Annotated in this window: 58 protein-coding genes, 1 tRNA gene and 2 pseudogenes; 26 read left to right on the top strand and 35 right to left on the bottom strand. The window is 64.0% G+C overall.

Annotation, left to right across the window (positions count from 1 at the left end):
• The 4 genes from Q8K99_11470 to Q8K99_11455 form a co-directional block, all read right to left on the bottom strand.
• The coding region (locus tag Q8K99_11470) for a hypothetical protein (GenBank protein MDP2183172.1) at nt 1–2,238 on the bottom strand (2,238 nt) is incomplete at its 3' end.
• A gap of 492 nt (nt 2,239–2,730) precedes the next feature.
• Nucleotides 2,731–3,708, bottom strand: coding sequence for an acyl-CoA dehydratase activase (locus Q8K99_11465; protein MDP2183171.1), 978 nt, complete (start codon nt 3,706–3,708; stop codon nt 2,731–2,733).
• Nucleotides 3,701–4,753 carry a hypothetical protein gene (locus Q8K99_11460; protein ID MDP2183170.1) on the bottom strand — a complete coding sequence of 351 codons (1,053 nt, stop codon included), beginning with the start codon at nt 4,751–4,753 and terminating at the stop codon, nt 3,701–3,703. The genes Q8K99_11465 and Q8K99_11460 overlap by 8 nt, the downstream gene beginning before the upstream one ends.
• Before the next feature lie 16 nt (nt 4,754–4,769).
• Nucleotides 4,770–5,747, bottom strand: a complete 978-nt coding sequence (locus Q8K99_11455; protein MDP2183169.1) for an acyl-CoA dehydratase activase-related protein — start codon at nt 5,745–5,747, stop codon at nt 4,770–4,772.
• A 268-nt stretch (nt 5,748–6,015) separates the two neighbouring features.
• Here Q8K99_11455 and Q8K99_11450 point away from each other — a divergent pair, with 268 nt between their 5' ends.
• Nucleotides 6,016–7,146 (top strand): serine hydrolase domain-containing protein, encoded by a 1,131-nt coding sequence (locus tag Q8K99_11450; GenBank protein ID MDP2183168.1) that lies wholly within the window; start codon nt 6,016–6,018, stop codon nt 7,144–7,146.
• A gap of 167 nt (nt 7,147–7,313) precedes the next feature.
• Here Q8K99_11450 and Q8K99_11445 read toward each other — a convergent pair whose 3' ends face one another.
• Nucleotides 7,314–7,604 (bottom strand): hypothetical protein, encoded by a 291-nt coding sequence (locus tag Q8K99_11445; GenBank protein ID MDP2183167.1) that lies wholly within the window; start codon nt 7,602–7,604, stop codon nt 7,314–7,316.
• A gap of 81 nt (nt 7,605–7,685) precedes the next feature.
• On the opposite strand from Q8K99_11445, the gene Q8K99_11440 reads away from it, so the two are divergent.
• On the top strand, nt 7,686–8,318 hold the full coding sequence (locus Q8K99_11440; protein ID MDP2183166.1) for a DUF3786 domain-containing protein: 633 nt from the start codon (nt 7,686–7,688) through the stop codon (nt 8,316–8,318).
• On the opposite strand, the gene Q8K99_11435 is transcribed toward Q8K99_11440, so the two are convergent.
• Together Q8K99_11435 and Q8K99_11430 are read right to left on the bottom strand one after the other, a co-directional pair.
• A complete protein-coding gene (locus tag Q8K99_11435; protein ID MDP2183165.1) occupies nt 8,305–9,639 on the bottom strand; it encodes a hypothetical protein in 1,335 nt (444 codons plus the stop codon). The genes Q8K99_11440 and Q8K99_11435 overlap by 14 nt on opposite strands.
• A gap of 228 nt (nt 9,640–9,867) precedes the next feature.
• Complete coding sequence (locus tag Q8K99_11430; GenBank protein MDP2183164.1) at nt 9,868–10,923, bottom strand: IS1380 family transposase; 1,056 nt, start codon at nt 10,921–10,923, stop codon at nt 9,868–9,870.
• Nucleotides 10,924–11,405: 482 nt separating this feature from the next.
• On the opposite strand from Q8K99_11430, the gene Q8K99_11425 reads away from it, so the two are divergent.
• The 4 genes from Q8K99_11425 (at nt 11,406) to Q8K99_11410 (ending at nt 14,049) form a co-directional block, all read left to right on the top strand.
• A complete protein-coding gene (locus tag Q8K99_11425; protein ID MDP2183163.1) occupies nt 11,406–12,167 on the top strand; it encodes a hypothetical protein in 762 nt (253 codons plus the stop codon).
• Between the two features lie 10 nt (nt 12,168–12,177).
• A complete protein-coding gene (locus Q8K99_11420) occupies nt 12,178–12,969 on the top strand; it encodes a hypothetical protein (protein MDP2183162.1) in 792 nt (263 codons plus the stop codon).
• On the top strand, nt 12,969–13,529 hold the full coding sequence (locus Q8K99_11415) for a hypothetical protein (protein ID MDP2183161.1): 561 nt from the start codon (nt 12,969–12,971) through the stop codon (nt 13,527–13,529). The genes Q8K99_11420 and Q8K99_11415 overlap by 1 nt, the downstream gene beginning before the upstream one ends.
• A 163-nt stretch (nt 13,530–13,692) precedes the next feature.
• Nucleotides 13,693–14,049 (top strand): lipocalin family protein, encoded by a 357-nt coding sequence (locus tag Q8K99_11410; GenBank protein MDP2183160.1) that lies wholly within the window; start codon nt 13,693–13,695, stop codon nt 14,047–14,049.
• Nucleotides 14,050–14,076: 27 nt separating this feature from the next.
• On the opposite strand, the gene arcC is transcribed toward Q8K99_11410, so the two are convergent.
• On the bottom strand, nt 14,077–15,000 hold the full coding sequence (gene arcC / locus Q8K99_11405) for a carbamate kinase (protein MDP2183159.1): 924 nt from the start codon (nt 14,998–15,000) through the stop codon (nt 14,077–14,079).
• A gap of 172 nt (nt 15,001–15,172) precedes the next feature.
• On the opposite strand from arcC, the gene Q8K99_11400 reads away from it, so the two are divergent.
• The 6 genes from Q8K99_11400 to Q8K99_11375 all read left to right on the top strand — a co-directional run bounded on the left by Q8K99_11400 (nt 15,173) and on the right by Q8K99_11375 (nt 19,602).
• The gene (locus tag Q8K99_11400) at nt 15,173–15,796 is read left to right on the top strand and encodes a PadR family transcriptional regulator (GenBank protein MDP2183158.1); all 624 of its coding nucleotides are present in this window, start codon (nt 15,173–15,175) and stop codon (nt 15,794–15,796) included.
• Complete coding sequence (locus Q8K99_11395; protein ID MDP2183157.1) at nt 15,793–16,959, top strand: ABC transporter permease; 1,167 nt, start codon at nt 15,793–15,795, stop codon at nt 16,957–16,959. Before Q8K99_11400 ends, Q8K99_11395 begins: the two co-directional genes overlap by 4 nt.
• Before the next feature lie 11 nt (nt 16,960–16,970).
• Nucleotides 16,971–17,657: an ABC transporter ATP-binding protein gene (locus Q8K99_11390; GenBank protein ID MDP2183156.1), complete on the top strand. Its 687-nt coding sequence runs from the start codon at nt 16,971–16,973 to the stop codon at nt 17,655–17,657.
• Nucleotides 17,658–17,845: 188 nt separating this feature from the next.
• Nucleotides 17,846–18,160 (top strand): PQ-loop repeat-containing protein, encoded by a 315-nt coding sequence (locus Q8K99_11385; GenBank protein MDP2183155.1) that lies wholly within the window; start codon nt 17,846–17,848, stop codon nt 18,158–18,160.
• A gap of 120 nt (nt 18,161–18,280) precedes the next feature.
• Nucleotides 18,281–19,357, top strand: a complete 1,077-nt coding sequence (locus Q8K99_11380) for an IS1380 family transposase (protein ID MDP2183154.1) — start codon at nt 18,281–18,283, stop codon at nt 19,355–19,357.
• Nucleotides 19,249–19,602 (top strand): transposase, encoded by a 354-nt coding sequence (locus Q8K99_11375; GenBank protein ID MDP2183153.1) that lies wholly within the window; start codon nt 19,249–19,251, stop codon nt 19,600–19,602. Before Q8K99_11380 ends, Q8K99_11375 begins: the two co-directional genes overlap by 109 nt.
• A 267-nt stretch (nt 19,603–19,869) precedes the next feature.
• Here Q8K99_11375 and Q8K99_11370 read toward each other — a convergent pair whose 3' ends face one another.
• The 5 genes from Q8K99_11370 to Q8K99_11350 are packed head-to-tail and all read right to left on the bottom strand — an operon-like array spanning nt 19,870 to nt 23,453.
• Nucleotides 19,870–20,943 carry a hypothetical protein gene (locus Q8K99_11370; protein MDP2183152.1) on the bottom strand — a complete coding sequence of 358 codons (1,074 nt, stop codon included), beginning with the start codon at nt 20,941–20,943 and terminating at the stop codon, nt 19,870–19,872.
• Nucleotides 20,940–21,281, bottom strand: coding sequence for a PadR family transcriptional regulator (locus Q8K99_11365; protein MDP2183151.1), 342 nt, complete (start codon nt 21,279–21,281; stop codon nt 20,940–20,942). The genes Q8K99_11370 and Q8K99_11365 overlap by 4 nt, the downstream gene beginning before the upstream one ends.
• Nucleotides 21,269–21,688: a hypothetical protein gene (locus Q8K99_11360; GenBank protein ID MDP2183150.1), complete on the bottom strand. Its 420-nt coding sequence runs from the start codon at nt 21,686–21,688 to the stop codon at nt 21,269–21,271. The genes Q8K99_11365 and Q8K99_11360 overlap by 13 nt, the downstream gene beginning before the upstream one ends.
• 59 nt (nt 21,689–21,747) lie before the next feature.
• Nucleotides 21,748–23,103, bottom strand: a complete 1,356-nt coding sequence (locus Q8K99_11355; protein ID MDP2183149.1) for an AarF/UbiB family protein — start codon at nt 23,101–23,103, stop codon at nt 21,748–21,750.
• A gap of 5 nt (nt 23,104–23,108) precedes the next feature.
• Nucleotides 23,109–23,453: a hypothetical protein gene (locus Q8K99_11350; protein MDP2183148.1), complete on the bottom strand. Its 345-nt coding sequence runs from the start codon at nt 23,451–23,453 to the stop codon at nt 23,109–23,111.
• A 171-nt stretch (nt 23,454–23,624) separates the two neighbouring features.
• Here Q8K99_11350 and Q8K99_11345 point away from each other — a divergent pair, with 171 nt between their 5' ends.
• A complete protein-coding gene (locus tag Q8K99_11345) occupies nt 23,625–25,514 on the top strand; it encodes a DUF2207 domain-containing protein (GenBank protein ID MDP2183147.1) in 1,890 nt (629 codons plus the stop codon).
• A 38-nt stretch (nt 25,515–25,552) separates the two neighbouring features.
• On the opposite strand, the pseudogene Q8K99_11340 reads toward Q8K99_11345, so the two are convergent.
• Nucleotides 25,553–25,762: pseudogene (locus Q8K99_11340) on the bottom strand (VF530 family protein).
• 160 nt (nt 25,763–25,922) lie between these two features.
• Here Q8K99_11340 and Q8K99_11335 point away from each other — a divergent pair.
• The 3 genes and pseudogenes from Q8K99_11335 to Q8K99_11325 all read left to right on the top strand — a co-directional run bounded on the left by Q8K99_11335 (nt 25,923) and on the right by Q8K99_11325 (nt 29,028).
• Entirely contained in the window at nt 25,923–26,843 is a 921-nt protein-coding gene (locus tag Q8K99_11335; GenBank protein MDP2183146.1) for a septal ring lytic transglycosylase RlpA family protein, read from the top strand.
• Between the two features lie 50 nt (nt 26,844–26,893).
• Nucleotides 26,894–27,625, top strand: a complete 732-nt coding sequence (locus Q8K99_11330; protein MDP2183145.1) for a thymidylate synthase — start codon at nt 26,894–26,896, stop codon at nt 27,623–27,625.
• 119 nt (nt 27,626–27,744) lie between these two features.
• Nucleotides 27,745–29,028: pseudogene (locus tag Q8K99_11325) on the top strand (glucoamylase family protein).
• A 198-nt stretch (nt 29,029–29,226) separates the two neighbouring features.
• On the opposite strand, the gene Q8K99_11320 reads toward Q8K99_11325, so the two are convergent.
• Both Q8K99_11320 and msrA read right to left on the bottom strand, forming a co-directional pair.
• Nucleotides 29,227–29,631: a hypothetical protein gene (locus Q8K99_11320; protein MDP2183144.1), complete on the bottom strand. Its 405-nt coding sequence runs from the start codon at nt 29,629–29,631 to the stop codon at nt 29,227–29,229.
• A gap of 201 nt (nt 29,632–29,832) precedes the next feature.
• On the bottom strand, nt 29,833–30,375 hold the full coding sequence (gene msrA / locus Q8K99_11315; GenBank protein MDP2183143.1) for a peptide-methionine (S)-S-oxide reductase MsrA: 543 nt from the start codon (nt 30,373–30,375) through the stop codon (nt 29,833–29,835).
• Nucleotides 30,376–30,654: 279 nt separating this feature from the next.
• Between msrA and Q8K99_11310 the strand changes: the two genes are divergently transcribed.
• The gene (locus tag Q8K99_11310; protein MDP2183142.1) at nt 30,655–31,119 is read left to right on the top strand and encodes a hypothetical protein; all 465 of its coding nucleotides are present in this window, start codon (nt 30,655–30,657) and stop codon (nt 31,117–31,119) included.
• A gap of 84 nt (nt 31,120–31,203) precedes the next feature.
• Here the strand turns inward: Q8K99_11310 and Q8K99_11305 are convergent, their stop codons facing one another.
• From Q8K99_11305 to Q8K99_11290, 4 genes are all read right to left on the bottom strand, one after another.
• The gene (locus Q8K99_11305; GenBank protein ID MDP2183141.1) at nt 31,204–31,926 is read right to left on the bottom strand and encodes an SDR family oxidoreductase; all 723 of its coding nucleotides are present in this window, start codon (nt 31,924–31,926) and stop codon (nt 31,204–31,206) included.
• On the bottom strand, nt 31,923–32,147 hold the full coding sequence (locus tag Q8K99_11300) for a helix-turn-helix transcriptional regulator (protein MDP2183140.1): 225 nt from the start codon (nt 32,145–32,147) through the stop codon (nt 31,923–31,925). The genes Q8K99_11305 and Q8K99_11300 overlap by 4 nt, the downstream gene beginning before the upstream one ends.
• Before the next feature lie 2 nt (nt 32,148–32,149).
• The gene (locus Q8K99_11295; GenBank protein MDP2183139.1) at nt 32,150–32,602 is read right to left on the bottom strand and encodes a hypothetical protein; all 453 of its coding nucleotides are present in this window, start codon (nt 32,600–32,602) and stop codon (nt 32,150–32,152) included.
• Nucleotides 32,603–32,734: 132 nt separating this feature from the next.
• The gene (locus Q8K99_11290; GenBank protein ID MDP2183138.1) at nt 32,735–34,435 is read right to left on the bottom strand and encodes a glutamine--tRNA ligase/YqeY domain fusion protein; all 1,701 of its coding nucleotides are present in this window, start codon (nt 34,433–34,435) and stop codon (nt 32,735–32,737) included.
• Between the two features lie 215 nt (nt 34,436–34,650).
• On the opposite strand from Q8K99_11290, the gene Q8K99_11285 reads away from it, so the two are divergent.
• Nucleotides 34,651–35,817: a S8 family peptidase gene (locus Q8K99_11285; GenBank protein MDP2183137.1), complete on the top strand. Its 1,167-nt coding sequence runs from the start codon at nt 34,651–34,653 to the stop codon at nt 35,815–35,817.
• Nucleotides 35,818–36,008: 191 nt separating this feature from the next.
• Here the strand turns inward: Q8K99_11285 and Q8K99_11280 are convergent, their stop codons facing one another.
• From Q8K99_11280 to Q8K99_11265, 4 genes are all read right to left on the bottom strand, one after another.
• Nucleotides 36,009–36,998, bottom strand: a complete 990-nt coding sequence (locus Q8K99_11280) for a RelA/SpoT domain-containing protein (GenBank protein ID MDP2183136.1) — start codon at nt 36,996–36,998, stop codon at nt 36,009–36,011.
• A gap of 5 nt (nt 36,999–37,003) precedes the next feature.
• The gene (locus Q8K99_11275) at nt 37,004–39,127 is read right to left on the bottom strand and encodes a hypothetical protein (GenBank protein MDP2183135.1); all 2,124 of its coding nucleotides are present in this window, start codon (nt 39,125–39,127) and stop codon (nt 37,004–37,006) included.
• A gap of 77 nt (nt 39,128–39,204) precedes the next feature.
• On the bottom strand, nt 39,205–39,423 hold the full coding sequence (locus Q8K99_11270) for a hypothetical protein (GenBank protein ID MDP2183134.1): 219 nt from the start codon (nt 39,421–39,423) through the stop codon (nt 39,205–39,207).
• Between the two features lie 56 nt (nt 39,424–39,479).
• Nucleotides 39,480–39,665 (bottom strand): helix-turn-helix domain-containing protein, encoded by a 186-nt coding sequence (locus tag Q8K99_11265; GenBank protein MDP2183133.1) that lies wholly within the window; start codon nt 39,663–39,665, stop codon nt 39,480–39,482.
• 302 nt (nt 39,666–39,967) lie between these two features.
• On the opposite strand from Q8K99_11265, the gene Q8K99_11260 reads away from it, so the two are divergent.
• Nucleotides 39,968–42,655, top strand: coding sequence for a hypothetical protein (locus Q8K99_11260; protein ID MDP2183132.1), 2,688 nt, complete (start codon nt 39,968–39,970; stop codon nt 42,653–42,655).
• A gap of 83 nt (nt 42,656–42,738) precedes the next feature.
• On the opposite strand, the gene Q8K99_11255 is transcribed toward Q8K99_11260, so the two are convergent.
• The 4 genes from Q8K99_11255 to Q8K99_11240 all read right to left on the bottom strand — a co-directional run bounded on the left by Q8K99_11255 (nt 42,739) and on the right by Q8K99_11240 (nt 46,209).
• Nucleotides 42,739–42,831, bottom strand: a tRNA-Ser gene (locus tag Q8K99_11255).
• Between the two features lie 140 nt (nt 42,832–42,971).
• Nucleotides 42,972–44,630, bottom strand: coding sequence for an ABC transporter permease subunit (locus tag Q8K99_11250; GenBank protein MDP2183131.1), 1,659 nt, complete (start codon nt 44,628–44,630; stop codon nt 42,972–42,974).
• Entirely contained in the window at nt 44,630–45,535 is a 906-nt protein-coding gene (locus Q8K99_11245) for an ABC transporter ATP-binding protein (GenBank protein MDP2183130.1), read from the bottom strand. Before Q8K99_11245 ends, Q8K99_11250 begins: the two co-directional genes overlap by 1 nt.
• Nucleotides 45,532–46,209, bottom strand: a complete 678-nt coding sequence (locus Q8K99_11240) for a TetR family transcriptional regulator (protein MDP2183129.1) — start codon at nt 46,207–46,209, stop codon at nt 45,532–45,534. The genes Q8K99_11245 and Q8K99_11240 overlap by 4 nt, the downstream gene beginning before the upstream one ends.
• Nucleotides 46,210–46,472: 263 nt before the next feature.
• Between Q8K99_11240 and Q8K99_11235 the strand changes: the two genes are divergently transcribed.
• Both Q8K99_11235 and Q8K99_11230 read left to right on the top strand, forming a co-directional pair.
• Nucleotides 46,473–46,679, top strand: a complete 207-nt coding sequence (locus Q8K99_11235; GenBank protein MDP2183128.1) for a hypothetical protein — start codon at nt 46,473–46,475, stop codon at nt 46,677–46,679.
• A gap of 295 nt (nt 46,680–46,974) precedes the next feature.
• Nucleotides 46,975–48,267, top strand: coding sequence for a hypothetical protein (locus Q8K99_11230; protein MDP2183127.1), 1,293 nt, complete (start codon nt 46,975–46,977; stop codon nt 48,265–48,267).
• On the opposite strand, the gene Q8K99_11225 is transcribed toward Q8K99_11230, so the two are convergent.
• Nucleotides 48,215–48,739, bottom strand: coding sequence for a cell wall-binding repeat-containing protein (locus tag Q8K99_11225; protein ID MDP2183126.1), 525 nt, complete (start codon nt 48,737–48,739; stop codon nt 48,215–48,217). The two genes, Q8K99_11230 and Q8K99_11225, sit on opposite strands and share 53 nt — an antisense overlap.
• 174 nt (nt 48,740–48,913) lie before the next feature.
• Here Q8K99_11225 and Q8K99_11220 point away from each other — a divergent pair, with 174 nt between their 5' ends.
• Nucleotides 48,914–49,756: an aminotransferase class IV gene (locus Q8K99_11220; protein MDP2183125.1), complete on the top strand. Its 843-nt coding sequence runs from the start codon at nt 48,914–48,916 to the stop codon at nt 49,754–49,756.
• Between the two features lie 10 nt (nt 49,757–49,766).
• A complete protein-coding gene (locus tag Q8K99_11215; protein ID MDP2183124.1) occupies nt 49,767–50,117 on the top strand; it encodes a YbaN family protein in 351 nt (116 codons plus the stop codon).
• A 22-nt stretch (nt 50,118–50,139) separates the two neighbouring features.
• Here the strand turns inward: Q8K99_11215 and Q8K99_11210 are convergent, their stop codons facing one another.
• The 5 genes from Q8K99_11210 to Q8K99_11190 all read right to left on the bottom strand — a co-directional run bounded on the left by Q8K99_11210 (nt 50,140) and on the right by Q8K99_11190 (nt 54,195).
• Nucleotides 50,140–50,880 (bottom strand): hypothetical protein, encoded by a 741-nt coding sequence (locus tag Q8K99_11210; protein ID MDP2183123.1) that lies wholly within the window; start codon nt 50,878–50,880, stop codon nt 50,140–50,142.
• Nucleotides 50,881–50,978: 98 nt separating this feature from the next.
• Nucleotides 50,979–51,611 (bottom strand): sulfur carrier protein ThiS adenylyltransferase ThiF, encoded by a 633-nt coding sequence (gene thiF / locus Q8K99_11205; protein MDP2183122.1) that lies wholly within the window; start codon nt 51,609–51,611, stop codon nt 50,979–50,981.
• Nucleotides 51,612–51,617: 6 nt separating this feature from the next.
• Nucleotides 51,618–51,854, bottom strand: coding sequence for a MoaD/ThiS family protein (locus Q8K99_11200; protein ID MDP2183121.1), 237 nt, complete (start codon nt 51,852–51,854; stop codon nt 51,618–51,620).
• A 147-nt stretch (nt 51,855–52,001) separates the two neighbouring features.
• Nucleotides 52,002–53,777, bottom strand: coding sequence for an aldehyde ferredoxin oxidoreductase C-terminal domain-containing protein (locus tag Q8K99_11195; protein ID MDP2183120.1), 1,776 nt, complete (start codon nt 53,775–53,777; stop codon nt 52,002–52,004).
• A gap of 91 nt (nt 53,778–53,868) precedes the next feature.
• A complete protein-coding gene (locus Q8K99_11190; protein ID MDP2183119.1) occupies nt 53,869–54,195 on the bottom strand; it encodes a MoaD/ThiS family protein in 327 nt (108 codons plus the stop codon).
• A 147-nt stretch (nt 54,196–54,342) separates the two neighbouring features.
• On the opposite strand from Q8K99_11190, the gene Q8K99_11185 reads away from it, so the two are divergent.
• The 3 genes from Q8K99_11185 to Q8K99_11175 are packed head-to-tail and all read left to right on the top strand — an operon-like array spanning nt 54,343 to nt 55,450.
• On the top strand, nt 54,343–54,717 hold the full coding sequence (locus Q8K99_11185) for a DUF2089 family protein (GenBank protein ID MDP2183118.1): 375 nt from the start codon (nt 54,343–54,345) through the stop codon (nt 54,715–54,717).
• Complete coding sequence (locus Q8K99_11180; protein ID MDP2183117.1) at nt 54,714–54,995, top strand: hypothetical protein; 282 nt, start codon at nt 54,714–54,716, stop codon at nt 54,993–54,995. Before Q8K99_11185 ends, Q8K99_11180 begins: the two co-directional genes overlap by 4 nt.
• Before the next feature lie 17 nt (nt 54,996–55,012).
• Nucleotides 55,013–55,450 (top strand): hypothetical protein, encoded by a 438-nt coding sequence (locus Q8K99_11175; GenBank protein ID MDP2183116.1) that lies wholly within the window; start codon nt 55,013–55,015, stop codon nt 55,448–55,450.
• 15 nt (nt 55,451–55,465) lie between these two features.
• Here the strand turns inward: Q8K99_11175 and Q8K99_11170 are convergent, their stop codons facing one another.
• Nucleotides 55,466–55,831: a hypothetical protein gene (locus Q8K99_11170; protein MDP2183115.1), complete on the bottom strand. Its 366-nt coding sequence runs from the start codon at nt 55,829–55,831 to the stop codon at nt 55,466–55,468.
• Nucleotides 55,832–56,074 lie beyond the last annotated feature (243 nt).

The following is a 56,074-nucleotide window of genomic DNA, read 5'->3' as shown; positions in this document are numbered from 1 at the left end:
CCAATCATCCGGTCCGGTGAAGCTGTAGAAGGTCTTCGCGACACCGGAGCCGCTGTCGGTGGCACCGAGCGTCAGGGTCACGGGATCGGTGTACCAGCCGTTGTGGCCCGGCACGCGATCGGCAGCGCACGTCGTGACCGGTGCGACGGTGTCGACGTTGACCGTCTCGGTCACCACAGCACCGATGTTGCCGGCCTCGTCGACCGAGCGGGCGCTCAGTGTGTGCTCGCCGTCAGGAAGCGTGAGGGCTTCCTCGTAGTCCAGCCAACCGCTGCCAAGGTCGTACTCGACACGGTCGAGACCCGAGGTGCCGTCCAAGCCGCTCAGCTCGGCGAGCACCGTAGAGGTGTACCAACCGTCCAGGCCTGGTGTGCCGGTCAGCGTGATGCCGGCTGTCGGCTTGACGGTGTCGACCAAAACGGTCTGCTCCGCAGTGTCGCTCTCGTTGCCTGCGATGTCGAATGAGCGGGCTTGCAGCGTGTGCTTGCCGTCGGAAAGCGTGAGGGCTTCCTCGTAGTCCAGCCAGCCGTGACCGTTGAGGTTGTACTCGATGTGGTCGAGCTTCGACGTGTCGTCGCCGCCGCTCAGCTCGGCGAGCACCGTAGAGGTGTACCAACCGTCCAGGCCTGGTGTGCCGGTCAGCGTGATGCCGGCGGTCGGCTTGACGGTGTCGATGCTGAACGTCGTGCTGTCCGCGGGCTCTTCGTTTCCTGCGGCATCAACGCTGTAGAAGGAGACCGTGTGCTCGCCCTCGCCACTCACGGTGACCGGCGAGTCGAAGTCGTACGGAACGAAGTCCCCGGAGTCCACTTTGATCCACGTCTCCGCCACACCCGAGAAGACACCGCCAGACTCCGGGTCGTCCGCATTCAGACTCACGGTCACGGGCCCGACGAACCAGCCGGACTCGCCAAACAAACCGGAAAGATCCGCTCCGGTGTCGGGAGCGGTCATATCGATCATGAAGCTGACTGCGTCAGAGCCGGTGTTGCCCGCTCCGTCAGTCGCCGAAGCCATCGCTGTGTGGAATCCCTCGGTCGTCCAGATGTGGGGAAGCGCAGGATTCGACGTCACGATCACGCCAGGATCGGCGTCTACGACGCTGAACTCGAACGATTGTGCAGATTTGTACTTTCCGTCGTCTGAAGGATTCGTGATCGTCACGATCGGATCCGTAGAGTCGACACGGAAGGAGACCGAGCGGCTAGCCTTGTTGCCTGCCTGGTCCGAAACGCTCGCCGTCAGCGTGTGTAGCCCTTCCTCGACGATGGTTCCGCCAAAGTAGGGCAAGCCGTCGAGTATCATCGCAAACGTGCCCACCTCGATGCTCGAAATGGTGTCGCTGTAGCTGACTTCGGGAGCGACTGACCTCACGCAGTCGCCCGAGGTCAAGTTCGTGAACGAGATGCTCGGCGCGGTCTTGTCGATCTTGATCGTCAATTGCTTTGCGGGACTCTCGACATTGGCCGGAACCGCCTTGTCCACAGAGCGGTAGTAGATCGTGCGTACGCCCTCCTGAGTCAAGCTGACCGAGTTCCCCCGTGTCCACGAAACACCGGCATCGAGGCTGTACTCGGTGTAGTCGACGCCTGTGCCGCCGGAGTTGTCGGTGGCGCTCAGGGCGATCGACACGTTGCTCGTGTACCAGCCTGAACTGCCGAGTGTGCCACTCACGGAAGCCGTCGTGACAGGCGGCGTGGTATCGCCGACGACGACCGTGATCGAGTCGACGACTGCGTTCTCGAGAGGATTACCGGTCGGCTGAGCAGGCGTGATGGTCGGCGTGATGACGAGAGTGTATGTCCCGGCCGGACAGCCAGCGGCCACGTTCAGCGTGGCTCCGACCGTGTAGGGCGTCGGGAAGCCCACCCACGTCACGTCATTGCTGTTGTCGCCCCAGAAGTTAAGCAATCCACTCGGGGTGCTCGAAGAAGCTGCACCGGCCGCACTCAGCGAGTAGACGGTCGGAATCGTGACCTTGGCCGGCACACTCTCAGTGAAGCTCTTGGTGAGCTTGCCGATTGCACTGACCTTGATAGGAAATGCGGTCGAAGCGCCTGCCCCGATGCGGATGACGCCATGCTCGGTTCCCGCGACCACCTCCACCGAGACGACCTCGGCAGCGAACGCCACGGCTGCTACGGTATTCGGGACGCTCGAGATGAGCAGCGCGAGAACAGCGGACAGGACGCGGTGAAGCAGCGTTCGACGCAAACGCCACGCGGACGAAGCGCGCATGACTACCTCCGATTTACGGTGTCCGCGATACGCGGACACTCCGACCTTCGCCAAGTGACGTTTCGCTGGTTGGCGGAACCCTCCCCCCCCTGGAGGTGGAACGAGACTACTCTCCGAACGGTATGAGCCACAATCCGCCAAAAGGTGGAAAACCGGTACATCCAACGCAGGACGCGTCGGACATGAAGGTGTCATCGAACAGCCGGTCCGGCGGCAGGAGGGGGCTGAACGGCCTCCGCACCGCTGCTTGACCGGACACTACGCGCAACCCGCCCACGCGAGAGCGTAGCGGCGGCGGCGCGCGTCAGATGGCAGGTTGGCTACTCGAAGGAACTGCGCCGCAGACTGATCGTAGAGAGAGCACTCTGCCGACCGATGTTCTCGAGGTTCATCTTCTCGATCCGCTCCTTCTCGCGTCGCGGTCCCCACCAGGATGCCACGGATGGGTGCCCCGCGCGAGGTCGCGCGAGGAGCGAGATGACTGGGGGTTCGTCACGCCTGTTGCGTCTCACGAGCGCTGCGCACGCGCTCGACCCCGGCGTCGCAGCGGTTCCCCCACACCTCGAGGAGCTCGCCGTCGCGCAGCACGTAGACGACCTCGCAGTTGTTCGGACAGCCGCCGCACTCGAGACCGGTGGTCTTGAACGAGACGTTGCGAACCGCAAAGTCAAAGCGCTCCTCGGCACCGGATGCCTTGGCCAGAAGCGCGATGCCCAGCGCACCGGTGAGATGCCCGCACTCATCGACCAGGATGTCATGGCCCATGGCACGACGGAATGCTTCCACCACGCCGACGTTTTTGCTCACTCCGCCCTGGAACACGATGGGCGGTTCGATCCGCTTACCCTTACCCACGTTGTTGAGGTAGTTGCTCACTATCGCATTGCATAGTCCCGCGATGATGTCCTCTACCGCATAGCCCATCTGCGCCTTGTGCACGAGGTCCGATTCCGCGAACACAGTGCACCTGCCCGCGATCTTCGTTGCGCGCTCGCTTCGAAGCGCATACTCGCCAAAGAGTTCCACGGGAATGCCGAGCCGTCGCGCCTGCGCGGTCAGGAACGAGCCCGTGCCCGCTGCACAGAGCGTGTTCATCGCATAGTCCACGGGCACGCCGTCGCGCAGGATGATGATCTTGCTGTCCTGGCCGCCGATCTCGAAGATCGTGCGAACGTCGGGGTGCAGCGAGAGCGTCCCCATGGCGTGTGCCGTGATCTCGTTCTTGACCACGTGCGCGCCAAGAATCGCGCCGATAAGTTCGCGCGCCGAGCCGGTCGTCCCGACCGAGACGACTTCAGCGTCCGAATCGCCCAGGCCCAGTTCCAGGTCCTCAAGCATGCGTTTGACCGCGTCGACGGGGTTGCCCTCAGTCCACAGATAGGTGCTCGCGAGGATCTGACCGTCCTCGGCAAGCACGACGCCCTTCGTCGAGATCGAGCCTATGTCGACGCCAAGGTAACCCTTAGACACGGACGATCCTCCTCTTGCGCATCTCCAGCATGTCGCAGAACGCCTCGATCCGAGTGCGGACACCGGTCTCGGCGGTCTGCGAGTCGTAGCTGAGGAACAGGATCGGGAACGTGTGCTCCCGGGACATCTTCTGCATCACCGCCATCGCGTTCACCTCCGGCATGCAACCGAAGGGCTTCAAGTGTACGACGCCATCGAACCCGCTCTCTATGAACCCGTGCGTCAGGGACACCGACTCCGTTCCGTGCGCTCCTATGTGGTGACGCACCCAATCTCCGGAGTGCGCGATGAGGTCATCGACGTGCCCATACCCCTGGATCGAGTGCTGGAGGACTGCGGTGATCGTCATGTGACGATGCACCTCGACCCCACGAATCGCAAGCTGACGCTCAACGTCGTGGTTCGAAAAGGGCTCCATCACAACATATAGCTCTCCGACCACGCCCACGCGAAGCGGGTCGTCCGGACGCTCCAGTGGAATCGAGCGCATCTCTTCGAGCGTTTCGTCGCGCAACGCATCGATCTCGCGGACCGTGTCGGCATCCTGCAGTCGGGAGAGGAAACGCGCCTCGGCATGTTCGATTTCGCCTTCGCGAGCCTGGAACCCGACGTTCTTGCGCACGAAATCCTGCACCGAGTCTATGGCCACGCCTATTCGATGGGCGAACACGAAGGCATCTTTCACCCGGCGGAGCGACAGTTGCGGACACGTCTTGTTACGGAAGTCGCGGATGAAATCGAGGGCGTTGTTCCCGGCGTCGACGCGAATGAACCGCACGTCGTAGCCCAGGTCGTGCAGAATCGCCGCCTGCACCTCGCCGTAGTAGCCGAAGCGGCACCCACCGACGGCCTGGATGATGGTGTTTGCGCCCATCTCGATGGCCTCGATGAAGTTGCCGATGTTGTACTTGAATGGAACGCACACGAACTCAGGACTGTGCCGGGTGCCGAGTTCCAGGGTGCGCGCGGTCATCTTGGGCGGGACCACGGTCTCGCACTCGAGGCGCTCGGCGAGAGCCTTGAAACCGATCCAGTAATCGCCCATGTGAGGGAACGTGATCCTAGGCGGTTCCACGGATCGCCTCCGGCTCTCCTTGCGGGGCCGCGCTGCGACCATCAGCGGCCCTGCCCATCATCAGGATATCCACGAAACTCTCCATGCGCGTACGCAGCCCGGTCTCACTGGACAACTCGTCCAGCACCAGGATGGCAATCGGAACGTCTTTCACCCTGCGCTGGCAAAGCTCGACCATGAGCGAGTCCGGCCCACACGGAAAGGCCACCAGGAAGATCATCCCGTCGACCTTGTCGCGGTAGTACTCCACCGCGCCAAGGAGCTGCTTGTTGTAAGTCCACTTGACGTCCGTGGAGATGTGCGCGTACAGGCTACGAGCCACCTCGTGGTCGAGCGCTTCGGAGTCGAGTACTGTCACGTCCAGGGACTCCAGGTACCGCTTGATGGGAGCGCCGATGAACTCGTCGGCCAGGTTGTAGGCGTGTCCGACGATGAGAATACGCAGACGGTCCCGTGGTGCGTCGACGAGCGACTGCTGTTCGCGCGCCAACTCGCGCTCGTGGGCCCGGAGGTTGAGTCTCGCGCGATGGTACGCCGCACGCACCCGGAGGGGGTTTCGGCAGAACTTCCGTCCCAACCGCAACATCTCACGCTTCTCCGAGATGCCCCGCTGCTCATCTACGACGTACGTGATGAGGGACACGCCCTCGACCGAATGGCGCGCAATGTCGTACGCACCCATGAGTTTCACGCATGCATCCTCGCGCGGGTACAGGGAGGCGATCGCGGGCACAAGCACGTAGTCCGCACGGCCGCGCAAAGCCTCGACATGCCCGAGGAAGATCTTCATGGACAAGCAGGACTCGTCCACCGCGAGCGAGGCCCCGCGCTCGAGCAGCCACTTGTTGGTGGGCGGACTCACCACGGTCTCGCAGCCGAGTTCCTCGAAGAACGTCGACCAGAGCACGTGGTACTTGTGGTAGAGCATCGATCGTGGGAGTCCTATGCGGATCGCGTCGGCCACGCGAAACCCCTCTCGGCACCCAACCGTCGAGTGCGGCGTGGGGGAGAATATAGCACGCGGCGCGCTAGGAAGGGTCGGTGCCGCTCGGGAAGCGACTCCGTGGGGATTCTACCCTCCGCTACAATGTACTCGGGCGTCTCGCGTCCCACAGCACAGACAATTCTCATCTGGCTCCGCTTTCACGATACGGGTGGCGCGATTGCACGCGGACGCCGATGAGTGCTCGGCGCCAGGCGCCTGACATGACGCCGATTCCGAGGAGCGCCCCGTGATTTCACCTGCGCTTGAGTCCCTGCTTTCGGGACTCGCTAAGAAGCCCGGAGTCCACCATGCCGTGCTTGCGGTCGAGAGCGGCGATGGAGCCTTCGCTTGGGCTGGCGCGACAGGTGATGCGGACAACACCGGTCGTCCGATGACAGCCGACACCCCGTACTTCGTTGCGAGCGTCACCAAGCTCTACATCGCAGCGGTGGTGCTGCGGCTGGTCGAACGCGATGAGGTGGGACTGGATGAGCCGTTCGCCGCCTACCTGCCTAGTGGACTGGCAAACCGGCTACATGTGTTTGACGGTGCCGACCACACCGGCGCAATCACCGTGCGCCACTTGCTGAGTCACACGTCCGGCCTTCCTGACTACCTGGAGGACAAGCCGAGGACCGGACCGCGGCTGATCGACCGCATCCTTGCCGAAGGTGACCGCGACTTAGAAATCGACGAGATCTGCCGCACCGTAAGAGATGACCTCACGCCGCACTTTCCACCGCAGCCTTTGCTCACCGAACAGAGCGTGCGGGCGCGCTACTCGGACACCAACTTCGCACTTGCCATCGCGATCATCGAGGCGGTCTCCGGGCACGCCTGGCACGAAGCACTCGCGACGGAACTGCTCGAACCCCTCGGCCTACTGCGCACATGGGCGGCAGGAGTCGAACCGCCCGGGACGCCGACCGCGCCATCCGCGCTCTGGGCCGGCGGGGAGATGCTCGAGCTTCCTCGGCTGCTCAAGTCCCTGGGCGACATGTACAGCACCGTGGCTGACCAGTTCGCTTTCATGCGGGCGCTACTGAGCGGCATGGCGTTCGACGACCCGGCCACTGCCACACTCATGCAACAGCACTGGAACACCTTCGGGTTCGACCCGGGTACGCCCCGACTGCCGGGCTGGCCGATCGCCTACGGACTGGGCACGATGCGCTTCGCTTTGCCGAGGTGGCTGACACCCTTCGGTGCGGTGCCCGCGGTTGTTGGTCACACCGGGTCGACAGGCTGCTGGCTCTTCTACTGCCCCGAACTCGACATTTACACGTGCGGAGCAGTCGATAACGCGGCTGCTGGCGCTGTGCCGTTCCGTGCCGTGCCAAAGGTGCTCCGTGCCGTCGCCAAGGAGTGCGAATCCTAGGCCTTCGCGGCTGATTGGCGACCGCACGGGGCCGTGGGTGTTGGGTACACGCTCCGCAGGAGGGCGTCTTGGTCTCGTTCGCTGAGGGGTGAGCATTCGTGGGAGTTGCGTGTTAGGGGCGCGTCTCGAAGGCTGTTCTTATCGGCATGCTCGTGGTCTTGATGTGCTCAATCCTCGTGCAGCTCACCGCTCCTGCCGCCGTGCTCGATCTCGACGACGAGGTCATCCCCGGCAAGCCGTTCACGAGCGGGGGCACCGACACCCTGAGCGCGGCCAAGCCGAACATGGTACACCGCATCTACCTTCTCGCCGGTCAACAAGGGTTGCCTCGTGTTGACCCGGCCGACGTCGCTTCCGGCTCCGAGCGGAACCTTCCTGAGAGAGCACACGACAGCGACCGGCAGGGCGTTCGTCTTCGGCGGTGTCGCCAGCATCGACGCGGAAACACTAGGCGACATCAACGCCGCCCTGGTACCGTAGACGACGCATGCGATGGGCAACATCACACGTGCACGTGCGGCTGGCTGGAGGCTTCGCCTATGGGTGACGACGCATTGAAGGTCGCACGGGAGAAGGCCGCCGGGCTGGAGCCGGCTGCTGCCGCTGCCCGAATCGGGGCCGAATGGGACGCGGCGGGGCTCGCGTTCAGGCTGCCGTTCTTCGGCACGCTGGCGTCGGTAGCCTATCCGGCCTTCGAGGTCTTCCTCGGCGAGGCTCCCTCCCCTCCGCACGTCGCCGCGCTTCTCGTGTACTACCTGGCATTGTCGGACGGCTCGACGCCCAGCGGGACGTGGATCTCCTTCGCAGACCTGCCGGACGCGTCCTTCTATGTCACGGCGTTCCGTGGCTACACAAGCGCGCAGATCGTCCGCCGGTTCGCACCGCAGCCAGAGCAGCTCGCCGCCGCCGCCGAACGCCTCGGGGCTGAGAGCCTCCCAGGGCTCGCCGATCGCGCGTGGCGCATCCCGGCGCTTCCGAGGGTACCCGTGGCGCTGCTGTGGTGGGATGCCGACGATGAGTTCGGCACCCGGGCGGAGCTGCTCTTCGACTCAACGGCCTCGCACCATCTGACCACGGACGGATGTGCGATTCTGGGCTCGTGGCTGACGTCGCTCCTCACCAGGCAGCCGCCTGTTCCGCGAGAGCACCCGGCTGCAATCAACCGCCCCTGAGCGCCGTGTAGTACAGCATCCAACGCACGCCAAGGACCATGCATGCCACTGATATGACCGCCTGCCGACGGTCCCACCGCGTGAGTGTGACGCTTGTCGGCCACGACAGGTACCAGGGCAGGATCCCCGGTATGGCGAACAGAATGCCCGCGGTCGACCACAGGGTCCAGGCCGGCGCCAGACGCTCGCCCCTTCCCCGCCAGACCCAGACTGTCAGCACTGCATAGAGGAACACCACGAACACGACGCCGGCACGCATGGTGGTGTCTCCCGACGATCGCGTGTTGTACATGGCGCCCAGGCCCCAGAGTGTCCCGGGCCCTGTCCAGAAGGGCAGAAGCGCCAAGAGTACGGGGGCAAGAACGAGCACCCCGGACACGGCAGTTCGTCCCGCCGCCCTTCTCCACGACATCCGCCTGACCATCTCAAGGACCAGCCAGGGCACGATCGCCAGACTCACGAACTTCACGCCGACTGATACGCCCAGAACCAGGAAGCCGAGTTTCCATGAAGAGCGCAACACCAGCGCAATCCCCGCAAGCATCAGTGCAACCATGAGCACGTCGTTGTGCCCGTTGCCCGGGCCCTCGAGTAGGAGCAGCGGATTGAGCGCGAACGCTACGAGCGCAAGGTCGGCGTGACGGGGGTCCCATACGCGAGCAATCGCGCGGGCTGACACGGCCCCTCCAATGAGAGCGGCGACCTCGACCAGCTTGAGCGCCACAAGCTGCGCGGGAAGCGCTGCGCTGCTCAGGAGCCACGCGATGCCCGAGGAAAGAAGCGTCCACACCGGGCCATAGACGCTTGGGAGCGGAGTGGGGTAGTGGACTGCAGCAACATCTCCCTGTCGCGCAATCTCCTGGAGTGAGTGGACGTACGGATTGAGATCGTACAGCGCACCCATCCGGGCGTACCCGAGGTACGCGTACAGGTCGTGCGATAGCGAAGGCGGGAACAGGAAGGCAAGCACGACCGCGAGAGCAGCCGCCACCGCCAGGATCCTCATCGGCCGGGTGATACCGCGCCGCAGCCCTGAGTACACAACGAGCGCGTAGCCGATCCAAACAACCACAACGATTGCTCGAAACGACCACAGGAACGTCTCGACGCTCATCGGCATCGGGAATCCACCGCCCAGCCACTGTGCCCACTGCCGTGCCCCGGGCGGGTTGATCGAGCCCGGATAGCGCGACGAGATGGGCATCACGTACTGCAGGGCCGCGAGCGACAGCAGTCCGAGGACTACCATCGCCACCCCGAGCACCGATCCACCGCCCCGCTCTTCACGGCGCGCGCGAACGGTCGATGAAGACCCTCCCACTACCCCTCCCCTAGCCTCGATTCCCCACGAAGGACTCCGATCCGGTCCTGAAGTCCAGAATCCGACCCAGTGTCACGATATCGCATCCGTCTGAGCGTCGCCTGGAGCGTGGTGGCGACCCCAGAGTGCCCCGGGGGGTCTTCCCGGGTGACTTCCGCCTGTCTCCGGGCGCGACAAGACGCGCCCCTGCTGGGTGGCGCTTCGTGTCGGGGTCGCTGACCGGGATGCTCAGCCCGTGGGCAGCGCTCTGAGTCGCGCGAACGCGCCGATGATCGCCGGCCCCCACTCCCACCCTCGCTGGAGTCTGAGCTTGAGTCGCCGGGACCCCGTGCGGATCCGTCCTGCGACGTGGAACAGGCGGTATCTCAGAGTCTCGGGTCCGGCAGTGGCCAGGGAGGCTCCTTCGAGCAGGAGCATCTTGGTCCGGGCCACGAGATCGCGTCCCATGAGCGCGAGCTGTAGCCACGCCTCGTTCTTGGGGAAGCTGTGGAAGGGCATGTTGCGCAGCCCGCTCGCCTTGGCGCACCTGATCGAGTCCTCGATCGCCGCCCGGCTGCGGTGCGGCTGCTCGAGGCGTGCGATACGCGAGCCCTTCTGATCGGTGAGCGTGACCTGGAAGCGGTGACCGTCGTGATCGGTGAGGCTGAGCTGAGCACCGGGGTGCGGGATCTCACGTCTGCAGATCGCACGCGTGCCCTGTGGCCAGCCCGGCAGGCCGATGGAGAGTCCAGCGGCCCATGCACCGCCGCGAGGAACGCCGGCGGCGTCGAGCGCGGGGATCCAGGCGCTCTCGGGCGGTGCGAGTATCGCGTCACGCACACGGCCTGACAGATCGCACCCCACCGTGAAGAGAGGCCCTCTCTCCACCACGGCGGAGAGGAAGGCGTGCGTGGCGCCGGCCGAGTCGCAGCGCACGAGCGTACCGGGACGCGCGAAGCCCGCGGGCAGCTGGGCGAGTGCCGCGTCAAGCACCTCGATGTGGTCTGCCGCGGTGTTGGCTCCGGCGTTACCCGGCCGCAGTATCCCTGCGAGAGCTTCTCCCGTGGCGGCCCCGAAGCACAGCAGAGGGTGGAAGCCGTATCCGCCCTTGTAGGTGCCCGCGGCGTACCCCTTGTCCGAGTGCGAGGTGACGATCGTGGCGTCTATGTCGAGGATCACGCGCCCGGGAGCACCGGCCAGCCTCCACACACGGGCACGCGAAGCGGCCCGCGCATCGCACACGCGCATGAGCATCGTCTCGTCCATGCGCTCGATGCAACGTCGGGCCGTCGTGTCTGAGGCCACCGGTCCGAAGAGCCCTCCTGGTCCCGGAGCGCGCCCAGATCGGTGAGGCGGTCCCCACCGCCGGCGAGCATGACGGCGATGTCTCGCACTATGCGCCCGGGCTCGTGGGCGACATTCCGGGAATGCACGCGAAGGCCTGAGACGAGGCTGGCGGTCAGGCCGATGCGATCACAAAGACCGGTGAGCAGAGCGGTGCCGGCGCGAGACGTGAGGCCCTCAGCGTCGCAGGTGACTTCAACAGGGATGCGAACCGTGGTAGCTTTCACTTGTACGGTGACCTTTCTTGTGGGGACTTTGGCTGTGTCGTGACTACCATTATCCCAGCTCAGAGGTCACCGTCTTCTACTTCAAGCAGAAATCCCGATTGCTTCGTGGGGTCGAGGCTAAGCACTCAAGTATCGGTCCTGGACATACGCTGGCGGCGAGGATACGCTCCCTCCGGGGGAATGTCCATGCACCACGAACGGGGAGGAGTACGTGCTATGCAGAGAAAGTCACGATTCCTGCTCGCAATCTCGGTCTGCTTCATTCTTGCGGCAATGCTGTCACCGAGTGTGGCGCTGGCCAAGCGGGCGACAAACTACGGCTACGACTGGCAAGTGTGGCCCTACTACAACGTCGACATGTACGACGCCGCAGCACGTTCGGCCTACTACCAGCAGCTCAAGGGCTACACGACGATGGACCGGGACCGAGGTCTAGGTCTCAATATCTACACCAAGCTGGCCGGGATCGACGCCTACAACTACGACATCATCAACGTGATCAGCCATGGCGGCTATTTCGGTCTCGCTGCTCGGCCAAAGGACGACTACGCCTTCAAGATGAGCTGCCTATATCAGTCGAGCTATGACTGGGGCGTTCATGGACACAGCATCGGAGTCCGCTACGAGACGTGCGGGGGCTACATGCGGGTGAACACGCTGTCCAGCGTCCCCTACGTGAAGTGGATGGTCCTCCAAGGATGCGACACAGCCTACGGCACGACGAACATCGCTAGTGTGTGCTGCGCAGAGGGTGTGGACACCACGGTGGGGTTCTACGACACGATCTACTTCGGTGGAGTGGGGACGAACGGCAAGTCGATCCAGTACAACTTCGCTGCGCGCTACTGGAAGACACTGTACGAGGGCGGCTACAACAGCGAAGCGATGGATGATGGCAGAGACCAGGTACTCCTGTACAACGGGAGCTACTACGGCTACCAGTACCATCGGGCCTACGGCATAAACGGAAAGATATAGGAGGCCGGGCATGAAGATTTCCTTGAGAGTAGTCACCGTGGCAGCCCTGTGCCTTGCTGCTGTCATCGGATGCGTGTCCGCGCTGCAGGCCCGCCCCGAGTTTTCGGCCGAAACCATGGTCCAAGCTCGAAACCTCTCCGGAAGGGGGAGCATGAGCCTCGTTCGCCCTTCGATACCGGTCTTCGAGTCGGGAGAGCCTATGAACGGCTTCGTTGACAAGGATTCCGGCGACGAGTTCTGGGCCGAGGAGTCCACGGGCCAGGTGCGCCGATACGCAAACACGGCAGCCTACGAAATGGCCGCAAAACGCGATGTCGACTCGGTCGATGACCTCGGCGAGAAGGCGATCGGAGCCAAGGCGCGAGGGTACATGGACAACAACCTCGGCCACTTGCGCGCCACTCGAGGCACGATTGACGTGGAGAGGATGGACGGAGGCAACGAGGTCTCCTATCTCGTGCAGTACCGCGAGTACATCGGACCTGTCCGGACGTTCAACTACGCCTGCATGACGTTCACACCGGACGGGATCCTTCTCTCGACCAGCGTCCAGGACTTCGAGGTCGAGGCTGATCTCAAGCCCACAGTCTCCGAGTCGGAAGCACTCAAGAAGGTTGCCGACGCCTTCAAGCTGAAGATCTGGTCCGATGAGAACTGCGAGCTCACGGTGACCCGCTCGCTCGACGGCGCTCAGAGACTGTGCTGGGCCGTGAGACTCCAGACCGGCAACGCGGACTTCGGTGGATCCTATGTCGGCATCGTCGATGCGCACGACGGATCGATCGTAGAACTCTGTCAGTGATGACGCCTCGACGCTTGCGACATGTTGGACTGGCCCTGCTTGTTCTCCTTGGTGCATCCGGATGCACCACACGATCGAGCGCGGCGGAGAACGGGCTTCCCGTGCAACAGGCGACATCGGACAACATCGCGACAGCGGAAGCAAGCGCGACCGCTCGATTCGCTTGCTTGCCGATGGCACCCGGCACACAGCTCGTGCGAGCGGAAGTGGACCCACAGTCCGCAACGACGAGCATCGGCATCGAGGTGTTGGATGGCCGTGAGCTTGCCGTGCTGGATGTATTCAAGTTGTTCGCCGCAGCCCATGAGCAAAGCACCGGTCCGGTGAACGTGCTTGTTGCAGCAGCCCATGAAGACGGCACTGCACACACAACGGTGTACGCGTGGGACGGTGTCGAGCACGTGGACCGCATGGAAGGTGAGGCGGACCGTCCCTTCGGCATGGCCGCGCTCTTCCAGAGTGGCTACATCGACGGGGTCACGAACCAACTCGTTGAAGATGTCTCAGAAGGATTGAAGGAACCACCGGACATCGTGCCGGTGGAAGGCACGGCTGAGTGATAGACGCGCTTGTCCGACCCGCTCCGTGCGCAATACAGTGCGGACGGAGCGGGTCTCGACATGTGATGACGAACTGGACCACGCCCCAAGCCCTCTGCATTCCGCTTCTCCAGGCGCGGTGTCGCTTGGGTGACGGAACCGACCGGAGTGGAACGGAGTCGCGATGCACACGCGAAGAACGATCGGACTCATAGTCGGAACGCTACTGTTCCTGGCGACTGTCGCCTGCAGCTCACAGCCCGATACGATTGCGCTCGTAGGTCGATGGGTTCAGACGGCGGAGATCGTCGATGGCTCCGAGCAGCCGGTCACGCAAGATGACGCCCAGACTATCGAGTTCCGCGACGACGGAACCGCCGACTACCTCGGTGGTGAAGCTCGCTGGTCCATCACGAGTGACGGCAACATCTCACTCACGATCGGCGACGGGGGCTCGCTACAGACGCACCTCACAACCCACTACGAGCTGACAGACGATCGTCTCGTCATCGACGATTACTTAATCTATGAGCGGATGTGACGCGACGCCGTCGCGTGAAGAGCCCGCCTAGCACTCCCCCGTGAGAGACACACACGTGCCAGCCTCGCCTGCGACAATCCTCTCGATGTCGTCGAGACTGCCGATCGCGGCCGGCTTGCCCGTCTCTCTCACGAACCGGATGGCCGCCTCTACCTTGGGCCCCATGGAGCCCGCCGCGAACTCGTGGCGCTCGAGTTCCTCGGGAGTGACATGCCGAAGAAGGCGCTGATGCGGCGTACCCCAATCCGCATACACGCCTTCGGCATCGGTCGCCATCACGAGGAGGTCCGCGCCGAGATCCTTGGCGAGTAGGCCGGACGCGAGGTCCTTGTCGATCACGGCCTCCGCACCCACGAGGGTGCGCGTCCCGTCCGGCAGGTAGGCCGTCGGGATCCCACCACCCCCTGCACAAATGACGACGGTCCCCTTCTCGATGAGCCATTTGATGGGATTGAGTTCGAAGATCAGCTTAGGCTCGGGAGACGCGACCACGCGGCGCCACAAGTCCCCGTCCATCTTGAACGTCCAGCCCTTCTCGGACTCGAGGCGGTCGGCATCCTCTCGGCAGTACTGCGGGCCGACGAACTTCGTGGGGTTGTCGAACGCCGGGTCGTGCGGATCGACTTCCACCATCGTGAGCATTGTCGCCAGCGGCTTCTCGAAGGGCAGGATGTTGCCGAGCTCCTGCTCGATCATGTAGCCGATCATGCCCTCGGTCTGGGCTCCCAGGACATCGAGCGGATACGGGTCCGTCGCGTCGTACGCTGCCGCTTGGAGGGCAAGAAGCCCGACCTGCGGCCCGTTGCCGTGAGCGAGCACGAGATCGTGCTGACCGACGAGGGGCGCGAGAGATTTCACCGCGGTGCGAATGTTCGCGCGCTGAGCGTGTGCCGTCATCGGCTCGGAGCGCTTGAGCAGCGCGTTCCCGCCGAGTGCCACCACGATCGTCATCTTGCCCATGCTGCATCACCTTCGCTTGCTGAAGCGCGACGGTCGGACGTATCCACACTAGGCGCCAAGGATAACCTGTCAACGCGAATGCACGACAGACAGGCGTTGACACCATGCTCTTGTCGTGTCTATATACTCGGTAGCTAGATACTCCGCATATAGGGGGCTGCTCATGAGTGTGAAGCACGGACTGCTGGCGATGCTGAACAGACGCTCGATGCACGGCTACGAGCTGGGCCGCGAACTCGAGGACGAACTCGGCCCGTCCTGGGCCGTCAACTACGGCCAGGTCTACACCACACTCGAGCGCCTCGCGCGCGACGGGTTCGTCGTGCAGTCGGAGACCGTCTCGACCGCAGAGGCTCCCGACCGCAAGCTCTACACCGTGACGCCCGCCGGACGGGCCGAGCTGCGCCGGTGGTTCCTCGCCCCGATCGAGGGGGTCGGTGTCGGCCGAGATGAGCTGTACGCGAAGATCCTCCTCGGCCTGACCGCGGAGATCGATATCGACGACGTCATCCACGTCGAGCGCAAGGCACAACTGCGCCGCATCGGGCAGCTGACCGAGGCCAAGGAGCGCCTAAATCCCGACCTCGACCTCGCCGCCGTCCTCCAGCTCGACATGTCGATCATGAAGACCGACGCGGTCATCCAATGGCTGGACTCGGCGGAGTCGAAGATACGCGCGGCGGTGGCGAGCCAGGCGAGCGGCCTCAAGAACGACGCCACCCGCGCGCTCACACCGCGGCGTGATGCAGCCACCCCATCGGACGCCAAGGAGAGGGGCCGCAGATGAGCGTGCTCAGAGACATCTTCCGGCGCAAGGCACGATCGATCCTCACCATCACGGGGATCGGCGTGGGGGTCTTCGCATTGGTCGTCCTTGGCGCGGCAGCGGAAAACTCGAACGTGTACGTCAAGAACCTGACGGGCTACTACGACGACGTGATCGTCGTCGTGGAGAAGAACGATGCGAACCTGTGGGGCATGACGAACGGCAACCGCCCGGTGTCCGTGGCGGCTGTTGACGAGATACGCGCGTACCCGGGGGTCCGCACAGTCAGCCGACAGGTCAATCTGCTCCTCGAGAGCGAGTACATGTCCGCGATTCCGCCGATGGTTCTGAGCATGGAGGCGGGTGGTGAGGACTACGCGAGCTTCGCGCTGGCCGAGGGCCGCGGACTCAAGGAAGGCGAGCGCGGCGTCGCCATCCGGGGATCCGATATCGCCAAGCAACTGGAAGTCGCAGTGGGCGACACGACCGACATTCGCGACGAGGAGTTCGACGTTGTGGGCGTCATGGACCGAACCTACGTCAACCTCGTCGACTCCGCCGCCTACGTCCCCCTGGCCGATGCGCAGCAGCTCTACTTCGCTTCGCTGCCGGAAGCATTCCAGGCGGGCGTCAAGCCGGAGGACATGGTCCTGCAGATGAACGTGTACGTGGAGCCCGGCGAGGACACCGACGCCATCGCCGAGGAACTCCAACGCGACATCGAGGGAATACATGCGACCGGCCCTGACGAGATGATGAAGACGGTCAACAACATCATCGCGCTGTTCAACACGTTCGTCTGGACCATTTCGGCGATCGCTCTGATCGTCGGCGGGTTGTCCATCGTCAACACGATGACGATGTCGGTCTCGGAGCGGACGCGTGAGATCGGCGTGAAGCGCGCGCTCGGTGCATCGCGATGGCGGATAGCCCGAGACGTTCTCTCCGAATCGGCAGTCATCGGCGGGCTTGGCGGGCTTGGCGGGCTGGCGGTGGGCGGGCTCACGGTGCTTGCGTTGAACTCGGCCATGATCGCGGCAACCGGCACGACCGCGCTCGTGCTGACAGGACGCCTCGCCGTCGGCGCGGTCGTCTTCGCGGTGGTCCTCGGCACGATCGGTGGTCTCTATCCCGCGCGCTACGCATCACGCCTGGAGCCTGCGACCGCGCTCGCCTACGAGTAGGGGGAAGACGGATGTCAACAATCTCGGTTCGTGATGTCGAGCAGCTGTTCCACATGGGCAAGCGCAACGTCGTCCACGCGCTCAGGGGGACCACGCTAGAGGTCGGCGACGGCGAGTTCGTCGCGGTGATGGGACCTTCCGGATCGGGCAAGACGACGCTTCTGAACGTGATGGGGTGTCTCGCGCGACCGACCGCCGGCCACGTCCAGATCGACGGACGAGACCTCACGAAGCTCAAGGTCGGCGAGCTCGACAAGATACGCGCCAAGGAGATCGGCTTCGTCTTCCAGGGATACAGCCTCATCCCCACGCGCACCGCCCTCGAGAACGTGATGCTGGCCGCCGAGTACGCCGGCATGCCGCGCGCAGAGCGCCGACAGCGCTCGGTCGAGGTGCTCGAGGCGGTGGGTCTCGGCGACCAGATCGACCAGCTCGCCGCCGAGCTGTCCGGTGGCGAGCAGCAGCGCGTAGCCGTCGCCCGGGCACTCGTGAAGAACCCGACCGTGGTTCTGGCCGACGAGCCGACTGGAAACCTCGACTCCGTCAGTGCCGAGGAGATCATGGTGCTGCTCAAGAAGCTGCGCTCCGACGGTCAGATCGTCGTGATGGTCACGCACGACTCCCGGATGGCCGGGTACGCGGACCGGATCGTCTTCTTGAAGGACGGGCGCGTGGTCGACGAAGAAGCGATCCGCTAGAAAGGCCGCCTCCCGACGCACACGAAACACCCGCAAGGCGCCCCCCCCCCGCACTCGAGGAGCGGGCGTCACAGACACTCCACAACTCCATAAGCAACGCGATGGTTACGGGAGGTTGCGTTGGGTTGCCTTGGCGCGCAGACTCCGGCTTCGACGTACGCCACCAGCAATCAGAGAGCACGCAGAACATGCCGAGAGATACCATCAAACGACGCCGCCCTACGAGGGTCGATGTCGAGTCAATCAAGCCCCGGGTGGAGCAGGCCGTCTTCGGATTCGGCTTCCTCAACCCGATGCTGGCCCTGCCCCAGATCTACAACATCTTCGCCCTCAAGCATGTGGCGGGGCTCAGCCTTATCACCATCGCTGCCGCGCTCGTGATGTCACTCCTCTGGGTGGCGTATGGCGCACTGAGCAAGCAGTTGGTCGTATGGGCGACCAGCGCGGTCTGGGTGATTCTCAATGGAGCCACCCTCATCGGCGTGGCGATGTTCGCTCACTAACCTCGATATTTCACGAAGCACCTGACATTCACGCCTGAAACAGGCGACGGTGGCCCTTTGAGCTGGGATAATGGGAGTTGCGAGACGCCCTGAACCCCGCAAGAAAGGAACACCGTCTTGGTGAACGCTACCACTACCGACGCCCGCTTTGAAGTCACCTGTGACATGGAGGGTCTGACCTCTCGTGCCGGCACCGCCCTGCTCACCGGTCTTTGTGACGCGATCGGTCTTACCGCCGGCCTCGTCGGCGCGCTCTCCGTCCACTCCAGAAGCGTCCGTCACGAACCCGGCCGCATCGTGCGCGACATCGCGGTGATGCTCGCCGACGGCGGGGACGCCCTGACCGATCTGGGCGCGCTACGCGACCAGGGCGTGCTCTTCGGCGAGGTGGCCTCCGACGCCACCGCGTACCGCTGCGTCGAGCGTCTCAACGAGGGCATGCTCTCCCGGCTGCGAGACGCGCGCGCCGGTGCCCGCGCGCGCGTCTGGGGCATCGCAGGCGCGCCGGAGCGCGTGATCCTCGACATCGACGCCACTCTTCTGACCGCGCACTCCGAGAAGCAGGGTGCGGCTGGCACTTACAAGCGCGGCTACGGCTTCCACCCGCTCACGTGCTTCGAGGCCTCCACGGGAGAGGGACTCGCCGGTATCCTGCGTCCGGGCAACGCCGGGTCCAACACCGCGAGCGACCACATCGCCGTCCTCGATCTCGCACTCGCCCAGCTGCCGCGAGGCGCGAGTGGTCCGGGTACGCTCGTGAGATGCGACTCGGCGGGAGCGACCCACCGTTTCCTTTCCAGGGTGGTGGAGCTGGGGTTGTCGTTCTCTGTGGGGTTCGACCTCACGGAGCGCGTGCGCGAGGCGTGTCTGGCGGTGCCGGACAAGGCGTGGAGGTCCGCGCTCGGCTCGGACCGCGAGACACGCGAGGGCGCGTGGGTGGCAGAGCTCGACCTGGATCTTTCGACCTGGCCGAAAGGCACTCGCGCGATCTGTCGCCGCGAGCGTCCGCACCCGGGGCGCAGCTCACCTTCTCAGACGACGACGGACACCGCTTCCAGGTGTTCCTCACGAACCAGAAGGGCTCGCGTATCGCGCGCCTCGAGCAGATACACCGTCAGCGCGCCGCGATCGAGGACTCGATACGGTGCGCCAAGGCGAGCGGGCTTCGCAACCTGCCCTTCCGCTCGTACGCGATGAACGCGGCGTGGCTCGAGCTCGTGCTCCTGGGATGTGACCTGCTGTCCTTCATGCGGACGCTGCTGCTGTCCGGCACCGATCTGGCGAAAGCCGAGCCCAAGCGCCTGCGGTACCGGTTGCTGCACGTCGCGGGCAGGATCGTCTCCCATGCGCGTGGGGTACGTCTGCGTCTTCCGCGTTCCTGGCCGTGGGCACGGACGCTCGTGATCGCGTTCGAGAGACTCAGGGCGCTTCCCTCGGGCTGAGCGAGCCCCTTTCGCACATCAGGATGCAGAGCGAATCACCAAGGTTCGCTGAATCACGCTCTGGAACAGGCATACATCGACGAAGAAGACCCCCTCGGTGGCCCCGGCGGCCCGAGTACGGCCAGAGCGGCCTTCAGGCGCATGCGATATCGTGGCAAGGGACCCGATTCTGGACTTCGGGACCAACCTGGAGACCTTCGTGAAATATCGAGGCTAAGCCGAGGCGCCGCGAGGAGGAGGAGCTCGGCCCATCTCGCAGCGCACGCATCACTTCACGTCGGGCTGGACCCCCACCTCGATATCGACCACGGCCCAGTCGGTGCCGACGCCGTCCTCCCGCAGCCACTGCCTCCGCCCCACGGTGAACGTGGATGAACCGACCTGGTCCGAGCCGGATGGACCCGGTGCGCGCAACTCGCTCACCTCGAACCGGTAGACGCCCGGTTTGATCTGCACTGGTGTGCCGATGGAGACGTTGCGGATGTTCTCCTTGGCGATCCACTCCCAGAGAGGCTGCAGCTCCGGCGAGGCATCGGGCGCGACGAACGGCAGTGCCGTGCTCATGTCGGGACCGGGCGCACCCGCCAGTCCGATGTAGACCTGCTCGGCGACGCTTTGGAGTTGGTCCTCAAGCGGCACCCCACCCCCGGCCGTCTTGCCCGAGAACTCGGCCTCGATCGCTGCGGACGCAAGCCAGGAGCCTCCGACGTCGAGGCCGACTGACGCCGCACCGACGATGAGAGCGACCGCGACGAGCGCGACGACGAGCGCTGCCGTGATGCGACGTCGCGGAGCGAGTCCCATCGCCCCGAGCTCCTCGATGCGCGCAAGCCGCCAGAATCCCGGGGCGCGAACGACCGCCAAGCCCGTGAGCGTCATCCCCGGGCTGAGCGTGCGTCCGCCTCGCCTCCACGGTCGCCAGATGAAGAACGGCCAGGCCAGCGCGACCAAAGCCAGCGCGATGGCGACAACGATACTCGCCGCGCGCGGCTGACCGAACCATGCAGCGACGTAGAGCGGTACAGCCACGACGGCCGGGAGCGCAAGCCCAATCGCCATGTCGATGGGAGCGGCGAGACCGAGACGCCACCACACGCCCGTCGACATCCCCGCCGCAGCGTCGAGCCCCCGCTCTGCCAGGATGCCGCGCGCGAGTTCCGCCGGCTCGCCAAGGCGTCCGGCCTCGATCGCGGCGACCTCCGCGTCATCCCCCGCCGCCTCGGTCAGAAGCGAGCGAATCTCTGCGACCAGGTCGTCCGTGTCCTCGGCACCGGCCGCAGAAAGTTCCACTCGCAACCTGGATAGGTAGCTCTCAACAATCTCGGATACCGAGCGTGTCATGCGTTCTCCCCCTTGAGGGTCTCCATAGCCTCGCCAATGCGCTGCCACTCAACCTGGGCCCGAGTCAGGAATTCGGCGCCATCGGACGTGAGTTCGTAGTACTTGCGCGGGTTGCCCGGGGCGTCCGTCTCCCACGCTGCCGCCACGAGACCGTCGGTCTCGAGCCGCTTGAGCACCGGATAGACCGTGCTGAGCCCCGCCACAAGATCGCCAAGCTTGTCGAGCTCCTGCACGATCCCGTAGCCGTGCAGGCGACCACGACTGCTCAGCAGCTCGAGAACGAACAGCTCGACGATGCCCTTGCGCGTCTGCGCGAGCCAGGCGGCTAGTGGGTCCACGCGGCCTCGTCCCCGCCGGGGGCCATCTCCATGGGCTCGCGTCCGAAGCGACGCCAGCCGATCGCGATACCCGTCGCGATGGCCACGCCCAGAGCCGCCAACGCCGCCCACCGCGGTTGTGCGCCGAAGGACACGGGGATACTCCACAGCGTCGTGAACCCGCTCGCGAAGAGCAGCGCACTCCCGAGCCACGGCAGCCGCTCGGTCGCGTACAGACCGCCCACCATGAACGCGATCGCAGCCCCGATTCCAACGAGTACCGCGATGAGCGGGGCGAACGTTCCGATTTCGCCACTGGGCTCCATGAGCGCCCAGAAGACCGCCGAGGCGACGAACGACGCCATCAGCCCCCCGAGCAGCGCGCCGTACAAGCCCTGCAGTTCCGACCGACCCTTCGTCTCCGACATGACGTCCCCCTCGTCTCCAGCGTGTGTGCGCACGCGCACGCGCGTCTCGCTCAGATCCACTACGCCAGAAGCTCTCGCATCGCCGCTCGCCACACCCTCGGAAGCCGTTCCTGCAACAGCTCCGGGCGCCCGATGCTCTCGCCGATCATCCTCGTCACGAACGGGCGCGCGACCTCCATGATGTCGATGTCCGGATAGAGACGCCGCGCGACACCTTCGACGGTCGCGAGTGACTTCACGAGCAGCCCGTAGCCTCCCGGGATCGCAATCCCGTTGCGCCTAAGCAGGCCGAGGAATCCGAATCCGAAATGGCGGAAGTCGGTGCTCCCGCCTCCCATGGTCCGGTCGAGCAGCTCGCCAAGCTCGCGGCGCACCGTCGCGACCTTCTGCGGCGGGACGACGACACCGAGGTTCGCCGAGTAGCGCAGCGCGCGGTCGGCATCGCGGTAGACGAAGCCGGCGAGCACCTGCGCGATGTCACCTCGCTCGGCGTCCGTGAGGTGTCCCACGATGCCGAAGTCGAGGTAGGCGATGCGGCTGTCGGGAGTCACGAAGAGATTCGATGGATGCAGGTCGGCGTGGTAGCGCCCGTAGAGCATCACCTGTCGCATGAAGGCGGTCGCGCCGTGCACGGCCAGACCGTGCGCGTCCACTCCCGCCAACTCGGCCTCGCTGAGTTCCGACAGCCGCCATCCGTACATGCGTTCCATCGTCAGCACCTGGGGAGCGGTACGCATCCACACGATGCGTGGCACGACGATCTTGGGGTCGGGACGGAAGTCGAACGCGAACCGGTCGGCGACACGGCCTTCCACGCGCAGGTCGAGCTCGCGTTCGACGGACGACGCGAACTCGTCGAGCAGCGCGCCGAGGTCGACGCCGCGCAGGAGCCTCCGCACGAGCGCCGTTGCGGCGAGACGTCGGGCCTCGACGATGTCTCCACGCAGCGCATCCGCCGCTCCTGGACGGATGACCTTGACGACGATCTCGGAGCCTGCCGGGAGTTCGTCGCCCCATACGGGACGGTATGCCTCGGCAAGCGTGGCTGCGTGCACCTGCGCCACGGACGCGGTCGCGAGCGGCGTCTCTTCGATCGACGCGTAGAGCGCGGACACCGGCGCACCAAGGCTCGCCTCGATGACGGGTGCGAGGTCGGAGAACGGGACGGGGGCCACACGGTCCCGCAGCCGCTCCATCTCCCCCGCAAGCTCATCGCCGAACTCGTCGGGCCGCACGGAGATCATCTGACCGAGCTTGATGAACGCACCGCCCAGCTCCTCGAAGGCACGACGCCACTCGGCGGCAAAGATCGCTCGCCGCGCGGGCGCGGACACGAGGCCGAGACGCGAGCGGACGGTGCCGCGTACCGCGGCGGCGAGCAGCGTCCGCGTGATGCGGATCGAACGCGCGGACACGGGGATCACGCCCCCTTGGCGCCGACGTGTGAGGCGATCGCATCGAGCGTCGCCTGCATCTGGTCGATGCGCCCGCGCAACTCGGCAACCTCGAAGCGAACCTCGTCGAGACGCTCGTCCTGCGGGCTGGCGGCTTCGTCGGCTCGACCCGAGGCGATCTGCTCCTTGAGGCGCGCTTTCTCCTCGGCGACCATGGCCATGAACCCGTCGGTGAAGGCATCGGGGCCACCCGACATGCCCTCGCCGGCGACCGCCTTGCCCCGCTCGACCGACTGCACCATCAGGTCGTCGGCCTGGTCGTGTGTGAACATCCACAACGCGAAGAACTTCATGGGATCGAAGTCCGCCATCTGTACCGCCCCCTCGGATCAAACAGCGTGTGCATGTGGCGCCTGATCGGTGCCGTTGCCTAAGTATTACGCAATACGTAATAGCATGCAAGACGTATTAGCCAAGGACATGCGAGTGCGTGTCGTACACTGTTTTTGCGCGTGACGGAGTGTTCGAGAGGGAGCCCGTACATGAGACTCGAACGACTGCTTGCACGGCTGATCGCAGGATTTCTGCTGGCAGCAGCGGTGATCTCACTCACCGCGCCCCCCGCCCTTGCCAAGTCATTCGCTATCGACGAGGTCGATATCCGCGCCACGGTGCTCTCGGACGGCTCGATGCGCGTTTCCGAGACGCGCACGTTCAACTTCAAGGGCGACTTCAGCCGCGTGTACTGGGATCTCAAGAAGAAGCCCGAGCAGGAGCTTGAGATCCTCGCCGTCGCCGGCCCTCCGCACGAGACCGCCTACAAGCGAGTGGGGCCACCATTCACGGCTGCGGACCGGCCACCCGGCATGTACGACGTGTCACCAGGCTCGAGCAACGCGCATGTCGACGTGTTCTTCCAGGGCGCCGGCAAGCTCACATTCAAGCTGGACTACGTTGTCATGGGCGCTGCCACACGTTGGGCCGACACCGGCGAACTGTACTGGCAGTTTGTCGGAAGTGGGTGGGAAGAGGGCGCGCGCTCGGTGCACGCAGAGGTCCTCATGCCGCCCGGCGTCACCACCGACACACTCAAGGTCTGGGCGCACGGTCCTCTCAACGGCTCGGTGGGCATAGAACCGGGCGACGCGGATGCCGCAGCGTCGGCGACTTCGGCCAAGATCGTGGCGGACGTGAAAGACGTCCCCGCGCGCACCTTCGTCGAGCTGCGGGCAGCATTCCCAGAGGCCGCGCTCGAACAGGCTCCGATCGAGCGGACCAACAACCTCCCCATCATCCTGGGCGAGGAGAAGGCCTGGGCCGACGAGGCGAACGCGAAGCGAAGCACGGCCCGCTTGCTGGTCGGCGGTTCGTGGGCGGTGGCACTGCTCGCAGGCGTGTTCTCCATCGCCTGGGCGATTTGGGCCTACCTTCGGCACGGACGCGATCACAAGATCGAGTTCAAGGGCGAATACTTCCGCGACATCCCTTCAGACCTACCACCCGCAATGGTAGGAGCCCTGATGCGCTGGGGAATGGTCACGCGCGCGGACCTGAGCGCGACACTCCTGGGGATGGCGGACGACGGCATCATCACACTCGAGCCGGTCACGCAACAGGTGGCCGGACCCGCAGGTGCTGGCGCCCGTGATGAGCAGACGTACCGGATGACCCTGAACCGAGAGAAGGCTGGCAGCGCGAACGATGTTGCCGCCATGCTCTCCCGCTTCATCTTCGCCACGGGCGACTCGATCACACTGCTGGAACTCAAGGCGCGTGCCGAATCCGACCCTGTCGGCTATGGCACCGGCCTCCGCGATTGGTACGACGTGACGAGCACACGCGCCGAGAAGCGTGGCTGGTTCGAGACACGTGCTACCGGGTGGATTATCGGAATGTACCTGGTCGCCTTCGTCTCGACGGGTGTTGGCGTCGTCTGCAGCCTCGTGGCGTTCAACATCCTCCTCATGGTTCCCGCCCTCGCAGGAGCCGGAACACTCGTGTTCTTGGCACCCAAGATGGGACGCCTCTCCGCCGAGGGAGCCGAACTCCATGCGAAGTACAAGGCGCTCGAGAGGTTCCTGAGGGACTTCTCGCGGCTACACGAGGCACCACCGGCGTCAGTGATTCTCTGGAACAAGTTCCTCGTACTGGCCGTGGTCTTCGGCATCGCCAAGGAGGTCATCAAGCAGCTGAAGACGACGATGCCTCACATCCTGCAAGACCCCGACTTCGCACTCACCTACTGGTGGTTGGAGAGCGCCGGCCGGGACAACAGCTCGCCGAGCGATGCGTTGTCGTCCACCTTCGACGCGCTGACATCCAGCTTCGCGACGGCTACCTCGGTGGCCGATTCGGACATGTCGAGCGACATCGGCAGCGGGGGTGGCTTCTCCGACGGCGGGGGCGGAGGCGGAGGCGGCGGAGCCGACTGACCGCGGCCCGCGCAAACACAGTCGCGCGTCCAGAACTTCGAGTTCACGAAGAGGTCTTCGACTTCCGTGCGCGCCCAGGGCGTCTTGCGAAGGAACTTCAGCGACGAGTTGATACTCGGGTCGCACTTGAAGCAGTTGACGTTGATGCGCTTGGCGAGCCCGGGCCATCCGTACTTGTTGACCAGCTTGCGCAGGATCATCTCGAGCGTGACGCCGTGGAGCGGGTCGTTCGACGGCATGTCCGCCATGGCTCTTCCGCTCCTTCGTGTTCGAGTCGTACTTCGGGTCGTGTCGCCGATTGTACCCGCCGCGCGCGCACGGACTCGCATCTTCGGCCGAGCGCTAGTCCGAGTAGGACGAACGCGAACGACACGCTGCCAAGCGGCTCCGGTTGGTACACTAGTCGGCATGTCTCATCGGCGAACAATCGACCTGGTTCGCATCATCGCGATCGCGGCGTGCCTCGTGGGCCTGGGCGCAATGGCGGCGATGGCCGCGCCCTCGGCTGCCCAAACGTCGGCGGACCGCGCGGCCGTTGAGCGGGCCGTGAAGCAGTACGAGGCGGCGAAGACGCGATCAGCGCGAGTCGACGCTCGCATCGCAGAGACTTCCGCAGATCTCGACGGCGCCGTCGCGGAGGAGAAACAGGCCCGAAACGCGCTCCGCTCACGGGTGCTGACGATGTACCGTTCCGGCGACGCCGACTTCATCTCGGTGCTGCTGGGTGCCTCGACGGTCCAGGACTTCGCAGCGCGCTGGGACCTGTTGGCAAGGATAGCCAGACAGGACGCTGTGAATCTTCGAACCCTGAAGGCCGCACGCGCCGAAGCGGAGCGATCGGCGGAGCAGCTGATCGACCTTCAGTCCGAGGAAGCCCGTGCACTCGATGCGATGGCCGACGAGGTCGCGCGCGCGAAGAAGAAGCTAGCCTCGAGTCAGGCCGCGCTCCGAGAGTACGAGGCGAGAACGGCCGCAAGCGCCGCGGCACCCGCTGCGACTGCCCCCAAGCCCGCTGCCGAAGACCCGACGCAGAAGCTCAGCGGCTCCGGCGCCTGGCAGACCGCCGTCGCATCGCATTACGGACGCGACTTCTCGGGACGTGGAGCGAGCGGCGAGGAGATCGGCCCCTACTCGATGATAGTCGCGCACAGAACGCTGCCATTCGGCACGCTCATCGAGTTCGAGTACGAAGGACGGCGGGCAGTCGCCCGCGTCGCCGACCGCGGCCCGCACGCAGAAGACCGGGAGTTCGACCTTGGCCCCGGCGTGGTTCGGGTCCTCAACTTCAGTGGCGTGCACGAAGTCCGGTACCGCATCATCTCGCAGTAGGAGCGCCGCGAAACCGTGTCATGTCCGCGCCGTGGAAAGAAGTAGGAGACATGGAAAGGAACGAGCTTCTGCCGGTCTCGATCGTCGCCCGGGACCTCGATGACGCATGGTTCCAGGTCATCGATGCCATCATGACCCACGGCTACCGCTACGAAGTCGAACGCGGAAGCTACGAGGGGACGGATCGGATCGAGCTGGACTTCGCAACGGTGTACGTGAAGGACCCGGGAGGCGGTCCGCTGCTGCCGATCATCCCGGAAGGTCTCGGCATCCCTCCCCTTGCCGACGAGGACTACGTGAAGTGCGAGTACTTCCCGGGCTACCTCATGAGCGACAAGCTTCAATCCAACGAGGAGTACACCTACGGTCAGAGGATCATGTGGCCGGTGACGGACGACCTCCTTGGCCTGACACTCCCGCAGGTCGAGTGGGCCATCAAGATGCTCCGGGACTCTGGTGGCAACACCAATCAAGCCACGATCGAGATCGGCCGCCCGGAAGACATCACCGTCCACGACAACACTGGGACCGCCTACGACCCGCCCTGCATGCGGCTCATCGATTGCCGGGTGCGCTACGGAAAGCTTCACCTCGTGGTCTACTTCCGCAGCTGGGACGCCTGGGGCGGCTTCCCGGTCAACATGGCCGGCTTCGAGCTGCTCAAGCAGTACATGGCCGAGGAGATCGGCGTCGGTTCCGGGAGCCTGATCGGCGTGTCCAAGGGGCTGCACATCTACGGACACGTGGAGGAGATCGCCAAGATCCGCACGCACCGGAAGTAGGTGACGGCCGCTCGGCCTGACGAGTTGCTCTCCCGTACGGGTCTTGACAGGTCGCTGAGTGGGGCGGCGCATCCTGTCTGCAAGGACTGTTGAGGTTCAAGCATAGGGAGTCCCGCTTCATGAGCAACACGCACTCGGAGACTCGTCTCCGCAAGCTTCAGCGCGACACGTTCGGGTACTTCGTCGCCGAGGCGAACCCGAACAACGGGCTCGTTCGCGACACGACGCGCCCCGGCTCCCACTCCAGCATCGCCGCAGTAGGACTGGGGCTCGCGGCATACACCGTCGGGGCCGAACGCGGCTATGTCAGCCGGTCCGAGGCGGCAAAGCGCGTGCTCACCACCCTGCGCTTCTTCCGCGATGCGCCACACAGTCCTGAGCGCGATGCGACGGGCTACAAAGGCTTCTACTATCACTTCCTCCTCATGGACAGTGGCCGCCGGGCGTGGAAGTCGGAGCTGTCCACTGTCGACACCACGTTTCTCATCGCGGGCGTGCTCTCCTGCGCCACTTTCTTCGATCGCGACATCGCGAGGGAACGAGAGATCCGCGACATCGCGGAAGACCTGTACCGACGCGTTGACTGGAACTGGGCGCGCAACGGCAGCACGGCAGTGACACACGGCTGGAAGCCCGAAACGGGGTTTCTGCGATTCCATTGGACCGGGTACAACGAAGCCCTCCTGCTCTACGTCCTCGGTCTTGGATCTCCGACCCATCCTCTTCCGGAGTCGAGCTACGACGCGTGGCTGAGCACCTATCTGTGGAAGAAGCTCTACGGACAGGAGTTCGTGTACGGCGGCCCGCTCTTCGTCCACCAGCTCTCGCACGCGTGGGTGGACTTCCGCGGTATCCGGGACGCATACATGCGCGAGCGCGGCATCGACTACTTCGAGAACAGCCGACGGGCAACCTACGTTCAGCGCGGCTATGCGATCAGGAATCCGAAGGGGTTCAAGGGCTACAGCGAAGACATCTGGGGCATCACCGCGAGCGACGGACCCGGACCCGCGACCCAACGGGTGGACGGTCGGAAGCGACGCTTCCTCGACTATCGCGCACGGGGAGTCCCCTGGGGGCCCGACGACGGCACGATCGCCCCATGGGCGGCCATCGCGTCGCTCCCGTTCGCCCCCGAGATCGTGGTGCCGGCGATCGAATCTTTCCAGGAGCGGTACCCCGACATGGAGAGCGTCTACGGCTTCACGTGCAGCTTCAACCCCACGTTCGAGGCTGCCGAGGACGGACGTGGCTGGATCTCGAGGGGCTACTACGGTCTCGACCAAGGACCGATCGTGCTGATGATCGAGAATCACCTCACCGGCTGGTTCTGGGATCTGATGAAGCGGTGCCCATACGTTGTCGACGGATTGAGTCGGGCAGGGTTCCGCGGCGGATGGCTGTCGTGCGGTCAGGCTCACGGCACGCTCGGCGCACCGCGGCCCGGAGACCTCATGGGCCTCCGAGCCACAGAGCAACGTCCGCTCAGAAGACGCGAGACCAGTGCTCGCTGTGAAAACGCTTGTAGCTCCGGAAGAAGCGTTTCGCTTTCGTCTTGTACAGAAGGAGATCGACTGTCGTCGTTTCTCCTGCCACAACTGTCACCGGCGTAGCGTCTGGGTACAGATCGCGCTGACCGCGAGCGTTGCGCCCTTGTCTGTGATCGCGCTGACCGAGAGTGTCGTCTCGGGCACCGAATCGGTGTCCAGGTCCGCCTCGGCGGGCTGTCCCTCGGTCAGCTGGTAGGTAGTGGGTGAAGACGATACAACGATGGTGGCCGAGGACCCGGTGACCGAGAGCAAGTCGGCCGTGTGCGTCTCGCCCGCGTAGTCGAAGTCGACAGGTGTGCCGACGCGCAACTCGACCTCGGCGCTGGTCGCCGCGGTGCCGCCACCTTCCGTGGTGCCGCCGCCATCCCTGCTGCAGGATGTCGGTCCACAGCCGACGAGCGTGAGCGCAAGTGCAAGCAGCAGTGCAAGCAAGGTGGGCGAAAGCGCGCGCCGCATAATTTCTTGGCGGATTCACACCCACACATGTGTCACAAGATCCCTTCTTCTCCACCCGGCCCGGCGAGGTGGCGCGTGCACAGACGCAGCGGCCGACAAGGTCGCGCGCGCGAAGAGGGATTCGACTCAGAAGCTGGGTGACTCCGAGGCGCGGGAGACCGCGGGTTCAGTTTGGCCCCGGCGTGGCTCGGGTGCAGAGACCTACTGCTCGACGCCAGGTGAATCGGGGAACTGGGACGGATCCGGCACCGCCTTGGCCGCCTTCTCGAACAGCCCCAGGTCTATGTGGCAGTACCCGCCCGGATTCTTGTCGAGGTAGTCCTGGTGGTACCCCTCGGCAGGGGTGTAGCTCGTGAGGGGTCCCGCCTCGACGGCGATCGGCCGGTCGTATCGCTCTTGGAGCTGGGTGAGCGAGCGCTCGATGATGGGCTGGTCCGCAGGGTCAGAGTAGTAGATGCCGCTGCGGTACTGCGTGCCCACGTCGTTGCCTTGCCGGTTGAGCGTGGTCGGATCAATGGCCTCGTAGAAGAGATCGAGCAGGAACGGGAGCGGCGCTACCGCCGGTTCGTAGTCTACGCGCACGGTCTCGGCGAAGCCGGTTTGGCCCGTGGTCACGTCCCGATACGTAGGCGAGTCGATGGTGCCGTTGGCATAGCCGGACTCAGCGTTGACGACACCGTGAACGGAAGCCATGAGCTTCTCCACGCCCCAGAAGCAGCCGCCCGCAAGATAGATCGTGGCCATACCCTCGCCTCCCGCCGTGGTCGATGATGTGCTCGCGTCTACACTTCGCTCTTCAGTATCGATGGTACCCAGCGACGAGCACCCCGAGAGCGGCAGCGCGAGCAGCAGCACCGCCAAGGCAAGCACACATGCAGCCGAGCGCCACAGACGGCTCACAGCACCACGCCCTTTCCGAGGAGACTCCTCGGACATGGAAGCAAATGCCGTGCAGACGAGCAAACCGCCAGAGGGCGTGAAAGGAACGTGTATGCGGGAACGTACTCATGGGAGGTGGAGGCCATGAAGGAGCATGATGTGCTCGCCAGGACTCTGGCGATCCTCGGCACGGTACTGGTGGTGCTGCCGCTGATCGCGCCGTTTGCGCTGGGCCTGATCGTGATGGGCCGTCCCGGGGGCTTTCGGTTGGACTACCTGATGCCGTTCGAGGTCTACCCCGTCACGATCGTTGGCATGGCTTTGCTCGTGTGGGCGTCGTTCCGGGCACGTGCACGCAAGGGGGCGGTGGGTATCGCCATCGCCGTCATGTTGGGCGGGCTGGTTCTCGCCGGCGTCGCCGCGCAGGTCACCGGAATCGCCAACTCGGAAGAACAGCTCGAGACGTGGAGATACGCGCTGACGATCGCCTTGGGCGCGGTCTCCCTGCTCGGTCAGGTCGCCCTCATCGTTGAGGGCTCACTGCTGACGCGCGACCTGTTCCGGGCACGCGGGGATGCCGCCACGCCTCTGACACCGGCGACGGGCTAGTGGCCACGCGCTGATCTGGCGAAGCACCGAGCGATCACACTCCTAGCGAGCGTCGCTGAATGACGTCTACTGCTTGATCATCGCCTAGCCGGCGTTCACGATCACCGGCAACTTGCCCTTCCAGTCGTCCCACGTCTTCGGGTTCGAAGCCAACTCGCACATGAAGCGCGCGACGTTGGCCATGTTGGTGTTGCCCGGCTTGAAGAGGCTATCCACCAGCCCCTCGTGCAGCGTGTACTCCGATACGTCGCCCTCCAACAGCGTGTCTGGACGGACCGCCACCCACTGGACGACCGGACTGGCGGTCCCGATGTCACGAAGGAGGAAGTCCGCAGCATGCTGGTTGTCCTTGGCCGGAGGGACCAGGGTACGGATCGCCCACAAGAACGCCTTCTCGAACATCCCGCGACGTGTGTCGAGACCCCCCGGGCGATTGACCGAGACACTACTCATGAGGATGAACTTGACCGGCTCAGCGGGCTGCACGGCTTCGATGGCTCGGCACAGCCGCGCCGCGGCGCGCGTGACCAGGTCTCGCGGCGGGCCGAACACGCCCTTGAGACTTACGACATGGCCGAGGCACGAGATGACCGCGTCGCAGCCGCTGATATGGCTCTGCAGCGCCTCGTCGCTCAAGGCCAGCAGGTCCGCCTCGACCACCGTCAGGCGAGGATCGGCTGCCGTGCCTTCCGGAAGCCTGTCGGCGGATCGCACGATGGCTCGGACACCGACGCCACGGTCCAGAAGCTGCTGCAAGACACGCCCTCCGGTACGTCCGGTGCCGCCAACGAGAAGTACTGTCGTCATGATTCCTCCCCCGGGTAATGAAACACTTGGTCCAGCGGTACGCCGAACACGTGAGCGATCTGAAACGCCATCTCGAGCGACGGCGAATAGCGGCCCTGCTCGATCGCGATGATGGTCTGCCGCGTCACACCGGTACGGTCAGCGAGCTCCGCCTGAGTCATCTCCTCGGCAGCGAACCTGAGCGCCCGAATGCTGTTGGTCACCTTCGTCGGCTTCACCATGGCTAGAAGCCTCTCCGGTAGGCGACAAGCTTGACCGCCGAGGAAACGACCGCCGCAACAGCGAACGTCAGATACAGCGCGTTCGCGATCCAGAAGTGCTCGTATTCCAGCATTGTCAGCGCCAGCACCCCGACCACACCCGCGGACGTGACGTAGTAGCCGACGAGTTCGCCGCGCTGGTTGATGTGGACATCCCGCTCGTCCTTCTTGTCGATCTCGTCGATCGAGCCGCTTCCGGTGATTTCGGCCATGATACTGGTACCGATCGCCATCAGGATTGCGCCGATGATTGACAGGACGATCGACGCGCCGATGGCGATGAGCAGTGGCCGCTGGTATGCGATATCAGCGATGGGCGCGTGATCCAACCGCTCAAGAATGACTGTGAAGTAGACTGCGGGAACGACGGCCGCAATCACCGCGTACACCCATGTTGTCTTCTCTTCGAATGACATTGCTGCCTCCTAGATGTCAGGAATGTTCGACATCTAGGACTGTAAAGCGCTTCAGACATGGTGTCAAGTATTTTTTACTCTCCGAGGCGCAGAAGGAGAGATTCGTGCTCGAGGGCGACCCCGCCGAAGCGGTCAGGCCGTGTCTTGGCGTCCCTGCGCCTGCAGTTTCGCCCAGGTGTCCTTGAGCGTGAGCGTTCGGTTGAACACCAACGCGCCAGCCGCTGAATCGGGGTCGGCACAGAAGTAGCCGAGCCGCTCGAACTGCACGGTCTCGCCAACGGCAACATCGGCCAGCACGGACTCGACCCAGCAACCGCGCAGCACGGTCTCCGACTCGGGGTTCAGGTCGTCGAAGAGTTCGCGACCGTCGGTCCCCGGATAGGCGCTGCTGAAGAGGTGATCGTAGAGACGAACCTCTGCGGGCACTACGTGAGAGGCCGACACCCAGTGCAGGGTGGCCTTCACCTTGCGGCCGTCAGGCGCTGCGCCACCACGGGTGGCCGGATCGTACGTGCACCGCAGCTCGATGACGTTGCCGTCTGCGTCCTTCACGACATCGTTGCAGGTGACGAAATACGCCGAGCGCAGCCGCACCTCACGGCCCGGAGCAAGGCGGAAGAACTTCTTTGGCGGGTCTTCCATGAAGTCGTCGCGCTCGATCCACAGCTCCCGCGAGAAGGGCACCTGCCGCGTGCCGGCGGCGGGGTCCTCCGGGTTGTTGACGACCTCCATCTCCTCGGTCTGCCCCTCGGGGTAGTTCTCGATGACGACCTTCAGGGGATCGAGGACGGCGAAGCGACGCAGCGACGTGCGGTTGAGTACGTTCCGTGCTGCGTGTTCGAGCATCTGGACCTCGACCACGCTGTCGGACCTCGCCACGCCGATCATGTCGGCGAAGTCGCGCATGCCCTCGGCAGGGAATCCGCGGCGGCGAATGCCCGAGAGCGTCGGCATCCGCGGGTCGTCCCATCCGCGTACGTGCGCCTCGTTGACGAGCCGCAGCAGCACGCGCTTGGAGAGCACCGTGTGCGTGAGATTGAGGCGCGCGAACTCGTACTGGTGCGGCCGCGAGGGCACGGGCAGGTTCTCGACGAACCAGTCGTAGAGCGGCCGGTGGTCCTGGAACTCGAGGGTGCAGACGGAGTGCGTGATGCCCTCGATGGCGTCGGACTGACCATGTGCGAAGTCGTACGACGGGTAGATGCACCACGCATCGCCGGTGCGTGGGTGCGCGGCGTGCACGATCCGGTACATCACCGGGTCGCGGAAGTTGATGTTGCCCGAGGACATGTCGATCTTCGCACGCAGCACGCGCGACCCATCCGGGAACTCACCGGCACGCATGCGCTCGAAGAGGTCGAGGCTCTCCTCGGCAGGTCGATCTCGCCAGGGGCTGTCCGTGCCGGGCTCGGTGAGCGTGCCGCGGTGCTGGCGGATCTCATCGGCGGAGAGGTCGTCGACGTAGGCCTTTCCCTCGCGAATGAGGTGGATGGCCCACTCGTAGAGCTGCTCGAAGTAGTCCGAGGCGAAGTACAGGTGCTCGCCCCAGTCGAACCCGAGCCAGCGGACGTCGGTCTCGATGGAGTCGATGTACTCCTGCTCTTCCTTCACCGGGTTCGTGTCGTCGAAGCGCAGGTGGCAGCGCCCGCCGAACTCGGCTGCGATACCGAAGTTCAGGCAGATCGACTTCGCGTGGCCGATGTGGAGGTAGCCGTTGGGCTCCGGAGGGAAGCGTGTGACGACGCTCTCGATCCGGCCTTCACGCAGGTCAGCGCCGACGATCTCGCGGACGAAATCGCTGCGCTCGGGTGATGATGCAGTCTCGTTGTCCATGGGGGCGAAGATAGCACAGAAGCTCCCGGGCGTGCCTACCAGGCGCTTTCGGAACGAGTCGTCCGTGCTCATCCGCCGTAGCACCCCCACACAACGCATGCACATCGATCTCACAAACACCGTCGAGATTCATCCGTTCGGCGGATAGTGGGCGTGCGCGGCGTGGGTATGCTTGGTGTGTACGAGTGCAGTTCTGGCACACCCTGGAAGTGACGATGAGGACGGTGATTGGCGTGAAGCGCAAGACGCTAGGCATCATCGTCGTGCTGGCCCTCCTGCTCACGAGCCTGACGGCTGTTTCTGCCGGCGCGACACTCGCGGATCGTGGGGGGGTCCGCAGCATCGTTGTGTTCAAGCCGGGCGCGAACGCGCCTGCCGGGGAGGCGATCGGGCGACTCGGTGGCGTGAAGCTGAGGTCGTTGCCACTCGTGAACGGCGCAGTGTTCATGCTGCCCGAGGTGGCGGCCGAGCGTGCGGTTCGAGGGCTGACAGGTGTTGAGTACGTCGAGCGTGACGCCCTCGTCTACGCAGTCAAGAAGCCGACGCCCGCACCTGCCGCGGAGATCGTGCCGGCCAACATGTACCAGATCGAGGCCGACCAGGTGTGGGACGAGAACACCGGTGACGGGGTCAAGGTCGCCATCGTCGACACCGGGATCGACGTCAAGCACTCCGATCTCACTGTCGCCGGGGGCGTAAGCGAGGTCGTCTACACGGGTAGTTACGCGGACGACAACGGTCACGGAACGCACGTGGCCGGAATCGTGGCCGCGCTCGACAACACCATCGGCGTGGTCGGCGTCGGGTCCGACATCGACCTGTACGCCGTGAAGGTACTGAACCGCAAGGGGTCTGGCTACACCTCCGACATCATTGCGGGGCTCGAATGGTGCAACAACAACGACATAGACGTCGTCAACATGAGCCTTGGCTCCTCGGTGTACGTGCAGTCTTTCCAGGACGCATGCACGACCCTCTATGAGAGTGGAACGGTCATCGTGGCGGCAGCCGGCAACACCGGGACACTGCAGAGCTTCTACCCTGCTGCCTACGCCGGTGTCGTCGGAGTCGGCGCAGTGGATTCCGTCAACGCGATAGCATCCTTCAGCACGTACGGCCCCCACGTGGATCTGGTGGCGCCGGGCGTGAACATCTACTCGACATACAAGGGCGACAGGTACGCGACGATGTCCGGCACGTCGATGGCCGCGCCGCACGTGGCCGGCGTCGCAGCCCTCGTGATCAAGGCCGATACGGACGGCTGGGACCCGGACGAGATCGTCTCGCATCTGCAGTCCAGCGCGCTCGATCTGGGCTCGGCCGACAAAGACGTCTTGTACGGTTATGGCCTCGTCCAGGCCGCGGACGCGGTCCTGCAGTAGTCTGCGACAAGACAACGGGCCGGCACTCCAGGAGTGCTGGCCCGTTGCGTTCGTCCTGGCGGAGAGGGGGGATTCGAACCCCCGAGACGGGGGATACCCGCCTAACGGTTTTCGAGGGGGATCGTCGGTACGGATTCACACATCTGCTCGGTTGAGCCAAGCTGCACGAGCGAAATGCCAAGAGCCCAACTTCAGTCCTTCACAAGGTGGGCAAACTGATCTCTCTCGCGCACGAGCACGTCTTCCCCGTGCCTCGAAGCGAACTCAACGTCAGCTAGGTTGACGGCCAGCAGCAAGAAAGGACCAGCAGAGTAGGGCGCTGTCCTTTCCTCTCGGGCCAACCGATCACTCTCCAGGGCTTCGGCTGCCTTCAGCCCGAAGCCAAGAGACGCCTCCACTTGGTCCATCGTGGCGTATCCGTGACAGGCGAGCTCAGAGGCAATACCTGCAACAATCGCGGCGTCGGTCACCCTGCGGGCGGAGAGCCGAAGCGACAAGTACTCGGTGAGCGAGAGTGTGTTGACCCCAACCGCCGCGAGGTCCGCCTCGGCGATTGCCCGCTCCCAGTCTTCCCGCAAAGCATCGCTGGCGTTCGCCACATCGTCCAAGGCTTCGTCTGCCATGTAGTACCCGGCGCTGACGGCTGCGAGCTTGCGCCGGAGTTCGGGGGGCAACTCCTGGTCGGACCTGTACGCGAGCCCGTGTGCGACGACGGCCCAGGCATCCATGGCCGCGGACCGGATTTGGAGTTCTCCGACCATGCCTTTGAAATCGTCGTAGTGAGGTCCCTTGTAGTGATCGCGCAACCGAAATGTCAGGTGGATGGCTTGGTAGTCGAAGTTCTCGGGTGTGGGCAGCTCGTTGACTTTGTCGTCGATCTTTATGACGTCGAGGCATGAAGCCATGGCGGCCTTGACGGTCTCGATGTCGCGCTTCAGGTATGTGACCACCCTGAGTCCAACGATGTCATCAAAGGCATCGAGGGGGTCGCTCACACCCTTCCTCTCGGCCTTCTCGATGATGGACTTCAACTCCTTGACCCGGGACTCGACGCGAAGGTACTCCACTCTGGAGAGCCGCAACTCCCTGGCCACTACGAACACTGTCGACTCACGAAACCCCTCTAGCAGCGGTAGTCGCTTCTCGTAGTCAGTTCGTATCCTCCTCGGCTGCACGTTCACTGCCGCTACTCCTTGTAGTCGTCAAGCGACGAGGCAATCGAGCCTTCGACCACGTTCACGTAGTTCCAGAGGGAGAGCACCAGCGCTGCGTCAGCAGTGCCACACCAAGCGCCATCCGCGGTGCGCCGATACACCTCCACAAGAGTCTGAGGTATGTCTTGCATGGTTTCGAGCAGGCCACCGTCCGCGAGGATGTCCACCTGCGAAAGGATTGCCGCCATTTTGGGGGGCTCGAACAGTGCCCTAAGCTGCACCTCTTGCGAACTGAAGAATGCAAGGGTAGGAAGTCCGTACACTGCTGCGAGAGTAAGAATCTGGTTCACGTGGTGACGCGCATTCTTGAGGAGCTCGTTGAACCCTGGCACCGTCCCACGAACTAGCTCAGTCATCTCCTGGAATTTGCCTTCCAACCAAGATATGTAGCGGGTCTCGTCGGTCGCGGTCGCGTCCCACTCTTCAAGACAGTCGTAGCAGAACATACACAGTGACCGGAGCAGGTATTCCGTACCGCGGTCCCACACACGGGGAACCTTGATCCAGGCGGTCCAGATTGCCCGAAGATACAGGTCTCTGTTGCGCTGGAAGCAGATGTTGTAGTCGAACCACTGGGCGTACAGCTCTTCCATCCAGGTGTCGAAATGGAGTGGGTACACCGTCATGAAGTCCCCAAGGCACTCGCGCATATGGTCTTCAAGATCCTCGAATGTCGCACGGTGGAGGTTCTTGAAGTCAGACAAGCCGTACCATGCGTGTGCAACCTCGTGCCCGATACGCCACCACTCCTCGCCCGGACGATAGCAGACCGTCTGCGGATAGGAGATTGTCCCATCAAGGTACGCCGGCGAATACGAGCCTCCGAACACCACGTTGAACCTGGGTACCGTCGGTCGGCCGTCCTCCTTGAGCGCGAGCAGTAGCTCGAAGGGACAAGCCGCGGCGGCAGCCGCCAACCTCGCGTCAGCGCCCGTCAGAGAGAATGGTCCGAGCAGACCACTGCCAGTGATGCTGCTATCGTCCGACTGGCCAGACCGTTGGACTAGCGATAGCTCAAGGTTGCGCAGGGCGCGCAGGAGCCTGATGCGGAAGCCGACGCGTCTACCGGGCACTGCGCCCGGATCCTCGGCCTGAATCTCCTCAAGGAGGAGCTGGAAGGACGCCACCTGCTCAACCCCAAGCGAGCCGAGCCCGAAATCCCTGGATAGAACCGCCAGGGTCGAGCCCATAGAAACGGCTGCGTTGGCTGTCTCCACGTCCGTGCATGGAATCGCCGCCAGTTCATCGGCAAGCGCTTCAGCCGCAGCCGACAAGAGCGACTCCGTGGCGATCGGCGGACTGCTCGCCCCTTGCGCAAGAGGGCTTACGACCTCGGTCGACGTATCCACCAGGCCGCTGTCAGCGAACTGCTTCCGGAAGTCAGAAATCTCTCCCATCAATTGCTCTGCCGAAACCCCATCTCTCCGCACAAGGACATCGCGGTCACCGTAGACGTTCGATAGCTCGCCCCGTGATGACCAGTAGTCCGCCACTGTTGCTTCCGCGGCTGGACGAGAACGAACCCCGACCACACACGAAAGATCACCCTCGCATTGAGCTAGGAGAGTATCCGCGGTCGAGAAGAGCGGAATGGTAATAGTCGCGCTCAGGTTCGACGAAAGCGTCTGTCGCAAGTCGGTGACCTCACCAAGCAACGCACCAAGATCCCGACCGCCGCCCAGAACTGCAAGCTCATGCCAACCCAAGGTATGGAGGACTCGACTTGCGTACCCCCCTACCACTGACTCAACGGTTTCCATCTCGTCGGAGAGCTGCACGACTGTGCCCTTATGGGGGCGAAGTTTCGCGAGGGTGAGTGTCAGGCACGGTTGTGCGGCGAGCCAGTCAATCAGAGGCTCGGGATCCAGATCCGACTGGAAGCACCTGATGTCCCACCAGCCAAGCAGGTCACTCGGCAGAATCAGGTCAAAGCGTTCGTCCAGCAGACCAAGCGGCCTGAATGCCACGAGATCGAAGGTCCCGAGGGCTCGGAAACACAGGACTCCTGCCTCTAGCAGCCGCGCTTCCGCATCAGGCTCGTGCCCGGGCCTGATGCGGTACAAACCGATGTGGTATCCCGGAACGAGAAGCCGCATTTCATCCCCTGACCCCCAAGGCAAGGAGCCGAGGCAAGCCCCGACTCCGACAGCGCAAACCCCAACGTGAGGCTGGCTCAGCCGTGCAGCAGGCGTCGCGCTAGATCTAGCGACTCGCTAAGTGCCGTCCGGTTCTGCATCGCCGAATTCGCCGCATGCTCAAGAGCGCGCGAATCATCGAAGCACGACCCGTCACCGCCACTCGGTACGGTCGCACCAGCGCGATCACCACGCACCTCCTGTGTACTGAGGTCGGCGACCGTCCACTTGGCCCTGCGTATCACGCGAAGCCTCATGTTTCCCACACTCTCCTCCTGAATGCTGCGACAATCGAGTACTATACCATGGCCGACTAGTCAGGGAAGACACTCTCGACAGGAAGCTCGAACACAGCGGACAACTTCTCCTGGGTCAGCTCACTCACCGGCTCGCCCTTCTCTGCCCTAGCTACTGTCTGGGCGGTAAGACCGGCTCTGCGTGCAAGCTCGTTTCGGCTGATGCGCAGGCCTTTTCGGAGATCTCTCACCTTGCTGGTCATCAATTGATTCCGTTCCTAATTAGTCGATATCATACGAAATATTTCGCCATCTACATCAATAGCATACCCCTATTCACTCTTGCGGGAAACCTCCAAAGGTTGTGCGCTCCGCCGCGCTAGAGTCGAGAGCAACAGAACGCGAAACAGCGAGGTCAAGGTATTCGAAGTGAATCGGGAGGGCCTAGTAGATTGAGGCCGAGAGATGCTGGAAACACGGCACCCACCGTCGGCGCTAGACGCTACAATCGACTGGTGACTTGTCCTCGGCGATGTCTTGATCGTCATTGGTGATGGGGGCTCGGGTGACAGTCGTCGAGGCAATTGGCCTGGCTCTCTCAGCGGTGTCCGCGATCCCGTTGCTTGGCGGGCCGAATCCTGGCGAGGAGACTGAACGACGCATGCGTTCCGCCTACGACTTGGCATTGGCATCGCTCAATGAGTCGAATGCTAGTTGGGGGCTCATCGCGCCAGTCGACGAGTCGTTTCTCGCCCGTGAGGCGAATTGGCGGCTCCTGGTGGAAGAGGCTCTAGGCATTCGGGAGCCAACAATGCCGAGCGAGCTTGAGCTGTCGCGGTTCGACGGCCGCGACCCAGACGACGAGTCTCTTGCCATCGCGTTTCTGAACGCCTTCCGTGAGTCTCTCTCGCGAGACGCGGTCATGAGCACCCTCATTGCTGCCAAGCAGACGGCTTCAACGGTGGAGCGGACGCTCGGCCGTGAGCCAACACGACAATCGCTACTTGAGGGCCTCCTCTCGGGCTCCCAGCACCGAGTTGCCACGCGGCTGATTGCCGCGGGCGTAGCCCCCGAAGACGCGGCGCGACTCTCGGATGTTCTGCCTGTGCAGCGGTCACTGCCTGAGGGCACACTCGGCCCCGGTCACGTAGGCGTTCTAGTTGCCCCACTCGGTGCCGGCAAGTCGATTCTTGCGGAAAGCGTCTTTCAGCGGGCCGTCCGCGCTGCCATGTCGGAGGCGAAGGCCGTACCGGTATGGCTCGATTCGCGCACCCTGGCGCAAGCCGATCTACTTGACCAAGTGCGCAAACGAGTTGTCGCTATCGGGAACCCGCCTTCACCCGCATTGACCTTGATAGTCGACGGGCTCGACGAACTAGATCTTGGGAGTGCTGGACGCATTCTCGACGAATCGAGGGCACTCGCCGCGAGGATGCAGGCAGCCGTGCTCCTGACAACCAGGGCGACTTCGCTGGAGATCCGCCAGGGCGAGTCGGTGAGCCTCCAGCCTCTATCTGCTGAAAAGGCCCTGTCTCTGGCCTCGGTCGGCGCCGGACGGCCTCTTCGTGAGTGGGACCTTGCTCGCTGGCCCGAAAGCATCCGTGAAGCAGCGACGCTACCCTTGTTTGCGCTGCTGATCGGCCTCTGGCTCAGAACGAATCCGCACGCACCCACCACGACCGGAGAACTGGTTGAACATCTAGTGGTCCGAGCACTCAGGGACGGCTTGCGATCGTACGATGAGGCACAACGATGGCTGATGGTAATGGCTGTTGAATCGACCAAGCGGAGCGGACCTGCGGCGATTCGCGACCTTCCTCACACCGGCGACCTCACGCCACTGCTGGAGTCGGGCCTGGTCATTGCCGACAACGGCAGCGTGCAGTTCGTATTGATGCTGCTACAGGAATGGTTCGCAGCGCGTGCGTTACTCGAGGGCGTGGTCTCCGTGGAGGAACTCCTTGGGGACCGCGACTGTCTCTCCCGCTGGCGCGGAGCTTTGCGCGCTCTGCTGAGCATGGCTCCGACCAGGTTCATCCACGACGTCTTGTGCGCAATCGTAGCCGTGGACCCGGGCCTTGTTGGCGATCTTGTCGAGTCCGGAACGCCTCAGTTCGCGACAGGGGCCGCAAGACCTCCGCTCCCGAGTTCCGAAGAGGCCGGTCTCTTCGTTCGTGAAGCCATGGTCGCCTTCCACGGATCGCTGGGACAGCTCGGCGACCTCATTGTTCCGGTGGACGCTAGCGGAGATGTGGCGGCCGTTGGCACCTACGTGGACGAGCCAATGCTCACTGTCGCCTGGCTCCGGAGCTCTCCTGACCAGCCCCGAGTGGTGGCCCTCGCCAAGGAGGACATCGGGTGGGGCGCACCCCGTCGTTTGCCGTGGATACACATGCGCAGCGCAGCGCCGAGCCCCAGCCCCGCATGGCCGTGGTCTTGGGCACACGGGGAGATTCGCGATGAGCTGACCGCCCTGCTCAGAGAAGGGTTACCTCTCGCTGCCGAAGGCCCAATCGCGAGAGAGGCCGCCTGGCTCGCCGCCAGGACTGTGCTTGGTCGAGACTGGACCGGTGAGCCGGTCAGCGTTGCAGAGCTCACGCGTACAATCGAGCGACTCAACCTGCCAGAGGACTGCCATTTCGTGGGCCCCACGGCCGGGCTGAAGCAGCCTCTGCTCGCCCTGATACCCCACCTTGCGGCGCTTACCGAGGCGGGCGAGGAGTTCCTCCAGGCGCCGTGGCCGCTTCCGGATGCCAGACCGGCTGGCTCCCCCTCTTGGGTCTGGAGCTTCTTCACGCACGAGCAGTTGCGTCTCCGCGTCGAGTCCGTGTACTCGGGTGCGCTGTCGTCATACGAGCAGTTGAGCACGGGGCTTCTTGCACCTCTCTCGCCGCACCTACGGAAGGCCACGCTCTTCCCGGTCGATCTCCGGTTCTTCCTGCGGACCTCCGAAGGTGGCTGGCCTGGTCCGGGCGGGACGTGGCATCTCCTCCCCATTCCCACCGAGAGCGAAAACCGAGTGACCGTCAGTATCGTTGACGAAGTGCCTGCGTTCGAGGATCTCGCCGCCGAGGCTCGCCAGGCTGCGGAGGACCGACCAGACCTTGCGAATGTCGCGCTCGGCGACGTGACGATGACGGTTCTGGATGTCTTCGGCAAGCGACCGATCACAGAGATCTGCTACCAGTGGCTGATGGACGACCTCGCGAAGGTCCACTGGACGAAAGGGCACACGAGAGTCGACTTGAACTAGAACGCGAGCGAGAGCGAGCAGTAGCCCGCTACAAAGCAGACGCCCGCCCCTCATCACGAGGAGCGGGCGTCTTCAGTTCTTCCTGGCGGAGAGGGGGGGATTCGAACCCCCGAGACGGGGGATACCCGCCTAACGGTTTTCGAGACCGCCGCATTCAACCACTCTGCCACCTCTCCGCGATGGCGCGAGCAGCCCGAGGCCGCTCAGAGCGCAAAGGCGAGTATACCGAGGGGGCGGAAGAGGGGCAACGGGTCAAGGAGGCCCCGCCATCACGGCCGGAGCCTCCGTCGTTGCGAGCGAACACACTCCCGGAGCGCTAGTCCCTCTGTCGGATATCCCGCCTCTGGAAGAGCACGAATGACGCCGCAATGAGTACCACCGTTGTCGCTGCGAGCACCACCGCCCCGACCCAGTCCATGCCGTTGTTGAGCGGATCGCTGCCCAAGTAGTAGTAGAACGGCGACAGCTTCTGAATGCCCGCGAGGTTGCTGTTGATCTCGCCGAGCGAGTTGAGTACGTGCGTCAGGGTGGCTGCGCCTATGGCCACCCACATCGCCACCTTCTTGCGCCCCGTCCCCGCCCCGACCGCCAGCGCCAAGGCACCGAACAACATGCCCACGAGGGTCGCCAGCACGCACGTTGCGGCAATGTACCCGACATCGATTCCTAGGTCTCCGACGATGGAGCCGAGCGCAACGCCCCCGAAGGTCGCCAGACCCACGAGGGAACCGAAGAGCAGCATGGTGAACGTCTTCTCGGCGATGATGCGCGCGCGGCTGATCGGATTGGCCAGCAGAAGGCCCATCGTCCGTTTGGACTCTTCGCCCGCAATGGCGCCCGCGCCGATTGCGATGGTCGCGATCATGATGACAACGGGAGCCATCATCCCGAACGTCTCGATCTGATACCAACCCTGCGGGGTGCTCAGATCGCCACCTCCGAAGATGGCGATCATCTGCTCGGGAAGCTGGTCACCCATAGCACGGGTCTCCTCAGGAATCACCGAGTAGAACGGCCCAAGCATGAAGCCCTGGATCAGGAACATGTATGCCGCCGACACCAACAACGTCGTCTGATACTCGGACGCCGTCTTGAACCAGACCGACGAGACGCGAGCTGCTCCCGCGAGCCGACCGATGATCTTGTCGGTCAGCGGATTGGCCCGGATCCGATCCATGATTGTGACGTCGGTGGACTGACCTTTGAGGTCCCGCCGATTCACACCAACGATCGCACCCGCACCGAAGAACGTCGACACACCGAGCAGTACTCCGACGTCGCTCCACTTGATGCCGTTGTACAAAGGACCGCTGCCGTCGAAGTAGTACCCCGGGAGAATCTTCACCCAGTCCTTGCCGCCTTCGAGAAGAGGCAGAAGCCCTACGCCGAGGAAAGACACGACCATGACGCCGATGGCTATGCCAAGCGCAGCCCCACGATTGCCGATCCACGAGCCAATGAGCAGCGCGAGGAACCCGTAGAACAAGCAGTTCGCCAACAGATGCACGCCCAGGGCGGCTACATCCATATCCCCGATCGAGACGTTGAGCACGCTCGCAAGAAGCAGCGTTGCACCCGCGAGCAGCGCCACGGTCACCGCGGTGAACAGGATCATCGACAGCGCCTTGGCTACCAGCACATGGCTGCGACTCTTGGGGTTGCCGAGCAGCAGGCCGAGAGTTCCATCGCGCTCCTCACCCGCGATCGCGGCCGCACCCATGGTGAACGCCATTGAAGCAATCACCATGGCGCCGTAGCTGCCCATGACGACGCTGATGGAGAGCGCACCGACGTCCATCTCGCCCTGAAGCCCGAGGAGGGAGAGGTAGGCCTCGGGCATGCTGGCAAAGACCGCGGGGTTGATGTTCTGGTAGGCCGCCATCGCCATTGCGCCCATCGCCACCATGCTGAGAAGGGCGATCGTCCAGCCCCTCCAGCGATCCCTCATGGTCTTGAGAAAGACGCTCGTGAGCATCAGGAGGACACCTCCTCATCCTGGTAGTAGGTGAGGAAGATCTCTTCGAGGTCCGCGGACTGAGTGCTGATATCGACGATGGTGTATCGCCCCTCGATCGCCTTGAGGAGCGCGCCCATGTCGCCACCGAAGGTCATGAGCGCGTGGTTGCCCTGAGCCCTCACGTCACGCACGCCCTCAACTGCTTCGAACACCGACACGTCTGCCGGCGCATCGAGCTCGAGCTCGACCTGGCGCATCGCCTTCGCCCGCAGCTCGTGGACAGCCTCAAGCGCAACGAGATGTCCGTGGCGAATGATGCCGACCCGGTCAGCGACACGCTGGACCTCGGAGAGCGTGTGGCTCGACAGGAACACGGTGCATCCCCCATCGGCCACCTCGCGCATCATCTTCTGGAGTTCGCGCTGCACGAGCGGATCGAGGCCTGAGCTGGGCTCGTCCATGATAAGGACCTCGGGCTTGCTCATGAATGCCTGGATGAGACCGACCTTCTGGCGGTTTCCCGAGGAGAGGTCCCCCACCTTCTTTGAGAGGTCCGCGTCCAGCCTCTCGGCAAGCCCATCAACGTGCTTGTAGTCGACGCCCCCGCGCAGATTGGCGAAGTAGGTGATCGTGTCCATGCCGGTGAGGTTCGGGTACATCGCCAGATCGCCTGGCAGATAGCCGATGTGCGTGCGGATCTCAACGGACTTCTCGTGCGTGTCCATCCCCAGAATCGAGGCCTTGCCGGAGGTCGGCCTGATCTCGTCCATCATCGTGCGGATCGTGGTCGTCTTGCCCGCCCCGTTAGGGCCAAGGAACCCGAAGATCTCACCCCCCGCGATTTCGAGATTCAGACCAACCAGAGCCTCGACCTTTCCGTAGTGCTTGGTGAGGCCCTCGGTCTTGATGGTGACACTGCTCATGAAGCCGCTCCCTTCCCCTCGTCAGAGATTGCTTCGCCCGTGACGAAGGCATCTCGCATCAGCTCGAATGAAGCATCCGTCATCACTCCGTCGTGCATCAACTCCAGGGTCGGGGCCAGATAGGCGCTCGCCGTGGTCGGATCCTCGGGTGTCTCTGTGACGTCGACACCGAGCAGCCGCTCCAGGTGGCGACCGAGCACCAGGTTGCCGAGCGACCACATAACCAGGATCGCCGCGCGGCCCTGTGGGTACGCGGTGGGCTTCATCAAGCCCGACTCCACCATCTGCTCCGAGTAGTCGACGGCGTCAGCGACCAGTTCGTCGACGAGCGCATCGACACGAGGAGAACTGTCTGTGAGAACTTGTGCGAGGTACCTGGTCAACGAGGGACCCTCGGACTGCTGCTTGAGTGCCTCCATCGGATCCATGGCCACGCCTGCTGCCGCCGCATCCTCCTTGATTCGCCGGATGCGTGCGGCAACACTCTCATCGCACGCCGCGCGAAGATCCTCCATCGACCCGAAGTGGTGAATCACGAGCCCGGGAGACACTCCGGCGGTCTTGGCCACATTGCGCGCCGTCATGGCCGCAACACCGTGCTCGGCGACACAGGTGATCGCCGCATCCCGGATGCGTGCCTTGGTTGTGCGGTCGTCAGTCTTGGTTGAACTCATGTTCAGTAGTCTAAACAGTTGTTCAGTCTTGGACAAGCGCACGCGCCCACCGAGCGATCATGGGGCGAGCGGAGCGGACCCTCCCCACGGACAGATCTTGTGTCACGAGCGGTTGCACTCGTGACCGCATTCACATCGTGTTATCGGTAGAAGCTGCGAATCGATCCTCCCCATGCGATTGACCTCGTAGAAGTTTAGGTCCCAGTGCGGCGGGCACGTACACCGTATTCCCTGTCTTCGCATGTCGAAAGAAGGTGACGACAGTGAACGCAGACATGGAGCATCGGGCCGAGCGGCTGGCAGATCTGTTCCCGGAGCCCGCCTACCGTGTGGAGCTCATCGCCAACGAAACGATGATCTGGATCCACAACGAGCGTACGGGTGCCATCGTCGAGATCGGGCAGCTCGACTTCGAACTCGAGCCTGAGGGCGACGCGGAGCTGGAGTACATACGCAGAACACTTGCGTAGAACCGTGCTCGGGACCCATATCGGCGCGTAGAGCGCCCGGACACCCGCCTCCTCGGTCAGACTTCCCGGAGCACGGCTGACAGGATTCTCGCGGCGTCGGAGGCCCCGAACGAGTAGCGCCGAAGGAGCGGCACAGCCGCACTCTCTCCACCTCAGCCTTGTTCAGACTCGCCCCACGCAGCCCCGTCCTGCGCTAGTATGCGCTCACACACATGAGGGGGTCCGACGACTCGGGGGAGCCGACGGGCACGAGATTCGCGGTATTTCACCGTGAGCAGGGGGACCGGTTTCCGGCATGACCGGAGGGCTACGCGCTCTCGCTTGCCTTGTGGCACTCGCAGCATTCCTATCCAGCCCGCTTCAAGCATCAGCCGAAGAGCTGCAAACGATATCTCCACACGGAGGCTACTCCACGTCGGGGCGCTGCGACGTTTGCCATGCCGCCGTCGCCGGCGGCTACGATCTCGTGCGCCCGGACTACGCCGATGACGCATGCATCTACTGCCACGTTGAGTCCACGCACTCCGGCACCTCCGTCTACGACGCTGATTCCGCAGGCATTATGGCCGCATCGGGTCACACACTGGGCGCCGCGCCGGAGATCCCCGGCTCATCCGCGTCCCAGCATGCTGAAACCGTGTGGCTCGAAACCGTGGATGCTCGTGGGCGCATCACGCGCTCCGCCATCGTCGTGCGCCGCTACGACCCGCAGCCCGCGCAGATGTACCGCCTCGTTCCCGCCAAGGACGGCGACGGCTGGCTGCGTGTGGGCCCCGTCTCGCTCCGGTGTGTGAACTGCCACGAGCCCCATGGAAACTCCCGGATGCTGTGGCAACCGGGCGACGCATCCTCTGATGGGGCAGGCTACAAGCTCCTGAGGCGCAGCCCCTCTGGCGCAGTCGGGCAGGCTCCGCGCTCCGATGGCACGTACCCCGAGCAAGCTCCCGTGAACGCAATCGAGAACACGGCGCGCGCAGGCGTCAACTTCAGCACGACGAGCTCGTTTGATGGCACCTACACGGCAAACGGCGTCGCCACCACCCGGCCGCGCTGGGTGGTGCAGGACTTCGCGCAAGACCGAACACGCGTGGACACCTCCACCCTGTCGTGGTGGTGCGCCGACTGCCACGACCTTATGCTGGGAGGCGCGCAGGAAGCCCCAGCGGAGCTCGGCGGCACCGTGCACGCCGAGCGCACGCACCCGTGCCCTCTCCCCGATGCAGGGGGCGGCCCCGGCCAGTGCTATACGTGTCACCGATCGGGGCTCGCTCCGGCATCAAGCAGCGACCCCTGTGTGCGGTGCCACTACGGCTCCGAGGACTACGCCCTCGACCGGTCCTCCTTGGCAGATGTCCGCTCGGACTTCCCGCACTCGGGACCACCCGGCGACATGAAGCTTCTAGGCGTTCACTTTCGACGACGCGGAGGAGTCCACGTGGTCGACCGTGGCCCTGAGTGCCGACTCTCTCGACGCGGTGTGCATGCGCTGTCACCCTGGGGTCGGTCACCAGCAGTAGGCGAGGCCGGGGACTCCCCTATTGTAGCTTGGCCTTCACCGCGCTCACGACGCCCGATTTCACCGAGTTAGGCCCGCCGAAGATGTAGCAGTTCGTGATGTTGCCCTTGTGCGCGGCAATCCAGTTGCCGGTCTCGGTCGTGAGCGTGTCGCCGTTCGTGAGCAAGAGCACCCCGCCCATTCGGCCGATCACGCCACCACCGGTGAGCGCATCCGGCAGCTTCGCCGCAATGCCCACCGCGGAATCCGATAGCCAGCCCCGGCTGATCGCATTGTTCGCAACGGTGATCGCCGTCGTGTAGCGCGAGCTCCCGTACCAGCGCAGCGCGCCGAGCGAGTTCTTCACGGTAGCGGAGACCGTCATGGGGCCGCCGCCGCCGACCACGGTCTCGGGGTCGAACTGGTCGATGACGCTCTGCGTGGCCGCCGGGATCGCGTCCTTGCTGACGAGCAGGATCGGATAGTGTTGTGCGGCCGCGATCGGCGAGAGCGCGAGCGCGTCGAAGAACTTGGCAGGGTCGGGCACGACGGACACCTCGGACACCCCAACCCCCGTGGGATGTGGAGATTGTACCCCGTCCTGCCAAACCCATCGAGCCGCCAGCATGCCCGCGCGGCCATCCCGCTCACCCCTCGGCGAACCGCTAGCCTGTCGGATAGGATGTACGGGAACAACCCGTAGTGCACGCCGGAAACGACGAGTATCCCGAGGAGCGCCATGCCGACCACGCAACACGTGTACCTGAACGGCCGGATCCTGCCCGCCGAGGATGCCACCGTCTCCCCATTCGATGTCGGCATCCTGCGCGGCTTCGCCGTCTTTGACCTACTAGAGACTGTGAAAGGACGACCGTTCCTGCTCGCAGAGCACCTGGAGAGGCTACGCGCTTCGGCAGCTCAGATCGGCCTCGCTGTCCCGTACACAGACGAAGTGATCGCAGCTGCAATCGACGAGCTGCTGGGGCTGAACGCGCACGAGGATGAAGCGACCATCCGGCTCGTACTCTCGGGCGGCGTGTCTCCCGATGGGATGAGATACGACCCCGCTACGCCTACCTTCTTCATCCTCACCCACGACAGCTTTCGGCTACCCGCCGAGGTCTACACGGACGGCGGCAAGCTTGTCCTGCACGAACACCAACGCGAGTTCCCTCTTGCGAAGACCACGAGCTACCTGACGTGGCTGAGCAACCACGACCGAATCGATGAGGCCGGCGCCATCGATATGCTCTTCCACAGCGGCGGGCTCATATCCGAGGCGGCGACCGCCAGCTTCATGGTTGTCAAGAACGGGCAGATCCACGCACCCGGCAAGGGTGTGCTGCCGGGGACGATCAAGGCATTCGCGCTGGACGTCGTGAAGGATCAGATTGAGATTGTCTACCGGGACGTCACGCTGGAAGAGGTACTCGACGCCGACGAGTCGTTCCTCACCTCGACGGTGCGCGGTGTGGTTCCGATCGTCCGGATCGATGACCGCGTGATCGCAGACGGCACGGTCGGACCTATCACACGCCAGGTTATGGAGGCCTATTCGGAAGCGGTAGGACAACGTGCGTAGGTACACACTGATGGCATTCGGGTGGTTCTTCCTCGGGCTCGGCGCGCTCGGCATGGCGCTGCCCGTGCTCCCAACCACGCCGTTCGTTCTCCTGGCTGCGGCTTGCTTCCTTCGCAGTTCGGAGAGGCTGCATGCCTGGCTGGTCGGTCATCCGGTCTTTGGCCCCCAGATTGCCGACTACTTGGAAGGCAAGGGACTGAGACGAAGGACCAAGTTCGTGGCTGTCCTCACCTTGTGGGCGAGCATGATTGCGTCTGCTGTTCTGTTCGTTCCGTTACTTGTCGGCGATGTGGCGATGCTTCTCACAGCCGCGGGCGTTACGATCTACCTCTTGCGCCTACCAACAGCCCCGGCGTCGTGAACCAGCTGCGGCGTTTCGCTCCCTACGAGCTGACGGTCACCGTCGCGTTCGAATCGAGCGGATTGGTCCGCACCGCCAATGAGAACAGATACGGATACGCCGTCTGCAGGTGCTGCGCGTAGTCGAGCCACTCCCCGGCCAGCGCCGCGTACGCGCGCTTGATGTCACCGGTCAGATGCAGCCGATCGCTCTCGGGCATTCCCGCGAAGTCACTGCGATGTTCGAGCTCCTCGGACAGGTGAAAGATCGCCCACAGCGCATCGGTGAAGCTCTTGTGCTCGAGCAGGTTGGGGTTCTGTAGCAGGCCAAGGAGAAACGCCCGCTTCTCAACGATGAAGGTTCGCAGCTCGCGCAGATCCTCCGGCGTGGCCTGCACGTCGTAGTCGTACGCGGCTGCTGCCTTCCTGGCGGTCTCGTACCGGCGCGCGTCCCACGCGGCGCTCACGAGAAAGTGCTCGCGGACCTCGACCGTCTCGTCCAGTGCTGAGATCCGATGCAGCAGGCCCGACCCGACCTCGCTGAAGAACGCACCGATGACCATGTTGAGCTTCTGCAGCATCTCCTGACGGGCGCGACGCTCGAGCAGCGAGTGCAGGATCATCGTCACGAACAACACTTCGATCGGCATCATCGCAATCTCGTGGAACCCGTAGATCGCGAGGTGGTGCAGGTCGCGAAAGATCAGGTAGTGCACAACCATCAGGACTGCCGAAGCCGCGACGAGTCCCAGGCCGAGCTTCACTCGCCAGTTGATCTTCTTCATCACGTCCGCCTTCACTCATGCTGGACCGGTTACCCGACATTCTGGCGGTGCCGCCAAGGGGTGTAGCACTCGACGATCCGGGCAATGTTGCTGTGCCACTACTCCCCATCGAGTCCTATCAGCAGACGAATCACCGCATGCGCCTGGTGAGCGGCAGCGACCATCACGCGGGACGCCAGCAGGGCGTGGCCCTCGCGGACGTCGGACTCCAGGTCACCGGCGACCCACAGGTTGTCGGCGACCCTCACGGTCTCGATGCGGTTCGCGCTGTCGTAGCCCGCGAGCCCCGACGCGCTCACGAGCGGAACGTCCGGGAGCTCGCGCCCACACACGTCCGCGATGAGTGTCTTGGTCTCCACGCCGTCGACGGCTTCGACAATCACGTCGGCGCCGGCAACGATCCTCGGCAGGCTGGCGGCGTCGATGAAACCGTCCACGAGCGTCAGTCGGGCGTCCGGGTCGATGCGGTCGAGCGTCTCGGCAAGCGCTTCGACCTTCAGCATCCCGATCTGATCGCGAAAGAACAGCTGGCGGTTCAGGTTGTCGACTTCGACCCGATCGACGTCGACGAGCGCCAGCGTCCGGACTCCGGAGCGCAGCAGCATCGCGGCTACATTGCTGCCCAGCCCACCGCAACCCAGAATCGCCACCGAGGACGCGCGCAAACGGGCGCGCAACTCGGGTTCGGGAATGCGCGTATCTGTGCTATTGGATCCGTCAGGCGCAATCATCAATCCCTACCCTCCCGCTACCGGCGGGAAGATCGCGAGCCGCTCGCCGGCATGCAGCTCAGCGGTCTCCTCGGCGTGGCGACCGTTGACGAAGACGATGCGCGGCTGATCAGGCAGGCCAAGGGTGGCGATCACGTCTGCGATGGTCGCACCGGACGCGAGATCGTATGCGCGCGTGCGGTCTTCGCCGGGCGCGACATGGAACCCTGAAAGCGACGCGAACAGCGCGACGTCGACCTTCATGCGCGACTCACCTCGTTCCTCATAGATCCGATGCCCGGCGACGCGGCCAGACGGCCGCCCGTGGGGAATCCCCGCCCTGCAACAAGTGTACCCCCGCCGAGTAACTCAGCGGGGGTACACGACCAGTGACGAATACGAGCTGCCGTTCTAGGCGAGGCCCATCCCCTTGGCCACCTCGGGCACGAAGTCGAACACCGTGTCGAGATCTGCATCGGTCACCGTGAACGTGACGTTGTGCGGCGGAAGCTCCTCGGTGATGAAGAACTCGGGCAGGCGATCGTCGGCAGTACCCATGCCGGCACGCTCGTTGAAGAGCCGCTCGTACACGAGCGTTTCCTTGCCAAGCTGCAGGAGCGCATCGACATCCCACTCCTGGCCTGTGTGCGCCTGGGCCATCTCGTGGATCGCTGTGAACGCCTCAGGGATATCGAGAACCGGGAACGCGACGAAAATGCACAGCCCGAACGAATCGAGCATCGCGGTCGCGATCTGCAGATTGCGAGAGAGCTCGACCTGGCCCTCGGGCTTCAAGGGGTCGACATCGCCGCCGACCTTCAGGATGTTCGTGGCGACCGCGTAGCCTGCGGTGTGATCCGCGCCCATCGTGGAGGTCGCGTAGGTGACGCCGATGCCCATGACGGAACGCGGGTCGTAGGCGGGCAGTGCCTGGTGCTTAACGACAGGGATGTTCTTTACACCGAACTTCTTGCCGGTCGCCTCGGCGCCATCACCGAGAACGCGGCCGGGCTCCCCGCCCTCGAACACGCTCTTGAGCGCGGCCAGGGCACCCTTGCCGTCGCCGAACTCCAGCGCGCCGGAAGCCATGTAGACCGCCATGGTGGCGCCCATCTCGATGGTGTCGAGGCCGAAGTCACCGCACGCGCGGTCGAGCTCGGCGATATCGTCGAGGTCGTCTATCCCACAGTCAGCGCCGAACGACCAAACCGTCTCGTACTCCGGTCCCTTCGTCTTGTAGTGGCCGTCCTTGTCGACCCAGTAGCGCGAGCACTGGATGACGCAACCCGTATGGCAGCCGTGCTGCACGTCGCCGCCACGCTCGAGGATGACCTCTCGCTGACGCTCACCGCTCGTCGCCTCCGCGCCCTCGAACGTGCCGGATGAGAAGTTCCGGGTCGGAAGTCCGCCCGCTTCAGAGAGGATGTTCGTGAGTACGTTCGTGCCGTACGTCGGCAGAGCCTGGCCGGAGACCGGATGTTCCTTGAGCGCGGCCGAGAACGTCTTGATGGCGGCGCTGAAGGCCTCCTTGTCGGCGTGCTCGGGCGTGCCGAGCCCCTTGTCCGAGATGACGATGGCCTTGAGCCCCTTGGAGCCCATCACCGCACCCAGGCCGCCACGGCCAGCAAAGCGGTTCGGGTAGCCCTTCATGTCCGAGATAGCGATGCCCGCAGCCCTCATACCAGCCTCGCCGGCTGGCCCGTTCGTGATGGTCGAGTAGCGATCGCCCTCGGGACGTGTTCCCTTGATCGCATCCGCGACGGCATAGTTGCCGGCCCCGGCCCACTGGTCGATGCGTGAGAGCGAAGCCTCCCCGTCCGCCTCGATCGTGAGCTGGTAGCGTGCCGAGGGATCGGCTGGCTTGCCGGTGACGACGATCGCCGCGATGCCCAGACGCCCGAGCGCGTTGGCCGCCTGACCGCCGGAGTTCGACTCCTTGATGCCGCCGGTCAACGGGCTCTTCGCCCCGACCGACAAGCGCCCGCCGTTCGGCGTGCTCGTCCCGCCAAGGAGACCCGGTGCGAACACGAGTACGTTGTCCGGCCCCAACGGGTCGGCCGTAGGCGGCACTTCATCGAACACGATCGCGGAAGTCAGAACTCGACCTCCGTAGCGTGCCCGCGAAGCAGGCAGATCCTCCTTCGTGATCGAGAGGTCCGACATGTTGACACGCAAGATGTACCTCATACGATTCCTCCTCCATACACACGCGCCGTCGACACGCTCAAGCGGCGCCCAGACATTCGAGTTTCATTCTGTATTCCCCATGGCAGAGGAGTCAGTCTGCCGTATCGCCAGAATCATTATGCGTTTCTTGGCCAGCGCGATACAGCCCGAGGTAGACGCGATGAGGGCCTGGCGTGCCCTGTGGCACGAACGCTATCCGGTCGCCAGGACGCACGATGTGCCCGATATCGTAGACGGTCCGGTTCACGAACACGCCCTCGATGATATCGAGATCGAGCTCGAGGTTGACCGCTATCTCGCGTGCGGTTGTGCCGTCGGCCGGGACCTCGACCTCCACGAGCGACGGCAAGCCGGCGGCGCTCCGGGCGGAGTGCAGCAGACCGAACATGCGAACCGTGACGGGGGGTTGATTCTCCATGCCCCCACGATACCCCGTCCGGCGTGCCCTAGGCCATTCGGGCGCAATCCCGTGTTTGCCGCCTGAACTTGATTTTCTTAAGTTCTCGCTTGACTTTCTTGATTCCTGGGTACACTATGACCGCAGGAACTCAACGAAAGGCCCCTCATGGCACACGAATGGCACGAGTTGACCGATCTGACCGGAGACCGCAAGTTCGCCGTAACCGGCGTTCGCCTGCACGACTCCGGCGTGACCATCGAAGGCGAGTTCGAGCTGCCGCCTCTGGCGGGATTGCGCTACGAGGATCAGGTCTTCGTTGGCGAGTTCGTCCGCTGCCACGGATCGATCAAACATATGGAGAAAGCGTTCGGCGTAAGCTACCCGACCATCAAGAACCGGCTCAACCGCGTCGCGACCCAGCTCCAACTCGTGCAGATCGAGATCGAGCCGACGTTGGACAGCGAGGACGTCCTCGGCCAGCTCGATCGCGGCGAACTCACGGCGACTGAGGCGGCGGAAAGGCTCAGGCGAGGGCGATGATTCTTCCTCCAGCAATCATCTACGTGAGCGTGAAGGAGGCCGACAAGAAGGGCTGGTGGTTCTGGCTGCCGCTGTTCCTGTTGTGGCCACTGCTGCTCGTGCTCGTGGCCCTCGCGCTCTGCGCGACGGTGTTCGTCGACATCGTCACGTGGCTCGCGGGTGCGCGCTTCCACCGCTACACCGAACTCATCTTGCGCCTCACGTCGCTGCTTGGCGAGTGCCGCGGCACGTGCGTGGACGTCGACGGTTCCGACCGCGTCAATATCAGAATCATCTAGAAAGGGAGTTGGACATCATGAGTGAAGATCGGACCCGCATCCTCGGCATGCTCGCCGAGGGCAAGATCACGGCAGTCGAAGCCGAGACACTGCTCGACGCCCTTCAGACACCGGCCGAGGAGACCGCTGCTTCCTCGACCTCCGCGTCGGCGGACTGGCCCACCGGGCCCGCGCCCTCGGGCACGCCCAAGTTCATGTACGTGAAAGTCACCGGCAAGGACACCGTCGACGTGAAGGTTCCCCTCGGGTTGCTGCGCGCGGGCCTCAAGCTCACGTCGCTCATTCCGCCGCAGGCGATGGACCAGATCAACGAGTCGATGAGCGACCACGGCATGTCGATCGACTTCAACAACTTCAAGCCCGAAGACATCGAAGACATCATCGAGAGCCTCCGTGAGATGGAAGTCAACGTCCAGTCCGGAGACGGAGACAACATCCGCGTCTTCTGCGCATAGGAGGACGCACGGCTGCTAGCTCGACGGCTCCGGATCCTCAAGCCCCCCGACCGGCTGCGGACGAACGGGCTTTCCAACTCCCGGGCGAACAAGCGCCCCGATGAGCGAGACCCCGCCCACGAGCAGTCCTCCGAACGGCACGATCAGCAAGCCGAAGAACGCTAGTCCGGACCCCAGCTCCTGGGCTGCGAACCGCCCATTGCCGAATGCCCATAGCGAGACTGCAGCCCCGGCACCAAAGACGAGCGCTCCGGCCAGGAACAGTCCGCTCGCCACGATGAGCCCGTGGCGAAAGGGCGACTGCGCACGTGTCGACCGGTATGTCGCATAGCCCACTGCAGGACCCGCCAGGTAGACCACGCCGGCGATCGGCGCGAGCACGAAACCGACCAGACCCAGGAGAACACCCAGCAGCCCTACTGCGTATGGCCACCGTGCTGCCTCGGATGGTCCCGCACCGAACCCGGTCTCGGCCGATTGAAAGGATCTTGTGACACATGTGTGGGTGAGAATCCGCCCTGAATGAGTTACGCACGTCGCCCCTGAGCTTGGGATACTGGCTTGTCTGAGAGTCAGGAAACCGAGCCACGGAGGACGACGTGCGCACAAGCAGTCTATTCAAGC

This window comes from Actinomycetota bacterium, from assembly GCA_030682655.1.
Lineage (GTDB): Bacteria > Actinomycetota > Coriobacteriia > Anaerosomatales > JAUXNU01 > JAUXNU01.
The sequence above is the reverse complement of the archived record's forward strand: the minus strand, read 5'-3'. Positions and strand labels throughout refer to the sequence as shown.

Coding starts and splice junctions, on each gene's coding strand:
- Q8K99_11460 (MDP2183170.1), bottom strand. CDS start 4,753: ATGGGCGATTACTGGATCGGTTTCAAGGCTCTCGCCGAGCGCCTCGAG.
- Q8K99_11445 (MDP2183167.1), bottom strand. CDS start 7,604: ATGTCGCCTAGTGTTTCCGCGTCGATGCTGGCGACACCGCCGAAGACG.
- Q8K99_11440 (MDP2183166.1), top strand. CDS start 7,686: ATGGGTGACGACGCATTGAAGGTCGCACGGGAGAAGGCCGCCGGGCTG.
- Q8K99_11425 (MDP2183163.1), top strand. CDS start 11,406: ATGCAGAGAAAGTCACGATTCCTGCTCGCAATCTCGGTCTGCTTCATT.
- Q8K99_11420 (MDP2183162.1), top strand. CDS start 12,178: ATGAAGATTTCCTTGAGAGTAGTCACCGTGGCAGCCCTGTGCCTTGCT.
- Q8K99_11415 (MDP2183161.1), top strand. CDS start 12,969: ATGACGCCTCGACGCTTGCGACATGTTGGACTGGCCCTGCTTGTTCTC.
- Q8K99_11410 (MDP2183160.1), top strand. CDS start 13,693: ATGCACACGCGAAGAACGATCGGACTCATAGTCGGAACGCTACTGTTC.
- arcC (MDP2183159.1), bottom strand. CDS start 15,000: ATGACGATCGTGGTGGCACTCGGCGGGAACGCGCTGCTCAAGCGCTCC.
- Q8K99_11400 (MDP2183158.1), top strand. CDS start 15,173: ATGAGTGTGAAGCACGGACTGCTGGCGATGCTGAACAGACGCTCGATG.
- Q8K99_11395 (MDP2183157.1), top strand. CDS start 15,793: ATGAGCGTGCTCAGAGACATCTTCCGGCGCAAGGCACGATCGATCCTC.
- Q8K99_11390 (MDP2183156.1), top strand. CDS start 16,971: ATGTCAACAATCTCGGTTCGTGATGTCGAGCAGCTGTTCCACATGGGC.
- Q8K99_11385 (MDP2183155.1), top strand. CDS start 17,846: ATGCCGAGAGATACCATCAAACGACGCCGCCCTACGAGGGTCGATGTC.
- Q8K99_11370 (MDP2183152.1), bottom strand. CDS start 20,943: ATGACACGCTCGGTATCCGAGATTGTTGAGAGCTACCTATCCAGGTTG.
- Q8K99_11360 (MDP2183150.1), bottom strand. CDS start 21,688: ATGTCGGAGACGAAGGGTCGGTCGGAACTGCAGGGCTTGTACGGCGCG.
- Q8K99_11350 (MDP2183148.1), bottom strand. CDS start 23,453: ATGGCGGACTTCGATCCCATGAAGTTCTTCGCGTTGTGGATGTTCACA.
- Q8K99_11345 (MDP2183147.1), top strand. CDS start 23,625: ATGAGACTCGAACGACTGCTTGCACGGCTGATCGCAGGATTTCTGCTG.
- Q8K99_11335 (MDP2183146.1), top strand. CDS start 25,923: ATGTCTCATCGGCGAACAATCGACCTGGTTCGCATCATCGCGATCGCG.
- Q8K99_11330 (MDP2183145.1), top strand. CDS start 26,894: ATGGAAAGGAACGAGCTTCTGCCGGTCTCGATCGTCGCCCGGGACCTC.
- Q8K99_11320 (MDP2183144.1), bottom strand. CDS start 29,631: ATGCGGCGCGCGCTTTCGCCCACCTTGCTTGCACTGCTGCTTGCACTT.
- msrA (MDP2183143.1), bottom strand. CDS start 30,375: ATGGCCACGATCTATCTTGCGGGCGGCTGCTTCTGGGGCGTGGAGAAG.
- Q8K99_11310 (MDP2183142.1), top strand. CDS start 30,655: ATGAAGGAGCATGATGTGCTCGCCAGGACTCTGGCGATCCTCGGCACG.
- Q8K99_11305 (MDP2183141.1), bottom strand. CDS start 31,926: ATGACGACAGTACTTCTCGTTGGCGGCACCGGACGTACCGGAGGGCGT.
- Q8K99_11300 (MDP2183140.1), bottom strand. CDS start 32,147: ATGGTGAAGCCGACGAAGGTGACCAACAGCATTCGGGCGCTCAGGTTC.
- Q8K99_11295 (MDP2183139.1), bottom strand. CDS start 32,602: ATGTCATTCGAAGAGAAGACAACATGGGTGTACGCGGTGATTGCGGCC.
- Q8K99_11290 (MDP2183138.1), bottom strand. CDS start 34,435: ATGGACAACGAGACTGCATCATCACCCGAGCGCAGCGATTTCGTCCGC.
- Q8K99_11285 (MDP2183137.1), top strand. CDS start 34,651: ATGAGGACGGTGATTGGCGTGAAGCGCAAGACGCTAGGCATCATCGTC.
- Q8K99_11275 (MDP2183135.1), bottom strand. CDS start 39,127: ATGCGGCTTCTCGTTCCGGGATACCACATCGGTTTGTACCGCATCAGG.
- Q8K99_11270 (MDP2183134.1), bottom strand. CDS start 39,423: ATGAGGCTTCGCGTGATACGCAGGGCCAAGTGGACGGTCGCCGACCTC.
- Q8K99_11265 (MDP2183133.1), bottom strand. CDS start 39,665: ATGACCAGCAAGGTGAGAGATCTCCGAAAAGGCCTGCGCATCAGCCGA.
- Q8K99_11250 (MDP2183131.1), bottom strand. CDS start 44,630: ATGCTCACGAGCGTCTTTCTCAAGACCATGAGGGATCGCTGGAGGGGC.
- Q8K99_11245 (MDP2183130.1), bottom strand. CDS start 45,535: ATGAGCAGTGTCACCATCAAGACCGAGGGCCTCACCAAGCACTACGGA.
- Q8K99_11240 (MDP2183129.1), bottom strand. CDS start 46,209: ATGAGTTCAACCAAGACTGACGACCGCACAACCAAGGCACGCATCCGG.
- Q8K99_11230 (MDP2183127.1), top strand. CDS start 46,975: ATGACCGGAGGGCTACGCGCTCTCGCTTGCCTTGTGGCACTCGCAGCA.
- Q8K99_11220 (MDP2183125.1), top strand. CDS start 48,914: ATGCCGACCACGCAACACGTGTACCTGAACGGCCGGATCCTGCCCGCC.
- Q8K99_11215 (MDP2183124.1), top strand. CDS start 49,767: ATGGCATTCGGGTGGTTCTTCCTCGGGCTCGGCGCGCTCGGCATGGCG.
- Q8K99_11210 (MDP2183123.1), bottom strand. CDS start 50,880: ATGAAGAAGATCAACTGGCGAGTGAAGCTCGGCCTGGGACTCGTCGCG.
- thiF (MDP2183122.1), bottom strand. CDS start 51,611: ATGATTGCGCCTGACGGATCCAATAGCACAGATACGCGCATTCCCGAA.
- Q8K99_11200 (MDP2183121.1), bottom strand. CDS start 51,854: ATGAAGGTCGACGTCGCGCTGTTCGCGTCGCTTTCAGGGTTCCATGTC.
- Q8K99_11195 (MDP2183120.1), bottom strand. CDS start 53,777: ATGAGGTACATCTTGCGTGTCAACATGTCGGACCTCTCGATCACGAAG.
- Q8K99_11190 (MDP2183119.1), bottom strand. CDS start 54,195: ATGGAGAATCAACCCCCCGTCACGGTTCGCATGTTCGGTCTGCTGCAC.
- Q8K99_11185 (MDP2183118.1), top strand. CDS start 54,343: ATGGCACACGAATGGCACGAGTTGACCGATCTGACCGGAGACCGCAAG.
- Q8K99_11180 (MDP2183117.1), top strand. CDS start 54,714: ATGATTCTTCCTCCAGCAATCATCTACGTGAGCGTGAAGGAGGCCGAC.
- Q8K99_11175 (MDP2183116.1), top strand. CDS start 55,013: ATGAGTGAAGATCGGACCCGCATCCTCGGCATGCTCGCCGAGGGCAAG.